The organism is Streptosporangium sp. NPDC006930, from assembly GCF_040635605.1.
Lineage (GTDB): Bacteria > Actinomycetota > Actinomycetes > Streptosporangiales > Streptosporangiaceae > Streptosporangium.
In genome coordinates this window covers 1-56,677 of the sequence record NZ_JBEYID010000026.1, presented here as the reverse complement: position 1 = coordinate 56,677, position 56,677 = coordinate 1, and the positions used below count along the sequence as shown (strand labels likewise).

The following is a 56,677-nucleotide window of genomic DNA, read 5'->3' as shown; positions in this document are numbered from 1 at the left end:
CGGACGGCGTCCGCGCCGAGGCGGGCCTCCTCCGGCGCGTTCTGGTAGTGGCCGCTGTGCCCGCCCGCGGACGTGGCGAGCAGCAGGGTGCCCGGAGGGGTGCCGAGGTCGGGGTCGGCGCGGTCGATCTCGTCTCCGGCCGCGCCGCCGAGAGCGAGCCCGTGGCGGCCGATGACCGGATCGGAGATCCCGGCGAACACCCAGGCCGCCTCGGCGCGGTAGCTGTCGGGCAGGCGGGTGAAGCCGGGTGCCGGGCCCCAGCCCTGGGCGGTGAAGCCGACGCCGAGCAGTCCCTGGGGTGCCAGGCCGCGCTCGCGCCACAGCCCGCCGGGCTCCCCGGTGGAGGTGAGGACGTCCTCTCCGGGCTCGTTGTCCCACCAGGCGCCGGTGTGGCCGCGGCGTACCTCGATCGCGTTCGGGTGGCGTGGGTCGACGCCGGTCACCCAGTAGAAGCCGTTGCCGCCCAGGTACATGAGCCGTCCGCCGCCGGACACGTACGCCGCGACGGCCTCGCGCTCCGGTGCGCTGACGTACTCGGGGTGGCTGCCGGTCAGCACGACGCGGTAGCGCGCCAGCAGGGCGGCCCCGCCGGTGTGCACGTCCTCGTCGGCCAGGACGTCGAAGGCGAAGCCCTCGGCGTGCAGCCAGCGCAGCAGCAGGAGGTCGGCGGCGAAGTGCCGGGGCGCCCCGGTCATCCACCACCGGTAGTCCGGCGTGTGGTTGAGCACCGGGCGCCGCCCGCAGGAGTGGTAGACGGGGCCGCCCTCGCGTCGCTGGTCGTACAGGGACAGACCGAGGTCGCGGTGGGCGTTGAGGTAGACGTCGGTGCCCGACAGCTCGATGCGCCGGTCGGTCACGTGCGAGTAGTCGCCGAAGTACTCGGCCTCGCTGGACTGGCGGTGGTTGGCGTAGGCCAGGTAGGTGAACGTCGGCAGGACGACCGCGATCGGGCGCGCCGGGCCGGTGGGGGCGACGACGAGCGGGACGACGTGGGAGTCACCGTGGGAGTCACCGTGGCAGTCGCCTCCGGCGCGCACCCGCACGCCGAGCACGGTCGAGCCGGCGTCGGCGGGTACGGTCACCGCGCACGTCCGCGGCCAGCGGGCGTCGTCCAGGTCTTCGGGGCTGAGCTGGAGGGCGGTGCGGCTGCCGTCTTCGCCGGGGCCGACGAGCCCGGCGAGCGGCCGGTTGACGGCGCGGGCGTGCCGGGCGTTTCCGCTGACGTCCGCGACGACGGGGCCGCCCGGATCGGCGGCCGGGTCCCACAGGGCGAGCAGACCGGTGCCCAGGTGCCCGGCCAGGGCCGGGCCGGTGGTCAGGCCCGTCAGGGTGTCGCAGTCGCCGGGAGTGAGCGCGTCGCCGGTCAGCAGGGGCAGCGCCAGGCGCCCGGCGTACGGGTCGCGGTGGCCGGAGCCCGCGCCGAAGCGCAGGGTCGCGGTCGCCGGCGGCAGCGGCAGGTCCGCCCGGTGCGCGGAGGCGTCGTCGCGCACAGCTCCTCGGATGGCGAGGCGCAGCCGGGTGCCGCGGGGCTCCGCCGTCCAGGCGGCCACCAGCAACGACCACGCCCCCTGGGGGAGGACCGAGCCCGCTCCCGCACGCAGGACGCCGGATCCGGTCTCGAGGGCGGTCTCGGGGCGCCCGGTCTCGTCCAGGGTGATCAGCAGCCGCCGGTCGCCGGTGTCCAGCTCCGCCACGACCTGCCGGGCGCCGGCCCCGTGCGGGCGCAGCCACAGCGCGACGCTGCCCCGGGCGGGGGCCGGCACGCCCGCGGCCTCCAGGTGGGAGCCGGTCAGCAGGCGCCGCGGCTCGACGGTGACCGGCATCGCCTGGCCGAGCACGGTCTGGCTCACCAGGTCGACCACCTCGACCTGCGCGGCTCCGGCGGGCCCGCTCGCGTGCACGCTCACGCGCTGTCCGGGCGCTGCGGACCAGCGGTCCAGGTAGGCCAGCACCCGGGGGCGCGGCACGTGCGTCATGGTCAGCCACCTCCCCGCCGGTAGGGCAGGCCGACATAGGCGGGCATGCGCAGCCGCTGGGCGACCGTGGCCAGCACCAGCAGCGTGGTCAGGTACGGCGTGACGTAGATGAGCTGGGTGGGCACCGAGCCGGTGTTCTGGAAGAGCGCGAAGGCGGCCGCGCCGAGCAGGGCCGCGCCCGCCGCCAGGCGGGGCCGCCGCCGCGCGACGACGATCGCCGCCGCCCACGCCAGCATCGCGCCCAAAAGCAGCAGGGTGTGCACCGCGCTCGCCTGGCGCAACTGCACGGCGTCGGCGTAGCCGAACAGCAGCGCCCCGCCCGCCGTGCCGACCGGCCGCCAGTTACCGAAGATCATTGCGGCGAGGCCGATGAAGCCGCGCCCGCCGGTCTGGCCCTCCTGGTAGAGGCCGGAGGAGACGGTGACGAGGTAGGCGCCGGCCAGACCGGCCAGAGCGCCGGAGACCAGCACACCGCAGTAGCGCATCCGCTGGACCGGCACGCCGAGCGAGTCGGCCGCGGCCGGGTGCTCCCCGGCCGAGCGCAGCCGCAGCCCGAACGCGGTGTGCCACAGGAGCACGACGCTGACCGGGACGAGCACGACGGCGGCCACGGTGAGCCACGACACCTCGTGCAGCAGCCCCCGCAGCAGGCCGGCGGCGTCCGCGAGGAGGAAGACGCCGCCGCGTTCCAGGTCGCCCAGCAGGTCGCCGCCCGCGCCGCCCGCCAGCAGCGGCACGCTCACGGTGCCGACCTCGCCCGTGACGGGGGGCGACTGGGTGGCCCCGGCGCCGGGCAGGCCGGCGAACACGACGACGCACAGAAAACGTGCCACCCCCGCCGCCAGGATGTTGACGGCGATGCCGCACACCACCTGGTCGACGCCGAAGGTGACGGTGACGACGGCGTGCAGCAGTCCGGCGGCGGCGCCGCCCAGCATCCCGGCCACCACCCCGGCCCAGACGCCGTGGAAGTGGCCCGCCCACGCCCCGCACACCGTCCCGATGATCATCATGCCCTCGATGCCGAGGTTGGCGACGCCCGCGCGTTCGCTCCACAGTCCGCTCAGGGCGGCCAGCCCGATCGGCACCGCGAGGCGGAGTGCGGCGCCGACCATGCCGGAGTCGGTGAGCGCCTCGCCGGTGAGGGCGCGGACGCCCGCCACCGCGAGCAGCACGAGCAGGACGATCAGCAGCGGCCGCCGTGTCAGCGCGTTCACGAGACCCCTCCCGGCGCCGGGGCCGGTATGGCCTCGGGCTCGGTGCGCGCACGCACCAGCCGTGCGGCGCGCCGGCGTTCGGCACGGCGCACCACCTCGTGCGCGACCACGACACTGATCACGATGACGCCCTGCATGATCGTGACGATCTCCTTGGGCACGCCCTCGATGTCGAGGATGAGCGCCGAGCGCTCCAGGAAGCCGAAGAGCAGGGCGGCGAGCGCGATGCCGAGCGGGGTGTTGCGGCCGAGCAGGGCCACCGCGATGCCGGTGAAGCCCGCCCCGGCGGGAAAGTCCAGGCCGAAGTGGTAGGCGGTGCCCAGCAGGTGGGGCAGCCCGGCCAGTCCGGCGATCGCGCCCGAGACGAGCATCGTCACAACGATCATGCGGCGGGGATCGACGCCGTGGACGCGGGCCGCCGCGGCGTTCAGCCCGCTCATCCGCAGGTCGTGCCCGAACAGCGTCCGGGTGAGCAGCAGGTGTACGGCCACCCCCAGGAGCGCGGCACCGAGCACGGCCCCGCCGAGGCTCGCGCCGCCCGGGAGCGTCACCCCGGCCAGGGCGAGCAGGCCGTTCAGCTCGGGCAGGCGGGCCGAGGGTGGCAGTTCCGAGGTCGACCCGGTCGTGCTGCCGGCGGCGAACACCTCGGCCAGCAGGTACGCCACGACCCCGGTGGCGACATAGTTCAGCAGCAGCGTCGACAACACCTCCGACACACCGCGCCAGACCTTGAGCAGCGCGGCGAGCGCGGCCCACACGGCCCCGGCGAGCATGGCGACCGCGCACATGACGGCCACGTGCAGGGGCGCCGGCAGGTCCAGGTGCGCGCCGGCCGCCGCGGCCAGCAGCGCGGCGAGGCGGTACTGGCCCTCCACGCCGATGTTGAACAGGTTCATGCGGAACGTGACGGCCACCGCGAGACCCGCGAGGAAGTAGACGACCGACCGGTTGACGGCCGAGACCAGCGAGTCCGGCCGCGCGCCGAACTCCAGCATCGTCACATACGTCCTGCCCGGCGACGCGCCCGCCGCGGCCAGCAGTGCCGTGGCCACGACGAGTGCCAGCAACAGCGCGAGCGCCGGCGCGGCGAGCACGCGCGGCACCTTCCCGGCCCGGGCGGTGATCGCGTTCATCCTGTGCCCGTCATCAGCCGGACCAGGCGCGGACGGGTGAGCTCCGCGACCGGCAGGGCGGGCGTCAGCCGGCCGCGCAACATCACCTGTACGCGGTCGCTCAGGCCGAGCACCTCGTCGAGGTCGGCGCTGACCAGCAGGACGGCCAGGCCGGCGTCGCGGGCCTCGCGCAGCAGATCCCAGATGACGGCCTGGGCGCCGACGTCCACGCCGAGGGTGGGGTGGGCGGCGAGCAGCACCTGGGGGCGGCCGCGCAGCACCCGGCCGACGACGAGTTTTTGCTGGTTGCCGCCGGACAGCGCGGCGGCGGGGACGTCGGGGGAGGGGGCGCCGATGCCGAGGCGGGCGCCGATCTGTCCGGCGACCTCCCGGGCGGCCGCGCGGTCCAGGCGCCACCGGCTGCGGCGGCGCAGGTCCTCGCTGCCCAGCATGACGTTCTCCCACAGCGTGGCGGGCAGCGCCAGGGCGTGGCGGTGGCGGTCCTCGGGAATGCACGCCAGTCCGAGGCGGCGGCGCCCGCGCACGCCCAGCCGGGTGGCGTCACGGTCGCCGAGGCGCACGGTACCGGCCGTGGTCTCGCGGGTGCCCACCAGCGCGTCGATCAGCTCGGACTGCCCGTTGCCCTGGACGCCGGCGATGCCCAGGATCTCGCCCTTGGCCAGCTCCAGGGTGGCCGCCTGGACGGCGTCGGTGCGCACGCCGTCCAGGCGCAGCACGACGGGGCCCCTTTCTGTGCGCCCGCCGCGGGCGGCGGGCGGCAGGTCGCCGCCGGCGATGAGCCGGGTGAGCACGCCCGGGTCGGCGTCGCCGGCGGCGAACTCGCCCACGGCGGTTCCGGCGCGGATGACGGTGATGTGATCGGAGACGCTGAGCACCTCGTCGAGCTTGTGCGAGATGAACAGCACGGCCAGGCCCTGAGCGCGCAGCTCGGCGAGGCTGGTGAACAGGCGCCGCACCTCGCCGGGCGCGAGCACCGTGGTGGGCTCGTCGAGGATGAGGAGGCGCGCGCCCCGGTACAGGGCCTTGAGGATCTCCACCCGCTGCCGCTCGCCCAGGCCCAGGTGCTCGATCCGGGCGCCGGGGTCGACGGCCAGGCCGTACCGCTCGCCGAGGTCGCGCAGAGCGCGGGCGCTCGTGCGGCGGTCGAGCAGCCCTCGGCGCGAGGTCTCGGCGCCCAGGATCACGTTCTCCAGCACGGTCAGGTTCTCGGCGAGCAGGAAGTGCTGGTGGACCATGCCGATGCCGGCCGCGATGGCGTCGGCGGGCGACCGGAACCGCACGGGGACGCCGTCGAGCAGCAGGTCGCCGGAGTCGGGGCGCTCCTCGCCGTACAGGATGCGCATGAGGGTCGACTTGCCGGCGCCGTTCTCGCCGACCACGGCGTGCACCTGGTCCGGCCGCACGAGGAGGTTCATGTCGCGGTTGGCGGTGACGCCGGGGTAGCGCTTGGTGATGCGGCGAAGCTCGACGAGCGGCACGCCCGGGGAGGTCGTCGAAGGCCGCCTCACGGGACGACCGGCACGTCGATCTCGCCGGCGATGATCCGCTTTCTGATCTCGTCCAGCCGGGGCCGGATGTCGGCGAGGTCGGAGCCGGTGGTGGCGTAGCCGACGCCGTCCTCGTCGAGGCCGAACTCGCGCAGCCCGTAGACCGCCTTGCCCGCCGCCTGCTCCTCGATGACGCGCCGCACCGCGACGTCGATCTGCTTGGTGGCGCTGGTGAGGATCACCTCCGACAGGTCGGGGGCGACGGTGCGGCGCTGGTCGACGTCGACGCCGATGGCCCACTTGTGTGCCGCTTTGGCCGCCTGGAAGACGCCGAGCCCTGAGGCGCCGGCCGCGTGGTAGACGATGTCGGCGCCACTGTCGTACATGCCGCGGGCGGCCTCCCGCGCCTTGTCCGGGGAGGAGAATCCACTGAAGTCGGGCGGCTGCGTCATGAAGACGCTCGACAGCCGGATCTTCGGGTCGATCGCGCGGGCGCCGGCCGCGTACCCGGCCAGGAACTTCTCCTGGGGTGGCGTCTGCACGCCGCCGACGAAGCCGATCCGTCCGGTGGCGGACTTCAGCGCCGCCGCGGCCCCGACCAGGTAGCTGGCCTGCTCCTCGCGGAACACCACGTTGGTGACGTTGGGCAGCTTCACCGTCGCGTCGTCGATGATGACGAAGTGCGTCCGCGGGTAGGCGGGCGCGACCTTCATGAGCGGCTGGGCGTAGAAGAAGCCGACGGCCAGGACGGGGTTGTGGCCCGTCTCGGCCAGGAGGCGCAGGATCTCCTCCAGGTCGGAGCCGGCCGCGTTCGGGCTCAGCTCCTTGACCTCGATGCCCAGCGAGGCCTTGGCCTGATCAACGCCCGCCCCCGCGGAGTCGTTGAAGGACTTGTCGCCGCGCCCGCCTCGGCTGTAGGCGACCCCCACTCGCAGGTCGGCGGCGGTGGCCTCGTTCGCCCCCGCGTTCTGGGCGGTTCCCTGCGAGCCTCCACAGGCGACGAGCGTGAACAGAAAGCAAAGGGCGATTGACGACCGGGCGAACAGGCGGGTCATAAGCACCTCCCAAACCGGAGCTTTGACCAGAATGAGCACTCATCAGACAAGTGTCAATGCTTCTCTGATAACTGCTCCAGCCATACGGCGACGCCGTCGTCGTCGTTGGACGCGGTCATCTCGTGGGCTGCGGCGAGCACCGCCGGATGGGCGTTGGCGACCGCGACCGCCGTCCCCGACCAGGTCAGCATCGGCAGGTCGTTGGGCATGTCGCCAAAGGCGATCACGCCCGCGCGGCCGAAGCCGAGCCGGTCGGCCATCGCCTCCAGGGCGGCCGCCTTCGTCACTCCGGCGCGGGTCACCTCGCAGAACACGTCCGCCGACACGGTGACCTCGCACCCGGGCAGCAGCGTGCCCACGCTCTCGTAGTACCCGCGGGCCGCCCCCTCCAACTGGACCACGATCTTGCCGACGCCGTGCCAGTCGATCGCCTCCTCCAGCCTCGGCACCCGCCGGGCGTCGCGGGCCAGCGCGGGGGCCAGCTCGAAGGCGTCCTCCAGCAGCAGCTCCAGATGACACTCGGCGCCCAGCCGGATGCCGGGAAAGCGTTCGCGCAGCGCCGTCAGCGCCCTCGCCACGTCCGCCTCGGCGAACGGGTGGTGATCGACCACCTCGTCTCGGGCGAAGTCGTAGACGACGGAGCCGTTGCCGCAGACCGCGCTGTTCGCGTCGGCTGTGTTGCCGGTGTTGCCGGTGTCGTTCAGGGCCGCGGCCACATGCCGGGTGTCTCGGACCGGTCGCGCCGTCGCGATGACGAACACGTGGCCGGCCGCCCGGACGCGGCGCACGGCCGCCCGGGTGCGTTCGGACAGCTCGCCGCGCGAGTCGAGCAACGTGCCGTCCAGGTCGCAGACGATCATTCGGCGTTCCACGGGCGGCGCGCTCCTCACGGCCGGCACGGCTCCCGCGACGAAGTCCCCCGCGGATGGGTCACGACCCGGCCGACCGGGGAGACCACGACGTCGGCCGCGCCCGCGGCCAGGATGCCGTCGATGGTCTCGGCCACGCCGCGCCGCACCGCCAGCCCCTGCACCACCACCGGGCCCTCCTCAGACAGGTCGCCGACGCGCCATGAGCGCGGGGGCAGCGCCGGCGCGACGCGCGGCAACTCGCGCGCCGACGTGCGCACCGTCAGCAGCACGTGCGCCGCCCCCACCCGCACCGAGGCCAGCAGCAGGGCCACCTTCTGGATCCGGGCGCGTTTGCCGGCGTCCCGCCACGCGTGCGGCCCGGCGATGAGCCGCGGCGCGCAGGTGCGCACCGTGTCGAGGACCCGCAGGCCCGGCGCGAGGGACGCGCCCGGTTCGAGCACCTCGATGACGGCGTCCGCGAGCTCAGGGATCTTGGCCTGGCTGGCGCCGTAGGAGTACACCACCTCGGCCGCCGACCCCCGGCCGCGCAGATAGCGCCGGCCGATGCCGGGGAACTCGGTGGCCACGCGGGCGCCGGAGGACAGGGCCGCGGGCCCCTCGGCCGGTACGGCCAGCACCATGCGCCACGGACGGCCCGCCGCCACCGCCTCGACGACCTCGACCTTGGCTCCGGTCTCCTCGATCCAGTCGGTGCCGGCGACGCCGAAGTCGAAGGCGCCGTCCTGCAGGACCAGCGGGATCTCCCGCGGCTTGAAGAAGACGACCTGGATCGGGCCGCCGTACTCGATGCTCGCCCGGTAGCTGCGGCCAGACGTCCGGCGCACGCCGAGCCCGGCGGCGGTGAAAAGGTCCAGGACCGGCCGCTCCAGAGCGGACCCCTTGGGCAGCGCGAGCGAGATCATGCCGTCAGCGTCTCCAGGTAGGTGGGGCGTTCCCGGCGGGGGAGCGCATGGCGAGGGCGCGCAGAGCCAGATCGATCATGCCGGTCTCTTCGCCGCCGGCGGCCAGGACACGCAGCCGCGCCGCGTCCAGCCAGCCGGCCTCGACGAATTTGTCGTGTTCGACGCGGGGCCGTTCCAGGTCTCCGGTGACGGTGGCGAGCACGTCGATCTCGCGCCGCCGGGTGCCGTCGCCGCCCTCCCAGTCGAACACCTTGACCAGGTCGCCGACCCGCTCAAGATGCCAGCCGGTCTCCTCGGCGATCTCGCGGGCGAGCGCCGCGCACAGCGTCTCACCGGCCTCCACGTGCCCGCCGACGATGTCCCAGCAGCCGGGGAACAGCCGCACATGCGGGGCGCGGCGCTGCAGGAACACCTCGCCGCGCGGGTTGACCAGAACGGCTCCCACCACGCAGCGCACGCCCTCGGCCGAGGCCTGCCGCTGGATCGCGTCGAACTCCCGCGGGTGCGGCGCGCAGCGGCTCGGCGGCGGACCCGCCGCCGAGCCGCTCACGCCGTCTCCTGGTGGGCGTAGTAGGTGGCGTACAGAGCGGCGAACGGCCCGTCACGGCACAGCAACTCGTCGAAGGAGCCGTCCTCGACGATCCTGCCCTCGTCCAGGACGAGGATCCGGTCGGCCCGCCGGATGGTCGACAGCCGGTGCGCGATGACCAGGACGGTCCGGCCGGCGAACAACCGCGCCAGCGCGTTCTGGATGCCCCTCTCGGTCAGGGGGTCGACACTGGCGGTCGGCTCGTCCAGGAGCACGATGTCGGGCTCGCGCACGAACATCCGCGCCACGGCGATGAGCTGCCGCTGCCCGACCGACACCCCCCGGCCGCCGTCGGTGAGCCGCTCGTGCGGGGACATCGGCATGCTGCGCCTCCACACCCGGCGCCCGATCCGGTCGATGGCGCGCTCGACGTCGGCCGGACCGGCTCCGGGACGGCCGTAGGCGATGTTCTCCGTCAGCGTGCCGGCGAACACGAACGGGTGCTGTGGCACGACGCCGACGCGCCGCCGGTAGGCCGTCAGGTCCAGGGCGCGGACGTCGCGGCCGTCGACGAGCAGCTCGCCGCCCTGGAAGTCGTACGCACGGGCGATGATCTTGACGAGGGTGGACTTGCCGCCCCCCGTGCGCCCGACGATCGCCACCGTCTCGCGCGCGGCGATCCGCAGGTCCAGCCCGTCGAAGACGGGGCCGCCGGAGCCGTAGCCGAAACGCAGGCCGCGCGCCTCGATCTCACCGTCCAGGCGCGACACCGGCTCCTGTCCTCCCCGCACGACCGATCCCCGGTCGTCGATCAGCGCGAACACCCGTTCCGCGGCGGCCAGCCCCTGCTGGAACAGGCTCCAGAACGCCGCCGCCTGGGTGACCGGCTGCCACAACATACCGAGCGCCTGCAGCGCGAAATACCACTCACCGGGCGAGAGCCTGCCGAGCATCGCGAAACGCCCGCCCTGGTAGAGCACGACGGCCGTCGCCAGCCCCGCCAGCAGGGTCAGCACCGGCAGGATGACCGCGTAGATGAGCCCCTGGCGCACGTACACCCGGTACGACAGCCGGTTGACGTCGTCGAAGTCGTCGTAGACGGTCTGTTCGCGGCCGAAGCTCTTGGCGACGGCGATGCCCATCATCGACTCGTGCACGTTGGCGTTGACCTTCGCCATCACCCGCCGGGTGGCGGCCGCCGCCGTGCGGGCGATCCGGCGAAAGGCCAGCGCCGCCCCCAGCAGGAACGGCAGCGCCGCCACGATGATCAGACCCAGGCCCGGGTCGGTCCAGAACACCACGCCGCCGAGCAACAGGACCAGCAGCGACTGGCTGAGCAGGTTCAAGGTGAGCGTCATCACCGAGCCGAAGCCCTCGGTGTCGCCGGTGACCCGGCTGAGCACCCGCCCGACGGAGTTGTCGTCGTGGAAGGCGACGTCCTTGTCCAGCGCGGCGTCGGCGGCCTCGCACTGCAGCCGGTAGACCACGTCGCCGACCAGCCGGGCGGTGACGGCCTGGCGCGCCCAGTTCATCGCCCACGCCAGCACCGCGGCGACGACGACGAACAGGCACAACCACAGGCCCAGCCCGGCCCCGCCGCCGACCTCGTCGATCAGCCGCGCGATGACGACGGGCACCGAGGCGGTCAGCAGGGCCGACCCCACGACGAGGACCGCGCAGCCCAGCATCGTGCCACGCTGGGTGCGCAGGTAGGCCAGGATGCGCACCAGGAGCCGGCGGTTGCCGTACACGCGGTCGTAGGCGTCGGCGTGCAGGCCGGCGAACAGGTCAGTCACTGTAGATCTCCCGGTAGAGCGCGCAGCGTGCCATCAGCTCGTCGTGCCCGCCGAGGTCGACGACGCGGCCGGCGTCCAGCAGCACGATGAGGTCCGCGCGCCGGATCTGGCCCGGACGGTGCGAGACCAGCACGGTGGTGCGGCCGGTGGTCGCCCGCTCGATCGCCTCGGTGATGGTCGCCTCCGTACGCGCGTCGATCGCGCTCGTCGCGTCGTCCAGGGTGAGGACACGCGGGTCGGTGAGCAGCGCCCGGGCGATGGCCAGCCTTTGCCGCTGACCGCCGGACAGCGTCGTGCCGCCCTCGTTCAGGACGGTGGCGTAGCCGTGCTCCATCTCCTGGACGAAATCGTCGGCGCAGGCCAGTTTGGCGACGCGCTTGACGTCCTCTTCCGCGGCCCCCGCGGGTGCGCCGAAGGCGACGTTGTCCAGCACGCTCTTGGAGAACAGGAAGATCTCCTGGTCCACGTGGCCGATCTGACGGCGCAGCGCGCCCGGCTCCCAGTCGCGTACGTCCCTGCCGTCGATCAGCACCCGCCCCTCGTCGGCGTCGTACATGCGCGCGACGAGTTTCAGCAACATGCTCTTGCCGCTGCCGGTGGGGCCGACGACGGCGAGCGTGCGCCCGGCGGGCAGGTGGAAGGACACCTCACTCAGGATGTCCCTGCCGTCGTGGCGCAACGTCACCCGGTCGAAGGTGATCGCGCCCTCGACGGCCACCGTGACGCCGGTGGTCTCCTCAAGGTCGCCGGGCCCGTCGATGATCTGCCGCATCCGGGCGGCGGCGGCCAGTCCCTCCTGGACGACCGGCACGGCCTGCTCCGACAACGTGACCGGCTGCGCCAGCGCCACCAGCCAGCCCAGGTAGGTGACGACCTGCGCGAGCGTCAGCTCGCCCTGACCGTACAGGTACAGGGAGTGCAGGGCGCCGACGGCCATCGCGACGGCGAAGCTGAGCGCGGGCAGATAGACGGCCTGCGCCCGGCCGCGCCGTACGAAGGCGTCCCGGTAGGCGGCGGCGGCCCGCCGGAACGCGAGCCGCTCGTGCTCCTCCTGGGTGGCCGCCTTCACGGTCGCGATGCCGGTCAAAGTGGTGGAGAAGCGTTCGTTCAGGTCGGCGAACGTCTCCCGGATGCGCATCGTCAGCGGTTGCAGCCGCCGCAGGTGCCGGCGCAGCGCGACCGCGAACACCACGATCAACGCGCCGGGGGCGAGCAGGAGCTCGGCGTTCAGCGAGGCGATGAACACGATCGGGACCACCAGGGCGAGCAGCGCGTTGAACGCGGTGGACACGCCGGGGCTGAACATGTAGTCGACGAGCCGCGCGTCGTTGATGGCGCGGGCCAGGATGTCGCCGATGCGCTGCTGGTCGTGAAAGGACATGCGCTTGGCCAGCAGACTGCGGTACAGCTCGTCGCGCACGTTGCGTTTGACCCGCTGGGCGAGGACCTCCATCGAGCCGTGCGAGAGCAGGTCGGCGGCGAACCGGCCGGCCGCCAGCAGCGCGGTGGCGACCGCCGCGGCGGCCAGCACGCCGAGGTCGGCACGCTCGCCGGTCGCCTCGGCGAACGCCGCGCCGATCTGGACCGGCACCAGCGTCGTGCACACGTTCGCCGCCACCGCCGCCACGGTGAACACCACCAGCAGCGGCCGGTGTACGCGCAGCCGGGCGGCGATCCACCCGAGCACGGCCGGCGACGCGACCTGCCGTGCTCGCCCGGTCCGGCCCGCCGCTCGCGTCCGGTCCACGGACCCCTCCCTGGTCAACGGCTCACCTACACCGAGGCGCGGACCGCGTCCGGCAGGTGTCCCGGGCCGTCCTTACCGGCCCGGTCGATCTCCTCCATCACCTGGTCGGCCAGCACGGAGGCGGCGAGCGCGTCGGCGACCGACGGCGTGTCGCCCGCACGGGGGGCGTCGTTCCCGCAGGATGTCACGAACGCCTCCAGTTCCGGCCCGAAGCCGCTCCGGTCCCAGCCGTGATCGAGGTTCTTCGTGCCGTACAGCTCCTGGCCCATCGGCAGGCCGTCGGCCAGATCGAGGGTCACCCGCTCCAGGGACGGCGCGCTGTAGCGGCTGCCGTCCATCCCCTGCACCATGACGCCCACCAGGAACCGCTTGACGTGGTTGCCCATCCGCAACGTCGACAGGGACCCGTCGCGGTGCCGGAGGAACACGTTCACCTGGAAGCGGTCGTCCTCGCCCGGGATGACGTGCGCGTTCACCTGGACGACGGGGGAGGGGGTGAACCAGCGGGCCAGGTCCAGGGCGTGCACCCCGTTGTGCCGGATCCACGCCTCCAGTGTGGTGTCCACACCCCACTGCGGGGCCGAGGGATGGCGGCTGTAGAAGTCGATCGTCACCGAGCACGAGGTCGCCCGGGCGCCGCGGCTCAGTTCGTGCAGCCGCCGCAGCGTCTCGGCGTAGCGGAAGTTGAAGCCCACCTGGACGTTGCGGCCGCTGCGGTCCACGACGTGGTGCAGGTCCTGCAACGCGGGCGTCGAGGGTCCGGCCGGCTTCTCCACGAAGCAGTCGACGCCTCCCTCCACCAGTCGGCGGGTCAGCCGGTACGACGGCTCGGGCGGCACCGCGATGACGGCCGCGTCCACGGTGTCCAGGTCGAGCGCCTCGATCGAGTCGGCGCAGAGCGCGGCCCCGGACTCCTGCTGCAGTTCCTTGGCCAGGGACAGGTCGGGGTCGACGCAGGCCACGATCCGGTGACCGCGCACGCGCTGGAGAAACGGCAGGAGATTCTGGCTCATCTGCCGGCCGCAGCCGACCAGGGCGAGGCGCGGGCGGTCAGTCACGGCCGGCCTCCACGTTCGTGCTCCACTGCTCGAAGGCTCGGCGCGCCCGGCCGCGCAGCTCATCCGGGTCGATCTGCCGGTGTGCGAGGCTGACGAACGACGGGTGCCCTTCGAGGAGCAGGATGCCGGCGCCGGTGAGCGCGGCGAGCAGCGCCTCACGCCGCACCTTGTCACCCAGCAGCGCGTCGTCGTGGTAGACCAGTTCGAACATCCCGCCGCCGAGAACGGGGCGGGCACCGACCAGGGCCGCCACGCCGGCGTCCTCGGCTGCCGCGGTCAGGACGGCCGCCACCTGCGTGCCGATCCGGCCGATCTCGGCCCAGCCGTCCGGCGCGTCACCGATGGGCTTGTCCAATATGTCGCGTGTCGCCAGCGCCGCGTACACGGCGATCATCTCCTTGGAGAACGTACCGCTGAGCCGGGCCCGTTCGGCGTCGGCCAGCAGTTCGGCCTCACCCACCACCAGGCTCAGCGGCGCCCCGTTGGCCAGCGCCTTGCCGATCACGATGAGGTCCGAGCCGATGGCGTGGTCGTGGTCGTAGCCGAGCGGCGAGATACGGCCACCGGTCTTGGTCTCGTCGAAGACGGTGAGCAGGCCGGCGTCCCGGCACATCGCGACGGCCTGCCGCAGCACCTCGGGGGTGGTGAACGAGGCCAGGTAGGCGTCGAAGACGAAACAGCCCAGCCGGTCCCGGTAGCGCTCCAGGATCTCCGCCAGCGACTCCAGTCGCAGGTCCACCCAGTTCACCGCGGGCTCGGTCTCGCCGATACCGCGCATCGCCTCGGTGTAGCGCGGTTTCCCGCGCAGCGGCGAGTGCAGCGGCTCGTGCCACTTCAGGGAGTTGGCGATCTGCGCGTCATGCCAGCCGATGTAACCGCTGCGCAGTACTCCCAGCCGGCCGTTGCGCATCGCGGCCAGCCGCAGGGTCGCGGTGACGGCCTCGGAGGCGGTCTTGAAGAACGCGCCGCGGTCCCCGGTCCGCTCGCCGAGCAGCCGTTCCAAGTACTCCGCGTGGAAGGTCGTGTAGCCCGGCATCATCACGCCGTTACCGAGATAGCCGCACAGAATTTCATTGAAGAGTTCGTCCGAGTGGCCGATTATCACCGGTCCGTATCCCATGACGAAGTCGATGTACGTCATCCCGTTCGCGTCCGAAACCTCACCGCCCTGCCCCTGCGTGAACAGGAGTTGGCGTCCTTCGGACCGGAACTTACGAGTGATCTTCGAGTGAGCTATTCGCTCGTTTTTCGACAAGATCTTCCTCCTCCCCGGAAATCGTGAATAAGATCAGTAGCTTAATTTCCGAGACCGTAGCGGCGGGCTACGAGCAGGGTCAAGTGAACCTTCTTCTAGGTTTACAACGCCTGGATAAGGGTGCGACGGTCGAAGCGGTGGGTCGAGCCGAACTCCGATATGGAGGCGATGTGGACCACGGATCGAGTCGGCGAATTCCGCTCTCCGAAATACCCGGAACGGTGCAGCCGGATATCGTCGGGCGCAGTAAACGGCTGTGGAGGCTGCCCGATGGGCAGTGCCTCGTGCAGATAGTCCCCAGCCTGCGCAGTTTCACATACCAACGCGACGAAATGGTGGAACGTACCGGGCCGCTGCGTCTGACCTTTTACGAAAAGGCCGCGGCCAGGATCGAGGCGGCGGGGGTGGCGTGCGCGTTCCGTGAGCGGGTCGGCCCCGACTCCTACCTCGCCGACTACTGCCCGGCCCCGCCCTTCGAGGTCATCGTGAAGAACCGGGCCACCGGGTCGACCACCCGCAAGTACCCCGGCCTGTTCGAGGACGGTGCGCCGCTGCCGCGCCCGGTCGTGAAGTTCGACTACCGAATCGACCCGGAGGACCAGCCGATCGGCGAGGACTACCTGCGCGCCCTCGGACTGCCCGTCGAGGAGATGCGCGAGCGCGCCCTGGCCGTCAACGAGACACTGCGCTCCTGGCTGCACCCCGTGGACCTCTGGGACATGTGCCTCATCTTCGGCGTCACCGCCGAAGGCGGCCTCACCGTCATCTCCGAGATCTCACAGGACTGCATGCGGCTGCGGCACGAGGACGGGTCCCCGCTGGACAAGGACCTGTTTCGCGACGGTGTCGACGCCGACGAGATCGTCAACCAGTGGAGTCGCATCCTCGATGTCATCAGATGACGGCCGGGTGGCACTGATCACCGGTACCAACCGGGGCAGCGGCCGGGCCATCGCCGAGGAGTTGCGCGGGCGCGGGTTTCGCGTCTTCTCCCTGAACCGCTCCCTCGCCGGCGCGGACTGGCTCGGCGAACGGCACTGCGACGTGTCGCGGCCCGCGGAGATCAGACGGGCCGTCGCCGACGTTCTGGCCACGACCGGACGGCTGGACGTCTGCGTGTCCAACGCCGTCGACCGGGTCCTGGACCCGATCGCCGACCTGCGCGAGGCCGACTGGGAACGCCTGGTGGCGATCAACCTCAGCGCCGGCTTCCACCTCGTTCAGGCCACGCTGCCTGCGCTGCGAGCCCACCGCGGCATCTTCGTCGCGATGGGCAGCCACGCGGGCACCCGCTACTTCGAGGGCGGCGCCGCCTACAGCGCCACCAAGGCCGGGCTGAAGGCACTGGTCGAGACGCTGCTGCTGGAGGAGCGGCGCAACGGCGTACGTGCCTGCCTTGTCTCGCCCGGCGCCATCGCCAACCTCGACGGCGACACCGACCCCTACAAGATGAGCACGCGCTCGATCGCCCGCTGCGTCGGCAGCATCGTCGACTCCTGGCCCACCGATCTCGTCGTCGGCGAGATCGAGGTGCGCCCCGCCGACCTGGCGACGCCGCCGATCACCGGTATCGACCGGCTGCTGCACGTCTGACGCGCGGAGGAGGAATCATGATCTCGCTCGCCCTGCCGACGGGATCCCTGGAACGGCGGGCACTGGAACTCTTCGCGGCCGCCGGTCTCGACGTACGACGCCCCTCTGAGCGCTCCTACCGGGGCACCATCGAGTACGCGGGCACCGCGCAGGTCGCGTTCTACAAGCCGCGCGAGATCCCGCTCGTCGTCCAGAACGGCTCGTTCGACGTGGGGCTCACCGGCGCGGACTGGGTCGAGGAGACCGGCGCCGAGGTCGAGGTGGTCGAGTCGTTCGACTACTCCCGCAACACCGAGAAGCCGTGGCGGCTCGTCCTCGCCGTGCCCGCCGACCATCCGGCGACCAGCGTGGCCGACCTCGCCGACGGCGTCCGCCTCGCCACCGAGTATCCCAACATCGGCCGCCGCTTCTTCCAGGACGCCGGACGGCGCGCCGAGGTGGTCGTCTCCTACGGCGCCACCGAGGCCAAGATCCCCGAGTTGGCCGACGTGATGGTCGACGTCGTGGAGACAGGACACTCCCTCCGGCAGAACAACCTGCGCGTCATCGAGACGATCCGTACCTGCGGCGCCCAGCTCATCGCCAACCCCGCCGCCTACGCCGACGAGAGGCGACGCGCCGTCATCGGGAAGGTCGCCCGGCTGCTGCGCGGCGCCTGGGTCGGCCCGGCGAACGTGCTGCTCACGGTCCGCGCTCCCGCCGAGTGCCTGCCGCAGGTCACCTCGGCCATGCCGGGGCGCTCGTGGCGGGCCGGGGCGGAGCTGGGCGACGAGAACATGATCGTCCTGCAGGGCGTGCTGCCCAGCCGGGACGTGCCCGAGACGATCGACGTCCTGCTGTCGGCCGGCGCCGTCAACGTCACCGAGACCGGAATCGGCATCCTCGCCACGAACGCGGTGCGGCCATGACGCACGCCCGCGCCTCGCCGCCGTACGGGTCGTGCCGAGTTGACCGGCGCACGAGGGCACGACGACCATTGAGCCGCCGCGACCTCGTGTGAAGGAGAGAGTGTGAAGTCTGAGCCGGCCCCGGACGCGCCCGTGCAGCCCGGGCGGCGCTCGAAGTGGGCGACCATCGGCGTCGTCTACCTCGGCGGCGTCGTCGCCGCCATGAGCCTGGGCAAGTTCGCCCCCGTCGGGCCGGCGGTGACCGACCAGCTGTCGCTGTCGTTGTCCCAGTTGGGCTGGGTCATCTCGGCGGTCGTCGGTGTCGGCGCCGTCTTCGGCCTGCCCGGCGGCTACCTGATGCGCCGCGTCGGCGCGCAGGGGGCGCTGGTGTACGGCCTTGCCCTGATCGCCGTGGCGGGCGCGGCGAGCGTCCTGGCCGGCGACTTCGCCTGGCTGCTCGTCGCCCGCGTCGCCGAGGGCTTCGGCTACCTGATGGTCACCATCGCCGGGCCGGTGCTCATCCTGCGCCTGGCCGACGAACGCGACCGCAGCGCCGCCCTGTCGGTCTGGGCCACGTTCGTGTCCGTGGGCCTGTTCGCCAGCACGCTCGTCGGTGGCGCGGCCGGCGACGCCTTCGGCTGGCGCGGCTGGATCGGCCTGCTCGCCGCTCTCACCCTTCTCATGGCGGTGGCCCTGCGACTGCGGCTGCCCCGCACGGGGGCGGGTCCGCGAGCCGCCGCCGGGCCCGTCCCCCGGCTGCGCGCGCTGCGATGGCCGGGCGTGCTGGCCATCTCGTTCTGCCTGACCGCGCTGGTGACCATCCCGGTGATCGTGCTGCTTCCCACGCTCCTCATCGAGCAGCACGAGAACTCGGCCGCCGCCGCCGGCGCGAGCACCTCGGTGATCTCGCTGCTCAGCGCGGTCGGCGGGCTGCTCGTCGGCATGCTGCTGCGCCGCGGCACCCGGGTCGGTGTTCTTGCGCTGTTCGGCCTGCTCGCCGTGCCCGCCGCCTGGCTCGTGTACGGCGGCGGTCCGCTCGCCGGCGTGCTCGCGGGCGCCGGGGCGCTCTCGCTCGCCAACGGGTTCCTCGCCGCCCTCGTCTTCGCCGCCCTGCCGCTGATCCTGGAGCGGCTCGACCACGCCGACGTCGGCAGTGGCCTGGTCGCCCAGGCGGGCAGCCTCGGCTCGCTGCTCGGCCCGCCGATGTTCGGCGAGGTCGCGGCCGCGTTCGGCTTCGCGGCGCTCGCGCCGGTCATCGCCGTCGGGCTCGTCGCCGCCGTCGCCGCACTGCTGCTGGCCGGCGGCCGCGCCGCGGGGCGTCGACGGCAGGTAGCCGGAGCAGGGGAGCAAGGCGCCGCGGGCTGAAGGTCGATCGTCAGGAACGCCGAGCGGTTGATCTGGAAGGCTTCCACAGGTCGAGCCTGTGCACCTGGGCCGTCACGGCTGTCAGGAGGGCGGTGAGTGCGGGAGCGGGGGGTGTGTCTCGGGTGGCGGCGACCAGGCGGCGTTTGAGGGTGGTTTCGGCGATGTCCCTGATCGCGAGCGCGGGGTCGTCGCCGGGCAGGGTCAGAGTCGGCATCAGGGCGACGGCGGCCGCGGCGCGGACGAGTTCGAGTTGGACGTCGGCGTCGCTGGAGCGGTGCCGCAGGTCCGGCTCGTAGCCGCCGAGGGCGCGGCAGGTCCCGATGACCATGGCGTGATGGCCGGTGCCTTCGGCCGAGGCGGTCCAGATGTCGGATCGCAGGTCGGCGACCGGGACGGGGCCGCCGGGCCGGGCGAGTGGATGCGCGGCTGGGAGCACGATTTTCAAGGGCTCTTCGAGCAGGAGTGTGAAGCGCAGGCCGGCCGGGCGCGGGCGGGGGTGGCTGTCGTACTCGTCGCCGATGACGAGGTCGACCGTGCCGAGGCGGAGGCCTGGCAGGGACTGTTCGAGTTCCAGCTCGAAGATCTCCACACGGACCTGCGGGTGGTCGGCCTTCATGCGGGCGAGTGCCGGGATGAGGAGGCGGCGGGCGGCCGACTGCAGGCCGCCGGCGCGGACGGTGCCCCGGATATCGCCGCCGAGGCCGGCCAGGTCGGCTTCCGCCGCCTCGGCGGCCGACAGCAGCACCCGTGCGTGCTGGACGAGCAGGTGTCCGGCGTCGGTGAGCCGCACACCCCGCCCGGCTTTGTCGAGCAGCCGGGCACCGACCTCCTTCTCCAGCAGGGCGAGCTGCTGGGAGACCGTGGACGGGCTGTAGCCCAGAGCCGCCGCGACCGCGGCCAGGGTGCCGCGTTCCTCGAACTCCCGTAGGAAGCGCAACCGCCGAAGATCCAGCTCGATCATGCGAGAATCCTAACGATTTGCCGCCAGAAATCATCGCTAGACCCAATGAGTCAGGACCCTGATCCTTGTACGCATGGGTGCAGCACTATGTCTTTTGTCCGCGGCCTGCTTCGGCGCGATGGCGATTTTCGGCAAACTCGCCTACGACGCCGGCGTCTCGCCCGAGGCGCTGCTGCTGGTGCGCTTCACCTTGGCAGCCGTCCTGCTCGGGATCGTCTTGCTGGTGCGGCCGGGGCTGCGCCGCGCCGCCTCCGGTTCTCCCCGAAAGGAGGCGACCGGCCGGTCGGCGATGACGCGCGGCCGGGTGCTCGCCATCGCCGTCGGCCTGGGCGCCATCGGGTACGCCACGCAGGCGAGCCTGTTCTTCTCCGCGCTGCGGCTGATGGACGCCTCACTGCTGGCCCTGATCCTCTACACCTACCCGGTCATGGTCACCGTGACGGCGGTGCTGCTCGGCCGTGACCGGCTCACCCCCGCGCGCGGAGCCGCGCTGGCGGCCGCCTCGGGCGGAACACTGCTGGTCCTGCTCGGCGCCGGTGACATGAGCTTCCACCCGCTCGGGGCGCTGCTCGCCTTCACCTCCGCGATCACTTACACCGCCTACATCCTGGTCGCCGACACCGTTGTGCACCGGCTGGCGCCCGTGGTGCTGTCCGCGCTGGTGATGACCGGCGCGGCCGGCACCCTCGGCGCCCGTGCCCTGCTCACCGGCGGCGTCGACCTCGGCTTCGGGGTGTCGGGATGGTTCTGGCTCGCCGCTATCGCCGTGGTCTCCACCGTCGTGGCGATGCTGACCTTCTTCGCCGGGCTCAAGCGCACCGGCCCGTCGGCCGCCGCCATCCTGTCCACCTTCGAGCCCGTGGTCACCGCCGCACTGGCCGCGCTCGTCCTCGGCGAGTCCCTGACCCCGGTGCAGCTCGCGGGCGGCGCGCTTGTGCTGTCCTGCGTCGTCGTCCTCCAAGTCCGACGCCAGGACCGGAGCCCGCGCCCGGCGTCCGACCGGCCCGACCACGAGAACCGCCAGGTCCCGGATTCGGTACGAGACGATCGCGCCGAGCCGGCCGGCCTGGCACCGTGAAGGGTGACCTCATGGTTCTGTGGCGCTGAATCCTCACCTGTCGTCGGCGGCCGGGTCAGGGAGCGCCTCAGGCGAGGATGCGCACCGGATTCTCGATCAAGGACAGGAATTCGCCCATCCAACGGGCCGCGACCGTGCCGTCGATCGGGCGATGGTCGATCGAGAGCACGAAGCGGATCGTGGCGCCGGGGACGACCGCGCCGTCCTCGACGACGGGCTCGGTGCGGACGGCGCCGACCGACAGGATCGAGGAGTGCGGCGGGTTGATGATCGCGGTGAACTCCTCGGTGCCGTACATGCCCAGGTTGGTGACGGCGACGGAGCCGCCTTCCAGGTCACCCTGGCGCAGGCGGCCGGTACGGGCGCTGTCGGCGTGGTGGCGGGTGGTCTCCGCGACCAGGCTGATCGGCATGGTGTCGACCGCGCGGAGCACCGGGGTCACCAGGCCGGTGTCGGTGGCCACGGCGACCGCCACGTCCACCTGGGTGAAACGGCGGACGGCCTCCGGGGTCCAGATCACGTTCATCTCGGGGACGAGCCTGTGGGCACGGGCGACCGCCTTGACCACCAGGTCGTTGACCGAGATCTTGGGCGATCCCGGCTGGTTGAGCTGCGCTCGGACGGCCAGCAACCGTTCGGCGCGGGCCGTTCCCCTGACGTAGAAGTGCGGCGTGGTCTGCTTGCTCTCCACCAGGCGGGTGGCGATGGCGCGGCGGATCCTGCTGTGCGGGATGTCCTCGTGGCCCTCGGACGCCGGGGCCGCGACAGGCGCGGGCGTGGGAGTGGGAGTGGGCTCGCTCGCGCGGGCCAGTGCCTCCTCGACGTCTCGCCGCAGGATCCGGCCGGCCGGTCCGGTTCCGGGGATCCGGTCGATCGCCAGGCCGCCCTGGCGGGCCAGCCGCCGGGCGAGCGGGCTGGCGTAGACCCGCTGCGACGTGGCCGGTTCCTCCGGTACGGGTTGCCCGTTCACGGCGGCGGGCTGCGCCGGAGAGGTGTCAGGTTCGGGGGTGGACACGGGGGTGGACACGGTGACGCCGAGTCCGGCGAGGAGGTCCTCGATGTTCTCCGGCGGTTCCCCGGGCGCGCCGAGCAGGGCGATGGGCGTGCCGACGTCGACCTCGGTCCCGGCGGGGACGAGTCGCTTGAGCAGGACGCCGTCGCTCTCCGCCTCGATCTCGATGGACGCCTTCGCCGTCTCGATGACGACGATGGCGGTGCTGACGGAGTAGGGGGAGTTCTCGGCGATCGGCCATTCCGACACGACGGCGCTGGTGGCACCGGCCGCCGGTTCTGGCATGCGAAGAAGAGTGGCCATTGGTCCTGGTCCCTGGTTCGTGGTGCGGGAGATCGGAAGGTGGGCTCAGTGCCGGGGCGCGAGCGTGCCGTCGGTGGTCATGCGGCGGAAGGCGGCGGCGACCTCCTCGGTGCGGGCGATGGCCGCCCGTTCGAGGACCTTGCTGATGCTCGGCGACGCCTCGCCGCCGGTCACCCGCTGTACCGGGTGGTCGAGCCAGTCGAAGTAGCGGCGCTGGATCTCGTCGGCGAGCCAGCTCCCGTAGGAGGTGCCGACCGCCCCCTGCTCCACGATGAGCACGGTGCCGGTCTTCATCACGCTGGCGCCGATGGTGTCCCAGTCGATGCTGGCCCGGTCCAGCCAGCGCAGGTCGATGATCTCGGGGTCGATCTCACCGACCTGCTCGGCCGCCTCCAGGCAGTGGGCGACCATCGACAGGTAGGAGAGCACGGTCACGTCCCGGCCCGTTCGGCGCACCGCGGCGCGGCCGACCGGGATGTGGTAGTCGAGGTCGTCCACCGGCCCGGTGCCGGTGCTGGTGTACAGGTCGACGTGCTCGATGACCACCACGGGGTCGTCGCAGCGGAGCGCGGTGTTCATCAGGCCCACGTAGTCGAAGGGTGTGCTGGGCGCGACGATCCGCCACCCCGGCGCGGTGGCGAAGATTCCGGCCGGGTCCATCGAGTGCTGCGAGCCGTAGCCGGTGCCGGTGCCCACCTTGCTGCGCAGCACCAGCGGTACCGGGTGGTCACCGCCGAACATGTGCCTGGCCTTGCCGATCTGGTTGAACAGCTGGTCGGCCGCCACCCAGAGGAAGTCGGCGTACATGAACTCCACGACGGGGCGGTAGCGGCCGTCCATGGCCAGTCCGCCGGCCAGTCCGGCGAACGCGTTCTCACTGATCGGGGTGCCGAGAACCCGGTCGGGGAAGGCGTCGGCCAGTCCCTTGGTGGCCCCGTTGGTGCCGCCCTTGAGGCGGTGCACGTCCTCACCCATGACGACGACGGCGGGGTCGGTCTCCATCCGGCGGGCCATCACCTCGGCGACCACGTCGATGAACTCGCGCTCGGCGAGTCGGCCTGAGAATGTGGCCGCCTCCTCGTAGCGCACGTCGGAGCCGAACTCCGACAGGTCGCCGCGTACGCCGACGTCACGAAAACCGGGCTCGGGCCACTCCGACGGGCGGATGCGGCGCTGGCCGGGCTTGCCGCCGGGGAGGGGTTCGAGCAGCTGGTCGCCGATCGCCCGCATCATGGCGGCGGCCTGCTCGACGGCCCCGCTCGCCTCCTGGTCGGTGAGCGCGCCGCGCCGGAGCAGGTGGCCGGTCATCAGCGTGATGGGGTCGCGCTGCCGCCACTGCCGCTCCTCCTCCTTGGAGCGGTAGCCGAACGCGCTGCCGGGGAAGGGGCCGTTCTGGTGGTAGTACCGGTACAGGTCGGCCTCGATGATGACCGGCCCGTTGCCCGCCCGCAGGTGGGCCAGTGCCTCGCCCATCGCCAGGTGGACGGCGAGTGGATCCATGCCGTCCACCCGCCAGCTGGGGATGGCGAAGCCGAGACCGCGCACCGAGAGCCGAGGCTCCGCGGTGACCTCGCGGACATGGGTGGACACCGCGTACTGGTTGTTCTCGATGAAGAAGCAGATCGGCAGGGACCAGGCGGCGGCGAGGTTGAAGCTCTCCAGCACCGAGCCGATGTTGGCGGCGCCGTCACCGAAGTAGGCGACCGAGACCGCGTCGGTGCCGGCCCGCCGGTGTGCCCACGCGAAGCCGGCCGCCTGCGGGACGCCGCCGCCGACGATGGCGTTGGTGCCCATCGCTCCGGCTTCCGGCCACTGCAGGTGCATGGATCCACCCCGGCCCCGGCAGAAACCGCGGGCCAACCCGCAGATCTCGGCCAGCGTCCGGGTGAGCAGGTCGGTGACCGGGGCGGGCAGGTCGCCGCGCGGGTCCCAGCCGCCGGGCAGCACATGTCCCAACGCCTTGGACAGGAACTGGTGGTGGCCCCGGTGGGATCCGGTGATGGTGTCGGCCGAGGTGAGGGAGAGGATCGATCCGACCGCCCCGGCCTCCTGGCCGACGCTGGAGTGGGCGGGCCCGTGGACCAGTCCGGACCCGGCGAGTTCGAGGACGTACTCCTCGAAGGCGCGGATCAGCACGAGTTGCCCGAACATCGCGCGCAGCAGGTCGGGGTCGGCCTCGTCCCAGTCCGCCTCCGTGGTGGTCAGTTCCAGCCAGGGGGTGGGCGCGGCGAGGTCCTGGTGTTTGGTCATGTGTGTTCTCTTCCAGGTGGACAAGCCAGAGGCCGGGCAGGTTCCGGCGCGGGGGCGCCGGCGCTCTGCCGGGCGACCGGGACCGGTCGGCCGCACCCCCTCCGCGATCCGCGGTTGTTACCGACCATCGCACAGATTGGATCCGATCTCACACTACCGTTATGCCTTCGTAACGGAAGAATGTGCTCTCAACATTGACTTTCCATACTTTGGGCGACCAAGCTACCGATCCACCAGGCCGTATTGGATCCATACTCGATGAAGGTGCGGCAGTGGAAACTTCCAAGAAACAGATCGTCAACGGATTCGGAGGTGGGATACGTGGCTGAAGGGGATGCCCCTGGGTTGCCGGGGCTCGTCGGCCTGGACCATGTCGGTCTGACCGTTCCCGACATCGACCAGGCCACCGAGTTCCTGGTGGACGTGCTCGGGTGCGAGTACCTCTACCCGCTCGGCGCCAAATCCGACGACGGGGACTGGATGACCACCCATCTCAACGTGCATCCTCGGGCCCGGGTGGACAAGCTGCGGTTCTTCCGCTGCGGCAACCAGCCGGTCTTCGAGGTCTTCGAGTACGAGGCCCCCGACCAGGCGCAGACCCCGCCGCGTAACAGCGATGTCGGCGGCCACCACCTCGCCCTGTACGTGGAGGACATCGACGCCGCGGCGGACTACCTGCGCTCCCGCGGTGTGACCGTGCTCGGCGGCCCCACCGCCAGCGACGGCCCGCACGCCGGACAACGCTGGATCTACTTCCTCGCCCCCTGGGGTGCCCAGTTCGAGCTGGTCTCCTACCCGCACGGCCGGGCGTGGTACCTGCGGGAGGAACAGAGCCAGGCGGTGAGCGGATGACCGGCCTCACCTCGGGCCTGGAACCCGCGGACGACAGGACGGGCGCCGCCACCAGCGTGATGAGCCACCAGATCGCCGAACACCTGCGCGAGCAGATCCTGTCCGGGGCGCTCAAGCCGGGCGCCAGGATCCGTCAGGAGGAGGTCGCCAAGGACTTCGGCGCCAGCCGCCTGCCGGTGAGAGAGGCGCTGCGCATCCTGCACTCCCAGGGCCTGGTCACCCTCAAGGCCAACAGCGGCGCCTGGGTCTCGGAGATGAACGCGGCGGAGTGCGACGTCACCTACAAGATCCGCGAACGGCTGGAACCACTCGCGCTCACCGAGAGCATCCCGCACCTGCCGGCCGAGACGATCCGGCGCCTGGAGCGGATCCAGGACGAGATCGAGGCCAACACCAGCCTGGACAGGTTTCTCCACCTCGACCGTGAACTGCACCTGCTGTCCTACTCGGGGAACCCCTACAAGGAGCTCCGGGACATGATCGAAAGGCTGTGGAACATAACCCAGCCATACCGGCGCGCGTACGTCGAACGCGCGGGCCACGAACGGGAATGGGTGATCAACGCCGAACACCGACTGCTCATCGACGCGATCCGGCGCGCCGACACCACGGACGCGGAGCGTCTGCTGGCAGGGCACATCCGCAGGACCCGGATCGCACTCCTACCGGTCATCGAACGCAACTCCACGGGCCGCTGAACCACACCGGACGCGGCTCCACCCGCGTCCGGCACGCTGCGGCGAAAGGTGACTCCGGGACCAGAACTCCCGGACGCGCCCTCCACATGACCGTCCCTCAACGAACGGTCAGTACACGAAGAACGACATCACCACCCAAGCAAAGCAGGTCTCATGTCATACCACATCACCACGGGCAGGCGTGTACTGACCCTGTTCGCAGCGGCAGCCCTCACCCTCACCGCCTGTTCCTCCGGCGACACCACGGCCACCGGCGACAGCGCGGCCTCCGGCGAACCGACCGCCGCCGACAGCGGCGAGATCGGCTTCTCCGAGTCCTTCCTCACCGACGCCTTCCAGGTCCAGCTGGTCAAGCAGCTCGGCGAGCAGGCCACCGCGGCCGGCGTCAACCTGCTGCCCGCGGTCAACGCCGACGGCGACGCGGCCAAGCAGAACGCCGACATCACCACCCTGCTCGGCCGGGGTGTCAAGGGCCTCATCGTGGTCCCGGTGGACAGCAAGGCGGTCGCCCCCGCCATCGACCGGGCCAACAAGCAGAACGTCCCCGTGGTCACCGTCGACCTGGGTGCCGACTCAGGCAAGATCTACATGGTGGTCCGCGCGGACAACGTCTTCATGGGCACGGCCGCCTGCGAGTACATGGGCAAGCAGATCAACGGCGAGGGCACCGTCCTCGACCTCCAGGGCGACCTGGCCACCCAGAACGGCCAGGACCGCAGCAAGGGCTTCACCACCTGCATGGCCGAGAAGTTCCCCAACGTCAAGGTCATCTCCAAGCCGATGAACTGGAAGCCGGACGAGTGCGCCACCCAGGCGCAGACGGTGCTCAGCACCGAGAAGCTGACCGGCCTGTTCATGGGCAGCGAGTCGGTCTGCCTGGCCGGCGTCCAGCAGGCGCTGCGCCAGCAGGGCAAGCTCACCAAGGTCGGCGACGCCGACCACATCGTCACCGTCGGCATCGACGGCTCCAAGGCGGCGCTGGAGGCGGTGCGGGAAGGCACTCTCGACGCCGTCGTGTCACAGCCGCTGGACCTGTACGCCAAGTACGGCATCCAGTACATCAAGGATGCGATCGAGGGCAAGACCTACCAGGCCGGCCCCACCGACCACGACAGCACCATCGTCGAGGTCGGGGAGTCCCTGCAGGACCTTCTTCCCTCGCCCACGGTGACCAAGGAGAACGTGGACGACCCCAGCCTGTGGGGCAACGGCTGACCCCCCTCCCGGTGACCTTCGGTGGCACGCCGCGGGCGCGCCACCGAAGGTGATCCAGAACTCAAGGAAGGAGGGCGCGGAGCAATGCCACAGGCCCCTTCAGAACAGGCCGGCGCGGAGCAGGCCATCGTGGTGGACCAGGTGTCCAAGGCGTTCGGGTCGACCAGGGCGCTGTCAGAGGTGTCCCTCACCGTCAACCGGGGTGAGTCGCGGGCGCTGATCGGCAAGAACGGGGCGGGCAAGTCCACTCTGATGTCGATCCTCACCGGCCTCACCCAGCCCGACAGCGGCTCGGTCCAGGTGCTCGCCGACGGCGACGGCGAGGGCGCCGCCAGCGTCGGCTGCGTCTACCAGCGCAGCACGCTGGTCCCCGCCGCCACCGCCGCGGAGAACATCGCCCTGGCCAGGTTCCCCCGATCCCGGGCGGGGTTCATCCGCTGGCCCGAGGTGCATCGGCAGGCCACGGAAATGCTCGCCGAATGGGAGTACGCGGACCTGGCCGACGTTCCGGTCGAGCAGCTGGAGCCGCTGGAGCGGAAGGTCGTCGAGATCTGCCGGGTGCTCTCCCAGGGCCCGCGGGTACTGCTTTTGGACGAGCCCACCGCCGGTCTGGACCGGGGTGCCTCCCAGCGCCTGTTCCGCCACATCGAGAAGGCCCGCGCCCGGGGTGTGACGATCATCTACGTCTCCCACCACCTGCACGAGGTCTTCGAGGTGTGCGACTCGGTCACCGTGCTGCGCGACGGCCGGACGGTGCTGACCGAACGGCTCTCCCGGATGACCGTGCCCGACCTGGTGGACGCGATGGTCGGCGAGGCGGCCGGCGCGGACGGCGGACCGCACGCGGTCAGGCCCGAGCCGACCCTGCCGCCCGTTCTGGTCGCCTCCGGAGTCACCGCCCCCAAGGTGAACGACGTGGACCTGACCCTGCGGCCTGGCGAATGCGTCGGCCTGACCGGCCTGGACGGAGCCGGGCACATGCAGCTGGCCGAGGTTCTCACCGGCCAGCGCCCGGCCGAGTCGGGCGCCGTCACCCTGGACGGCAGGCCGCTGCCGCTCGGCGACATCAGCGGCTGCATCCGGGCCGGCATCGGCTTCACCCCGGAGGATCGGCACCTCAGCGGCTACGTACCCGGGCTGAGCGTGGCTGAGAACGCGACCCTGAACATCATGTCGCGATTCGCCAACGGGTTCCGCATGATCAACGGCAGGAAGCGGGACGAGTTCTACTCGCGGCTGGCGGGCAAGTGGCACATCAAGGCGTACGGCGCCGCCCAGCCCACCGAGGAACTCAGCGGCGGCAACCAGCAGAAGGTGGTGCTGGCCCGCTCGGTGGCCGCGGACCCCAAGGTGCTGGTCCTGGTCAACCCCACCGCAGGGGTGGACGTGTCCGCGAAAAAATCGATCTACGACACCATCGAGGAGCTCCGCGCGGACGGACGGGCCGTGCTGATCGTGAGCTCCGACGACGCGGACCTGGAGATCTGCGACCGCGTCGTCGTCATGGTCCACGGGGAGGTGTCGACGGAACTGCGGCACCCCTTCACCGAAGGCATGATCGCCGCGGCCGTGCAGGGTGACGGCGACGCCGACCCGGACCGGCGGCCGTCTGGAGAGGAAGATTCACAGTGAGTGCACTATCCCCGAAGAAACCGGCGCCGGAGTCGGTGTCCGCCGCGCCGTCGCCGTCGTCGCCGCCGGGCGGCCGGCGGGCGCGCAGGTCCGTCGACCCCGTCGTGCTCACCCTGCTGCCCATCATCATCCTGGCGGTGATCGTGGGCACCGTGGTGAGCCCCGCCTTCCTCACCCCTACCAACATCATCGACAACATCATCACCACCTCCGCCGTGCTCGGCGTGCTGGTGATAGCGGAGAGCCTCATCCTGATCGGCGGCTACTTCGACCTGTCCCTTGAGTCCACCGTGGGCTTCGCGCCGATGCTGCTGGCCGTGCTGGTCTCCGGCGTGGCCGACAGCGGGTTCGGGCTGCCCTTCTGGATGGGGCTGCTGATCACGATCCCGGCGGTGCTGCTGATCGGCCTGGCCAACGGGCTGATGATCGCCAAGCTGAGGCTCAACGCGTTCATCGTGACTTTGGCCATGCTGATCCTGCTGCAGGGGCTGACCATCGGCCTGTCCGGAGGGCAGACCTACGCGAGGCTGCCCGATGCCATGATCTACCTGGGCGACGGCGTCATCCTGGGCCTGCCCGTGCAGGCGTGGATCTTCGTGCTCGCCTTCGCCGGCGCGTACGTGTTCATGAAGTTCACCCCGACCGGCCGGAGCATCTACGCGATGGGCGGCAACCTGGAGGCGGCGCGGGCCGCCGGGATCAAGACCACCCGGCTCACTATCAGCGTGGTCGTGGCGGGCAGCCTGCTGGCCGCACTGGCCGGGCTGATGCTGACCGGCAGGATCGCCTCGGTGACCGCCAACCAGGGCAACGGCCTCATCTTCACCGTGTTCGCCGCCGCCGTCATCGGCGGGATCAGCCTCAACGGCGGCCGGGGCAACCTGATCGGCGCCGCTCTGGGCGTGATCCTGCTCGGCGTCATCCAGAACATCCTCACGCTCTCCAACGTGCCGTCGTTCTGGATCAACGCCGCGTACGGGGCGATCATCCTGGCCGCGCTGCTGGTCGGCTGGGCCTCCACCCAGCGCTTCTCGGGCCGAAGGACACCGGCATGAGCGCCGGACAGTGGCCTGCCGGCACCATGCCGGCCCTGGTCTTCAGCTCCCCGGGGGTTCTCTCCGTGGAACGGGTGCCCGTGCCGGAACCGGCCGTGGGCGAGGTCCTGGTGAAGGTGGCCTACCTCGGGATCTGCGGGACCGACGTGCACCTGCTCGACGGCAGCAGCGCGTACGTGTCGAGCGGGCTGACCCACTTCCCGATCAGGTTCGGCCATGAGTGGGCCGGCGAGGTCGTCGCGGTCGGGCCTTCGGTCCCCGGCGATCTGGTCGGCGAGCGGGTGGTGGGGGAGCCGTTCCTGTCCTGCGGCCAGTGCCTGACCTGTCGTGGCGGCCACTACAACCTCTGCCCGAACCGGTACGAGCTGGGTGTGCGCGGGGCGGTGCCCGGCGCGGCGGCCCGCTACCTGCGGATTCCCGCCGCCAACGTGCACGTGGTGCCCGCCGGGGTGGAGAGCGCGCACGCGCTGCTGGCCGAGCCGCTGGTGACCGTGCTCAGCGCCTTCGAGGAGGCCGCCGCCCAGCCGGGCGAGTCCGTCGCCGTGCTCGGCACCGGCACCCTCGGCCTGCTCGCGGTGCAGGTGGCCGCCGCCATGCGCAGTCCGGTGGACGTCATCGGCATCGACCCCGAGGGGCTGAAGATGGCGCTCCAGCTCGGCGCCCGGGCGGCCTGGACGCCGCAGGACGCGCCGAGCGACGCCTACCAGGTGGTGATCGAGGCCACCGGGTCCGCCGCGATCGGCCCGGTGCTGACCAGGATCGCCGGCATCGCCGGGCGCGTGCTCCAGGTCGGCATCCCCGGCCGTCCGGTGGACGGGGTGGACCTGGCGGCCTTCGTCACCAAGGGCCTGCGCCTGTCCGGCGTGCTCGGCGGGGTCGACCTGATGCCCCGGGCACTGCACCTGATCGCCGTCGGCGCGGTTTCCCCTGCCGCGCTCATCGAGCAGGTGCTCCCGGTGGCCGGGGCGCGCGAGGCGTTCGACCGGATGCGAGAGGCCGGCCGGGCCCGGCCCAAGCTCGTCATCGATCTGTCGGAACTCCAGGGGGAGGAACCCGGATGAGTGAGAAGACCACCGTCGGCTGGATCGGCGCGGGACGGATGGGATCGGCGATGGTCCGCCGGCTGCTGCTCGCCGGTCACCCGGTGACCGTCTGGAACCGCACACCGGCCAAGGCCGAGTCGCTGCGCGAGGCGGGGGCGCGGCTCGCCGCGGAGCCGGGGGAGACGGCGACCGCCCAGGTGACCGTCACCAGCCTGGCCGCCTCCGCGGACCTGGAGGACGTGGCGCTCGCGCTGCTGGTCGCCGAGAACCGCCCGTCGGTGCTGGTGGACACCTCCACCGTGTCGGTGGAATCCTCCCGCCGGGTGCGGGAGGCGGCGGCCGAGGCGGGGGTGCCGTTCCTGTCCGCGCCGGTCAGCGGCAACCCGTCGGCCATCGAGGCGGGCACCGCGTCGTTCGTCTGCTCGGGCTCGCCGGAGGCCTACGATCGGGCGCGGGGCGTGCTGGAGGCGATCGGTCGGGCCGCCACCTACGCGGGCGCGGGCGATGAGTCCCGGCTGCTGAAGATCTGCCACAACCTGCTGCTCGCCATCACCACCCAGGGCTTGGCCGAGGTCGTCGTGCTCTGCGAGCAACTCGGCGTCGACCGGGGCACGCTGATGGAGTTCCTCAACGAGAGCGTGGTCGGTTCGGCGTTCACCCGCTACAAGACCGAGGCCATCCGCACGATGGACCTCACCCCCACCTTCACCTCCCGGCTGCTGCTCAAGGACGTCGACCTCGGCCTGGCCGAGGCGACCGCCGGGCAGGTGCCGTTGCCGCTCGTCGCCATGGTGCGCACGCTGCTGGTCGCCGCCCTCGCGCAGGGGCACGGCGAGGAGGACTTCCTGTCGCTGCTGGCCGTGCAGGAGAAAGCGGCCGGAAAAGGAGTAACCGCATGACCTTGGACCCGAACGCCATCGGCGCGCCCGGCCACATGGGCGTGGACTTCGAGACCCGGGTGGACTTCACCCGGCTCCGCGACTACCGGCTGGCCCGCGCCCGTGCCGCGCTGGAGGCCTCCGACCTCGGCGCGATGCTCGTCTTCGACGTCAACAACATCCGCTACCTGACCGGTTCGGTGATCGGCGAGTGGTCGCGGGACAAGATGACCAGGTACGCCCTGCTGATCCGGGGCCGCGAACCCATCCTGTGGGACTTCGGCTCGGCCGCCAGGCACCACAAGCTGTACGCGCCGTGGCTGCTGCCGGAGAACTGCCGGGCCGGCATGGTCGGCCTGCGCGGCGCGGTCGCCCCCGAGGTCGGTCTGTTCACCCGCGCCGTCCAGGAGATCAAGGACCTGCTGGTGGAGGCGGGGCAGCAGGACGCGCCGGTCGGTGTGGACATCGCCGAGCCGCCGCTGCTGCTCGCCATGCAGCAGGCCGGCCTGACCATGGCCGACTGCCAGCAGGTGATGCTGGAGGCCAGGCAGATCAAGAACATCGACGAGATCCTGCTGCTGAACCAGTCCGCGGCCATGGTGGACGGCGCCTACCAGCGCATCGCCGAAGCGCTCAAGCCGGGCATCAGGGAGAACGACCTGGTGGCGATGGCCAACGCCTACCTGTACGAGATGGGCTCCGACGACGTCGAGGCGATCAACGCGGTGTCCGGCGAGCGCTGCAACCCGCACCCGCACAACTTCACCGACCGCATCATCCGGCCGGGCGACACCTGCTTCTTCGACATCATCCAGTCCTACAACGGCTACCGGACCTGCTACTACCGCACCCTCAACGTCGGCTCCTCGACCCCGGCCCAGCGGGACGCCTACACCAAGGCCAGGGAGTGGATCGACGCCGCGATCGAGCTGGTCAAACCCGGCACCTGGACCGACGAGATCGCCCGCGCCTGGCCGAGGGCGCAGGACTTCGGCTTCGCCTCCGAGATGGACGCCTTCGGCCTCCAGTTCGGGCACGGCCTCGGGCTCGGCCTGCACGAGCGGCCGATCATCTCGCGGCTCAACTCGATCGAGCACCCGGTCCAGATCGAGGAGGGCATGGTCTTCGCGCTGGAGACCTACTGCCCGGCGAGCGACGGCAGGTCCGCCGCTCGCATCGAGGAGGAGGTCGTGGTGACCCGCGAGGGCGCGAAGGTCATCACCCTCTTCCCGGCGCAGGACCTCTTCGTCGCCAACCCGTACTGACGGACCGGTTAGGAGTCAAACCCCATGCCCCACCCCGACCTGCTGGCCACCTGCTGGACCACCGCGGGAGACGCCGTCCCGCTGCCCGGACGAGACGCCAGCCCCATCCCTCTGCCGGTACGGATCGAGCAGGCGGCCCGCGCGGGTTTCGCCGGCTTCGGGCTGATGCACGTCGACCTGGAGGAGTTCCTCCGTACCTCGGACCTGCCGACGCTGCGGCGGATCCTCGACGACAACGGCATCCGCCACCTGGAGCTGGAGTTCCTGACCGACTGGTGGCTGGACGACGCGGCGAGGGCCGAGTCCGACCGCGTTCTGGACCTGCTGGTGAAGGCGAGCGAGGCCCTCGGCCCGCACCACGTCAAGATCGGTCCGGACATCACCGGCGGCCCGTACGACCTGGAACGTTCCGCGGCCGGTTTCCACCGGGTGAGCGAGGCGTTCGCCCAGGCCGGGACCACCGTGGCGCTGGAGTTCATGCCGTTCTCCAACATCGACACCCTGGCCAGGGCGGTCGAGCTGGTGACCACCGCCGGACACCCTGCCGGAGGTCTCATGCTCGACCTGTGGCACGTCGAGCGCGGGGCCGCCACCTTCGAGGAGCTGGCCCGCCTGCCGATCGACCTGATCAAGGGCGTCGAGCTGGACGACGGGGCCGCCGAGCAGGTCGGCGACGGCTACACCGACACCGTGCTCCGGCGGCGGCTCTGCGGCCAGGGCGACTTTCGGGTCACGGAGTTCATCGGCCTGCTGCGGGACCTCGGCTGGAGCGGGCCGTGGGGCGTGGAGATCCTCTCCGAGACCTACCGGGTGCGCCCGCTGGAGTCGGCGCTGCCGGAGGCGTACACGACGGCGGCCCGGCAATTCGAGCTAGTTGAAGGAGCCTGAGCCATGCCACTCACCGACAAGATCTCCATCGTCACCGGTGCCGCCAGTGGCATCGGCGCGGCCACCGCCGAGCGGTTCGCCGCCGAGGGCGCCGTCGTCTACGCCGCCGACATCGCCGCGCTGCCCAGGGACGAGGGCCGCACCCACCACCGCAGGCTGGACGTCGCCGACCTGGACTCCTGGGGCGCCCTCGTCGCCGAGATCACCGACCGGCACGGACGCGTCGACGTACTGTTCAACTGCGCCGGGCTCGTCGGCTCCTACGACTCGCTGACCGAGATCGACCTGGACGACTGGCACCGCATCGTGGCCGTCAACCAGACCGGGGTCTTCTACGGCATGCGCTCGGTGATCCCGGCGATGCGGCAGGCCGGGGGCGGGGCGATCGTCAACATGTCCTCGGCGTGGGGGCTGATCGGCTCGGCGGGGGTCGCCGCGTACCAGGCGGCCAAGGGGGCCGTCACGCTGATGACCAAGAACGCCGCCATGTCCTACGCCGCCGACGGCATCCGGGTGAACTCGGTACACCCCGGACTCATCACCACGCCGATGACCGACGCCCAGGATCCGGAGATCTCCGCCGACCTGGTACGGCAGACGCCGCTTGGCCGGGCCGGCCGGGCCGACGAGGTCGCCGCCGCCGTCCTGTTCCTCGCCTCCGACGAGGCGTCCTTCATCACCGGGGCGCAACTCGTCGTCGACGGCGGCCTGATCGTGCACTGAGCCATGACGATCTCCGAAACCTCGCGCAGGGCCGTGGTGGTCCACCGGTCGGACGACGGCCTGACGGTCAGCTGCGACCTGCTGCCCGTCCCGCCCATGGAGGACGCCGCCCTGCGGGTCCGCCCCGAGTACATCGGCATCTGCGGCTCCGACCTGGAGCAGCTCTCCGGCGGGATGGACCCCAGCTTCGAGGTCCGCTTCCCGCACGTGCTCGGCCACGAATGGTCCGGCGTGGTCGTCGAGGCCGGCCCCGCCACCTCGCGGTTCCGCCCGGGGGACCGGGTGATCGGGCACGGCGCGCTCGGCGGCAACATCTGGTTCGGGGTGTCCACCGACGGCGCGATGGCCGACACCTTCCTGGTCCCCGAGGCGATGTGCTTCGCCGTCCCGCCCGCCGTCTCCTCGCTGCGCGCCGCCCTGGTCGAGCCGCTCGCCTGCTGCCTGCAGGCGCTGCGCACGGCGGGCGGGGCCGACGCCGGTCACACCGTGGCCGTCTTCGGGTGTGGTGCCATCGGCCTGTCCATGGTCGGCCTGGCCCGCACTCTCGGCGCGCGGGTGGTGGCCGTGGACCGCAGCCCGTACCGGCTGGACCTGGCCGCGCGGCTGGGGGCCGACCACCGCATCGAGGCCGCCCCCGGTGTGGACGTGGCCGCCGCCGTCCTGGACGCGCTCGGCCCGCGCGGCGCCGACCTGGTCGTGGAGGGGTCAGGCGCCCCCGCCGCGCAGGCCGCCGCGCTGGACGTCACCGCCCAGGACGCCAGGGTGCTGTTCATGGGCCTGGCGCACCGGCGCTCCGAGCAGGTGTCGCTGCACCAGATCCAGAACCGCAACCTGCGGTTGTCGTCCTCCACCGGCGCGCCACCGCAGATCTGGGAGCCCACGCTCCGGCTGCTCGACCGTACCGGGCTGGACCTGTCACCGATGGTGTCCGACGTGTTCGCCTTCGAGGACTGCGCCGCCGCCGTCGCGGCCGCCGCCGACGCGGGCGGCCACGCCAAGGTCATGCTCAGCCCGGACGGGGGTGGGCACCGGTGAGCCCGCTCTTCACACCGCTCACCCTGCGCGGCCTGACCTTCCCCAACCGCCTTTGGATCTCCCCGATGTGCCAGTACGCCGCCGAGGACGGCCTGGTGTCCGACTGGCACCTGGTCCACCTGGGCGGCCTGGCCACCGGTGGGACCGGGCTGATCGTGGCCGAGTCCACCGGAGTCACCCCCGAGGGCCGGATCAGCCCGTACTGCGCGGGCATCTACAGCGACGAGCAGACCGAGGCGTGGGCGCGGATCGTCCGGTTCGTCCACCAGCAGGGCACGCTCATCGGCCTCCAGCTCTCGCACGCCGGGCGCAAGGCGTCCACCTCCGCCCCCTGGACCGGCGAGCGCCGGGTGCCGTACGCCGACGGCGGCTGGCCGACCATCGGACCCTCGCCGGTCCCGTACGGCGACCTGCCCGCACCCAGGGAGATGACCGAGGAGGACCTGGCGGCGGTGAGGGACGCCTTCGCCGCCGCAGCCGAACGCGCCCTGCGCGCCGGTTTCGACGTGGTCGAACTCCACGCCGCGCACGGCTACCTGCTGCACGAGTTCCTCTCCCCGCTGACCAACCGGCGCACCGACCGCTACGGCGGCTCGCTGGAGAACCGGATGCGCTACCCCCTGGAGGTCGTCGCCGCCGTCCGCGAGGCGTGGCCGGCCGACCGGCCGCTGCTGGTCCGCATCTCGGTCACCGACTGGGCGCCCGGCGGATGGGATCCACCGTCCTCGGTCGAGCTGGCCAGGCGGCTCGCCGCGCTCGGTGTGGACCTCGTGGACTGCTCCTCCGGCGGGCTGCTCCCCGACGCCGCCATCCCGGCCGACGGCACGTACCAGACCGACCTGTCCGAGACGGTCCGCGCTGGTGCGGGCGTGCGCACCGCCGCCGTCGGCCGGATCGCCGAACCCCGGCAGGCCGAGGAGGTGCTCGCCTCCGGCCAGGCCGACGCCGTGTTCATCGGCCGGGCCGCGCTCCGCAACCCGCGCTGGCCGCTGGCCGCCGCAGGGCAGGTCGGGGCAGACCTGCCCTGGCCGGTCCAATACGAGCGGGCCAAACCCCGCCACACTCCCGTGGAGAACTCGTGAAAATCAGATCCGAACTGTTCATCGGCGGCGAATGGGTCACCGGGACCGACACGCTGCCGGTCCTGGATCCCGCGCTGGGCGAGCCGATCATCGAGGTCGCCGTGGCGGGCGAACGCCAGTGCGCCCAGGCGGTCGACGCGGCCGCCGCCGCCCTCGGGCCGTGGGCCGCCCGCGCCCCCAGGGAGCGCGCCGAGATCCTGCGCCGCGCGTACGAGCTGATGACGGCTGAGGTCGACGACATCGCCCGGCTCATCGTGCGGGAGAACGGCAAGGTGCTGGCCGACGCCAGGGCCGAGGTCGTCTACGCCGCCGAGTTCTTCCGCTGGTTCGCCGAGGAGGCCGTCCGGGTCACCGGCGACTACCGGCTGGCCCCCGGCGGTGACAAGCGCATCATCGTCACCCACCAGCCGATCGGGGTGTCGCTGCTCATCACGCCGTGGAACTTCCCGGCCGCGATGGCGACCCGCAAGATCGGCCCGGCGCTGGCCGCGGGCTGCTCGGTGGTGCTCAAGCCCGCCACCGAGACCCCGCTCACCGCGCTGGCCGTGGCCGACGTGCTGGCCCGCGCGGGGGTCCCCGACGGCGTGGTCAACGTGGTGGTCGCCGCGCCCACCGCGCAGCGGGTCAGGGAGATGCTGCACGACCCCCGGATCGTGAACCTCTCCTTCACCGGGTCCACCGAGGTCGGCCGGGTCCTCCTGCACGAGGCCGCGGACCAGGTGGTGCGCACCTCGATGGAGCTGGGCGGCAACGCGCCGTTCCTGGTGCTGGCCGACGCCGACGTCCAGGCGGCGGTGGAGGGCGCGATGATCGCCAAGCTCCGCAACGGCGGCGCGGCGTGCACCGCGGCCAACCGCTTCTACGTCCACCGCGCCGTCGCCGAGGAGTTCACCGCCGCGTTCGCCCACGCGATGGCCGGGCTGAAGGTGGGCTCCGGGCTCGACCCCGCCAACCACATCGGCTCCCTGGTCTCCACGGCCGAGCGCGGCAAGGTCGCCGAACTGGTCGACCAGGCGGTCGGTGCCGGCGGACGCCCGGTCACCGGCGGGGCCGTCCTGGACGGGCCCGGGGCGTTCTACCCGCCCACCGTGCTGGCCGGCATCGAGCCGGATGCCGCCATCCTCGATGTGGAGATCTTCGGACCGGTCGCCCCCATCGTCGTGTTCGACTCCGACGAGGAAGCGGTGGCCAGGGCCAACGCCACACCGTACGGGCTGATCAGCTACGTCTACAGCGGCGACCTGCGCCGAGGGCTCCGGATCGCGGAACAGCTCGACGCCGGCATGGTCGCCCTCAACCGGGGCGTGCTCTCCGACCCCGCGGCGCCGTTCGGCGGCGTCAAGCAGAGCGGGCTCGGCAGGGAGGGAGGGTTCGACGGGATCCACGAGTTCCTGGAGACCAAGTACATCGCCGCCGACATCTGAACCACACGAAACGGAGTACCCATGCAGACTCACCTCTCGGGACGTAAAGTCCTGATCACCGGCGGCGCGTCCGGCATCGGCGCGGCGACCGTCCGCGCGATGCTCGCCGAAGGCGCCGACGTGGTCGCGGCCGACTACGACGCCGCCCTGCTCGACCGGTTGGAGACCGACACCAAGGACCTGGCCGGCACGCTGCGCTCGGTCCGCGCCGACCTGTCCACCCTGGACGGCTGTGAGAACGCCGTCACCGGCGCGCTCGACCACCTGGGCGGCCTGGACATCCTCGTCAACAACGTCGGCACCGGCAACGTCCGCACCTTCGAGCAGCTCACCGACGACGAGTGGCTGCAGACCATGAATCTCAACTTCATGAGCTACGTCCGGATCAGCCGTGCCGCCCTGCCCCACCTGCGCGCCTCTCAAAACTCGCCGGCCATCGTCAACAACGCCTCCGACCTGGCACGCCAGCCGGAGACCCAGCCCATCGACTACGCCGCCTCCAAGGCCGCCGTCCTCGCCGTCACCAAGGGCCTGTCTCGCGCGGAAGGCCCCCACATCCGGGTCAACGCCGTCGCCCCCGGCCCCATCTGGACCCCCTTCTGGACCAAGCCCGGCGGCTTCGCCGACAACCTCGCCATCCTGCACGGCAAGGAGCCCATGGCCGCGGTCGAACACGAGATGCAACTTCGTCAACTGCCGCTGGCCCGCCTCGGCACCCCCGAAGAGGTCGCCAACGTCGTCCTCTTCCTGGCCAGCCCTCTGGCCGCCTTCGTCACCGGTGCCGTCTGGGGCGTGGACGGCGGAAGCATCCGCGCCCTCTACTGAACCCCTCGACAACACCGTCTCCGTGGCCGGGCGCCGTCCTTCTCGTCCCGCCCGGCCACGAGCGGCACCGACCCGTACGCTCGTCGGCCCGTGCGGCGGACTCGTAGAGCATCTTCCACTGCGTCTTCTCCCGCAGCGCGACGTCGAGGCGCCACAGGGCAGCGATCTGATTCTCCGCGAGAGCCTTGGTGCGGTCCGGCGGCGCCGGCCGCCGCTCGATGCCGATCGTCGGATCGCACTCGATCCAGCCCTGGCGCTGCCACCGGCCGATTGCCTTGCGGACGATGGACAGCTCCCGGTTGACGGTGTCGGCGTCCATCTCGTCCGCCCGCGCCGCCGCCAGCTCGGCCAGCACCTCCGGCAGCGCCGGGTCGTCGATCGCGGCGCCGGGGAAGACGTGCGGCCCGGCAGCCGGATCGGCCCGCCGCAGGTCGCGATGATCACGGTAGGGGCTCCGCCGCAGTAAATCCGGCATTTACTGCGGCAGTTACGTCCGGTCCGCCGGTCTCGCGGGCTTCTGCTCGAAACCGGTTCGGCTGTGCGGTTCGGCGGGGAGGGGATGTCAGTGCCCGTTGCGATGCCGCCTTGGTGGCGTGGTCATCCGTCGAGGAAACGCAATAGCTCGGTGGTGACGAACCGAGGGTTCTCCTCGACGAGCCAGTGCCCGGCGTTCGGCACGTCCACCGCCCGCACGATGTTGGTCATGCGCGGGGCGACTGTGCCCCGGATCGCTTCGAGTTGCCCTTGGGCGGCCATGAGCAGGGTCGGGACACGCACCGGTGCTGCTGCCACAGTGTCGCGGACGTCTTTGTCGAGGGCGCGGTAGAGCTCGAAGCCGCCCGACAGGACCTGGGGCCGACTGTAAGTTCGTGCGTACTCGTCGATCTCGGCGCCGGTGAACGGGGACCGGTCGGAGGTGCCGCCGAACGCCGCGCCACCGAAGGAGACCTGAGGATAGAACAGTGCCAGGTACTCGCGGACATCATCATCCACGACCGCCTCGGGGACGCGTCGCTGGGAGTGAAAGGCGATGTGCCAGCTCAGTGAGCGGTAGGTGCCTGCATCGATCGCGGGCCCGGGCAGCGGCAGGTCAAGGTAGCCGAGGCGTGCGGTGTCGTCGGGAAATTGGCTGGCGTACTGGAATGCCACTGCGGCGCCAAAATCGTGCCCGATGACACGAGCATCACGCACCCCGAGCTGATCGGAGATCAGCTTGTGCACGTACCGCGCCAGCGTGGCTTTGTCGTAGCCGGAGGGAGAGCCGGTGCTGTCGCCCAGTCCGGGGAGATCGACGGCGTAGACGGTGTGGTACTTGGCAAGTTCCGGCATGATCGGCCACCAGCCGTACCAGGTCTGTGGCCAGCCGTGTATCAGCACGACCGGTGTGCCGCTGCCGCCCTTCACGTAGTGCATACGGACGCCGTCGACGTCGGCGAACTTGTGCCGGAAGGTCTTTTTGAACCGGGGATCGTCCTGGTTGGCGGCGGCGTAGGCGGGAACATCGCCACCGGCTGTCGGCGTGGACGTGGAGGCGGGGGTGGAACAGGCTGTGGTGGCGATCGTGAGCAGGAGGGTGAGCACCACGGTTGCCGCCGTGTGCGCGGAACGGAGGGAGCGGCGTGGCAACGGCCGTGGTTCTGTGATCATGTGTTTCCGTCCTGGAGAGGGTGGGTCAGCGGCCGGTCGTGCCGTCGATGAGTTCGCGGAGGATGTCCGCGTGGCCCGCGTGCCGGCCGGTCTCCTCGATCATGTGGGCGAGTGCCCAGCGGACGCTGGGAGCGGGGCGGTCCGGGGCGGTCCGGGGCGGCGGGGTGTCGCCACGGCCATCGCGGCGTGTGGTGCGGCGTGTGGTGCTGGGCAACAGTGGTCGCCTTCCTTCATTGGGGGCCGGCCGCCGTGTCAGGCGGTGCGGCGGATGAGGAGGACGTGGTCGGTGACCTCGGCGGTGTGCCCGCCTGGTCCGGTCGCGATCCGGCGGGGGGCGTCGGCCCGCTCGACCGTCCATGTCTCCGGGGCCAGGTCGATACCGGCGGCGACTTCCCGCGGGCTCGGGTAGTGGATGTCGGGATCTTGGTTCCACGACCACGGCGCGGCCGAGCCGTGGTCGACGACCAGCAGCCGCCCGCCCGGGCGCAGTGCGTGCGCGGCCGAGCGCAGGACGGTTGCCCGGTCCAGGTCATGGGGGGTGTGCAGGTAGTGGGCGCAGATCAGGTCGAATCCGCCGGGCGGGAACGACGTGTCCACGTTGTGCTGCACGGTGGTGACGCGGTCGCCCAGGCCGTGTGAGCGGGCGAGGGCGGCGAGCCGCTCGACCGCCACGGCCGAGATGTCGGCGGCGGTGACCTGCCACCCCTGGCCGGCGAGCCACAGCGCGTCGCCGCCGTCGCCGCATCCGAGGTCCAACGCGTCACCGGGCGGCAGGCCCGTCACCGTCTCGGTGAGGCGGGCATTCGGCCGCGGGTTGCCGGCTGCCGGCCGGGCCGCGTAGACGCCGTCCCAGAAGGCGACCGCATCGGTGGTGCTCATCAAGATCTCCTTGCGTCGATAGGTGCTCAGTCTTGGCGTGCACACCACGGCTTGGCACGGAATCTTGCGGTAATGGCAAGGTAGGCCTCATGGATCCCAAGACGGACGACGACGTGCTCGACGCGGTGGGGTCGCGGCTGCGTGCGCTGCGTCGTGACCGCGGCATCACCCTCGCCGACCTCGCGGCGACGACCGGCGTGTCGGAGAGCACCCTGTCCCGGCTGGAGAGCGGGCAGCGCCGGCCGAGCCTGGAACTGCTGCTGCCGCTGGCCCGTATCTACGACGTTCCGCTGGACGACCTCGTCGGTGCCCCGCGCACCGGCGACCCCCGGATCCACCTCAAGCCGATCAGGCGGTTCGGCATGACCTTCGTTCCCCTGTCCCGGCGACCGGGTGGTATGCACGCGTTCAAGATGATCATCCCCGCCCGGCCGGAACCACTCGAACCGACCCCGCAGACCCACGAAGGCTTCGAGTGGCTCTACGTGCTCAACGGACGCCTGCGACTCGTGACCGGCGAGCGAGACCTGATACTGCCGCCAGGTGAGGCAGCCGAGTTCGACACGTCCTTGCCCCACTGGCTGGGCAGCGCCGACGGCGGCGTGGTTGAGCTTCTCATCCTGTTCGGCCTGCAAGGGATGCGTGCGCACGTACGCACCGACTCTCATCGGTCGTCTCAGGCCGGGAGCCGACGGTGAACTCAGCGAAAGATTCTGCATTCCCGTCAGCAGCGAGCCTCACCGCGCAAACGCCGCAGTCGACAATGTCGCACCCGCAGAGATCGACCAGGTCGAACGCCAGTCGACGCCGAGTTTCGGGTCGTACGCCTCGGGCTGGATGCCGAGCTCGTGGGTGCTGTACTCGCCGAACCGGTTGATGTGCTCGGTCAGGTACGGCGAGATGTGCGCCAGGTCTTCCGGGTCGATTTCCCATCCCTCCTCCAGCAACTGCCGCACGATCTCCGCGATGTCCAGGGCGTTGTGGAAGATCACCGCGTTCGTGAGCAGCGCGTTGAACTTCATCGCCTTCTCCTGCTCGATGGGATCGTTGTCGGCGATGACGCCGCGGTTGCCGAAACCGATCCACTGGGAGAACCGGTTGAACGACTCGACCTTGTTGGTCGCCGCCGTCACCCGCCGGCGCAGCGGCGCGTCCGACTCGACGATCTCCCGCTCGGCGAGCCGGATCTCCTCCAGCTCCGCCTTGGCCTTCTTGATCTTCGTCGCCACACGCTTGCAGAACATCGTCGCCAGGTCGTCCCGCACCCGCATCCGCGCCTTGTGCGTCAGGGCCGCGACCAGCGCAATGCGCTTGACGGGGACGAAGTCCCGAAGTTCCGAGGCGTCCGCCGCGTCCGCCTCCCCGGCGAAGTCGGTGACCTTCCCGGCGGCGACTCCGTCCATCCACACGTCGGTGTCGCCCAGCTCGTCCAGCCGTTCCAGACGCTTGGTCAGGTTCTTGAAGTGCGACCAGGTCGGGCCCTTGGCGGGCTTCTTCAGCCGGTTGAACAGCGTCGTCCCGTCGCTGTCGCGGTCCTCCAGCGCCGGGAAACACCCCATGCGCCGGTAGGACTTCAGCATCAGCAGCAGGGCCGGCAGATGCTCATCGCAGTCCGTGGCATCGGCCGCCCACTCCAGCTCATCGCGGCTCGGGGAGAAGAGCAGATGCAGCTCGTGCGCGGTGATCAGCCGCTTGAACCGCGGATGCGCGGTCCGTTCAATCGATGTCACAACCCACCCAGGCCCCAGAGGACGCTCAACATCACCACCAACGACACTGAGCCGAATGGGTGACGGCCGACGGGCGCTTAAGGCTTCAAGATCATCCCGTTGCCCTTTGACGCGTATCTCGGTCACACCCCGTAGCGGCCCCGCCCACCTCCGGGCCTGACGTCCACGCCGTCACCGTCCGCCTTTCACCGAGATCCGGCGGATCGAACGCGGGGTCCCTGTCCACGCGCGACCGAATCGGCTTCAGGCGCTCAGCACCTTGCGGAGCAGTTCGGCGAACTCGGTGGGGTACGTACTGAGTCCCGTGTGCCCGCCGGGGAAGTGAACGAGTTCCGTGCCGGACCGTTCGGCCAGGAAGGCGGCGGGACGGTAGGGCAGTTCGCCACGTGAGTCTGCTCCGCCCGCGAGCACGAGCCGGTCCGACAGGGCCGCCAGGCGATCCACATCCGGGGTGTAGGCCATGAAACCCGGCACGATGCGTCCGAGAAAGTAGGGCATGTTCGCCATCGTCCGTCCAGCTCGCGCGGCCGCCTGCGGTGGCAGCTCGACGGCCTTCTCGGCGGCGACGGGCTTCTCGTCGTCCGGCCGCCGCAGGCCCGCCGCGAACTCGGCCACCGCGGGCATCAACCCGTCTCGGCGGAAGGTCTCCTGGACGCGAGCGAGCAGTGCGCGGTGCTCGGCGGCGTCCGGCAGCACCTCCACCACCGGCGGCTCGTGTGCCACCACACGTTCGATCCGCTCGCAGTGGGCGCAGAGCAGGTGCAGCGCGACGATCGCCCCCGAACTGCAGCCGACCACGCGAACGGGTGCGTCCGGAGACAGCAGATCCAGCAGCCGGAACGCGTCGTCGGCATGCCGGGCGACCTGCTGAACGGCCTGTGGGTCGTCCAGCGGGCTGCGGGACAGGCCGCGTGGGTCGTAGGAGACGACCGTGTAATCGCCTGCCAGCTCGTCGGCGATGCCGTCGTAGGAGGCCGCGTCGCCGGCGCCGCCGGGGATCAGCAGCAGGAGCGGGCCGCTTCCACGCACCTCGTAGTGCAAGGTGGCACCGTCCACGCGCAGTCGTCCGATGGTCGGGGTGGTCAACAGGAGTCTCCTTCGCCGGGTGAGGGCCAGCGCTCCAGGAGCGCGTGCAGGGCGTCCAGGCAGCGGGCCCAGGAGCTCTCCGCCGGGCGCGTGTGCGCGAATCCGCCGGCGGCCTCGAGGCTGACGAAGCCGTGGAGCGTGCTGCGCACCAGCCGGACCGCGTCGGTCAGGTCGGGCTCGTCCAGCGCGTAGGCGCGCAGCATGCTGTAGGTCAGTTCGACCGCGCGCCGCGGTCCGGGCGCTCGGACCGCGAGCTCGGGATCGATCTGTATCGGGATCCGCGTCGCCGCGTACCGGCCCGGGTGGTCATGGGCGTACGCCCGCCAGGCGTTCGCGAACGCCACCAGCGCGTCCCTGCCGGCCCGCCCGGCGGTGGCCTCGGCGATACCGATGGTCTTCTCGTCCGCCGCCAGCAGCGCGATCCGCCCGCGCAGGTCCTCCAGACCGCGCACGTGCACATACAGGCTCGCGTCCTTCACCCCGAGCCGCCGCGCCACCGCCGACATGGTCACGTGGTCGAGCCCGACCTCGTCCGCCAGCTCGGCGCCCGCGAGCGTCACCCGGCCCGCCGTCAACCCGGCCCGAGCCATGCATCCATCCCCATTGTCTTATGGTCCATAGGCCTAACCTAACATCCCTAGGATAATCCTTGGGGATAAAGGTGGGCGGATATGTCGTAAGGGCCATGCCCTCGCCGACCCCGTAACCGGCGAGGGCATGGGCCGTATTGCCTTCCTGTCGCCCGCCCCGCGCTATGCGCGACCCTCCGACCGACACCACTCGTGCCGCCTCCGGCACTGCCGGAGGCGGCGAGGGCGCGTCACGCGACAGCGGTTCCCTCAAGCTCGACCATCAGACCGGGGATCGCCAGCCGCGTCACCCCGAGCATCGTGGTGGTCGGCGCCACCCCGATGACGCCCAGCCGTGACGCCAGCGCGCCGTAGTGCTCGAAGAGCCGATCGACGTCGGTGGTGTAGACGTTGAGCCGGACGAGGTTGGCGAGGGACATGCCGGCCTCGGCGAGCACGGCCTCCAGGTTGTCGAGGCTCAGCACCAACTGCGCCGCCATGTCATCGGCGTGCTGGGGCTTGCCGTCGCCGCTCATCGCGGTCTGCCCGGAGCAGTACAGGGTCCGGGTGTGCCCGGAGACGATCTCGCCCTGGTTGTATCCCAGCTCCGTCGACCACGCCCACGGGTTGACCGCCGTTCGCTCCATTGCCACATCGACTCCATTCGATTCGTTGACATCACGTACGTCGACCGGCTCGTAGCCGCCTTCTTCGACGTTGTGGTGATAAGCCTCCCGACAAATCACGACATCCTGTGTCGTGTATTTCTGTAGGGTTTTCGCATGCGCGCCGACCGGCTGGTCTCGCTGGTGCTCCTGCTGCGGCAGCACGGCCGGCTGTCCGCGGCCGCGCTCGCCCGCGAGCTGGAGGTGTCCACCCGCACCGTGCTGCGCGACATCGAGGCACTGTCCGCGGCCGGCGTTCCGGTCTACGCGGAACGCGGCCGGCACGGCGGTTTCGCGTTGTTGCCCGGCTTCAGGACCGAACTCACCGGACTGACCCCCGATGAGGCCCTCGCCCTTCTGATCGCCGGATCACGGCGCGGCGCGCAGACATTCGGCCTCGGCTCGGCGCTCGCTTCGGCGATGCTCAAGGTGGTCGACGCGCTGCCGGAAAGCTATCGGGACACCGCGGCCGGCGCGGCCGAGCGATTGCTCATCGACCCGGAGACCGACCTCCTCTCACGCCGGCTGGTCGCCGAGGAGGCGCCCGACACCGTGGTGGCCGAAGTTCTGCGCGCGGTGCTCTCCGGACACAGGCTGCGCATCCACTACGCGGCCGTGGATCAGACCCCGGGATGGCGCACGGTGGACCCGATCGGCCTGGTCACCGTACGCGATCGGGGCTACTTACTGGCCACCAGGTCCGGCGCGGACCGCACCTACCGGCTGTCTCGGATCTTGGCCGCCGAGGAGCTCCCCGAACCCGCACAGCGACCGGACCGCGTCGATCTGGACCGGGCCTGGCAGGAACGCAGCACGCGGTTTCGGGCCGGTGGCGACCAGGTCACCGTACTGGTACGGGTGGATCCCGCGCGGCGGGAGGATCTGGTCGACACCGCGCTGGCCGTCCTCGCCGAAGAGGCCGATTCGGACGGCCGGCTGCGGATGGAGGTGACCTTCCAGGATCCGAGACACGCCGAATGGGCGCTGTGGCAGCTCAGCACGAACGCGGAGGCCCTGGGCCCGCAGTGGTTGCGCGACTCCCTGCGCAACCGCGCCACCGCGATCGCCACCCGCTACGGAGTATCCCCCTGAGAGTCGTCGCCGTCCGAGGGCCACCGCCCACGTGATCCGGACCACTCCATGCGGGAAGCGCCGAACGATATGTGCGGCGCCGCCTTGCGCGGACAGCCGTTGCCGCAGAGGAAGGCGCAGGCGCTACGGGCAGATGGGCCGCCCGCTGCCGGAGCACGTCTCGGATACCGAGAACATGCTTGACGAGCGGAGCGGCAGTCGTCTTTCGAGTTCACGGTCGCGCCTACTTCGGCAAGGTGAGGATCTCGGCTCCGTTGCCGGTGATGGCGATCGTGTGCTCACTGTGTGCTGTCCGGCAGCCTGTCGCGCTCCTGAGCGTCCAGCCGTCGGCGTCGGTGACGAGTTCGGCGGTGTCGGCCATGACCCATGGTTCGAGCGCGAGCATCAGCCCGGGGCGCAGCCGGTATCCCCGGCCGGGCCGTCCGGTGTTTGAGATGTGCGGGTCCTGGTGCATCGTCGATCCGATGCCGTGACCTCCGAACTCGGTGTTGATCGGATACCCCGCCTCGCTGAGGACCGAGCCGATGGCGTGGGAGATGTCGCCGATGCGCGCTCCGGGCCCGGCAGCCGCGATACCCGCGTTCAACGCGCGTTCGGTCGCGCTGATCATCGCGACGCTCTCCGGGGGATTCGAGCCGCCCACGATGAAGCTGATGGCGGAGTCTGCGGCGACTCCGTTTTTGGAGACGGCGAGGTCGAGCGAGAGCAGGTCGCCGTCGGCAAGGGTGTAGTCGTACGGCAGCCCGTGGAGCACGGCGTCGTTGACGGACGTGCAGATGTAGTGGCCGAACGGCCCACGTCCGAAGGAGGGCTCGTAATCGACGTAGCAGGACAGTGCTCCGGCCTCAACGATCATGTCCTGGGTCCATTGATCGATGTCCAGGAGATTCGTACCCACCGTGCTGCGGCTCTTCAGCGTCTGCAGGATGTGAGCGACCAGGGCGCCGGTCTCCTTCGCGCGGGCCAGGTCCGGGGGGTTCAGGATCTCGATCATGCGATGCCCTTCTCATGCAACCAATAACTATCCCGGCCATATTATCCCGACGCTAGGATCTGCGCGGGCTTCGGATCTTCAACGGGTTGAGGGCTTCGACCCCACGGGACGGCCCCGCGTAGACGAGGACCACGCGGAGATCTCGCCGAAGCGGAAGAGGCCTCTCTGACCCGGTCGACGTACCGCTCAGCCGCGTTGCGCCACTCGGAGAGAACCGGTTCACGGCTGACCGGATGGCCGTCCCAGGCGCCGCGCGGCAAATCCCTCCGCTCTCCAACTCGCACAGGCCCTAGAATCGAAGCCATGGTCAGGTTGCCGCTCACACCCGCGGAGGTCGAGCGCGGACAGCGCCTCGGCGCCCTGTTGCGTCGCGCCAGGGGAGAGCGCTCGATGCTCGACACCGCACTGGATGCAGGCGTGTCGCCGGAGACCCTCCGGAAGATCGAGTCAGGCCGCGTGGCGACTCCCGCCTTCCCCACCATCGCAGCGATCGCCGATGTTCTCGATCTTTCCCTCGACGCGGTATGGGCCGAGATCAACCAGCCTGACGAGGTCGAACCCACGAGATCGGGTCGCAACGCACGCGAACGATTGGCCTCGTGAGTCCCGATCCCGCAGCCCCGTTCTCGACTCGATCAAGCGTCGTGGCGCGCCTGCTCGCCGATGGGCGCAGCCCGGTGTCACCCTCGTCAAGGAGATCTCATGGACCGGCTTGATGGACCACGCACGCTGGCGGCGACCGCCGAGGTGGGCGCTCTCTATCAGGCGTGCTACAGCGCGCCACCGTGGTCGGAGACCCCCGAGCAACTCGCCGCCCACGACGACAAGCTGGCCGACGCCACCGGCCATCCAGGATTCAGCGCGCTGACCATCCGTGATCATGATCGGCTGCTGGGCGTCTGCTATGGCTGGCCCACCCCTGAGGACCTGTCCGGCAACAGCCTCTACGGTGGCATCATCGAGGCGTTCGGCGCGGTCAGGGCGGCTGCACTGACCCAGGATGCGTTCGAGGTGGTCAAGCTTTTCGTCCACCCCGATGCTCAAGGTCAAGGCATCGGACGCCGTCTGCTGCGGGCCGCGGTGGCCGACTGGCCGAGAGCCTGGCTGATCACCTCCCCGCAAACGCCCGCGGCCCGGCTGTACCGCGCCCTGGGCTGGCAGGAAGAAGGTCCGCTACCCGCCGGTCTCTACCCCCGGCTGCGGCTGTCGGTCTTCACCTTCTCCCAGCCCAGGTGATTCTGCCGCTGACTCCCGCAGGCCCGCGCCACCTTGGAGCACACCGTGCCGATCGGGCATCCGGTCAATGCGCCACGCCGCCCCACGAAAGGGGGCGATCACGGCGTGCGTGACCTCTTGCCATCGAGGACTCCCAGGCCCAACGTCGTGCCGTAATGTGCGGCAAATTCGTCGATACCGCCGGGAACCAGACACGCGATGCCACCGACTACCTGAGGGTGGGCGATCGATCGCCCTCTTGTCGACGGTTATCACCTGCCCGGAGTGTTCGTGTTCAGATCGCGCCTCTTCACCATCCTCGTCGCCTCGATCATGCTGATCGGTGCGTGCGCTTCCGATCCCTCCGATGTCGACGAGAAAGCCCTCGCCGCCCCTGTGTTGCGCATCGGCCTGAGCGAGGAGTCCGGCGCCCTGGACCCACACGCCTTCACCGGTAACTTCCTGCTCCTCGACGCGATCTACGAGCCGCTTGTCACCTACACCGAGGGCGGCAAGCTGGCACCGGGGCTCGCGGAGTCGTGGACCGTCGCCGAGGACGGCCGGCAGGTCACCTTCGACCTGCGTGACGGCGTCCGCTTCACCGACGGGACCCCGCTCGACTCCGCCGCCGTCAAGTGGAACCTCGACCGGTGGGTGGGCAACAAGAAGTTCACCTTCTTCCGGGCCTCGCAGGTCATCTCCGCCGTGGACACCCCCGACTCCGACACCGTCCGGCTGATGCTGTCGGAACCGTACGAGCCGCTGCTGCAGGAGATGTCGATCGTGCGGCCGGTGCGGCTGCTCAGCCCGAAGTCCGCCCCCGGTGGCGAGTTCACGACCCCCGTCGGCACCGGACCGTGGAAACTGGTGTCGAACTCCGCCACCGGCGCGACACTGGCCCGCAACGACGACCACTGGGCGACCAGGCCAAAGCTGGAGCGGCTCGAGTTCAAGGTCATCCCCGATTCCCAGGCGCGCGTCGACGCGCTCGCCAACGGCGAGATCGACCTCATCGGCGGCTCCTACCTGGCCCCGATCACACCACTGGAGGCCAAATCCCTGAGCGAGCGCGGCGACGTCACCCTGCTCACCGGCGCCTCAGACGTCTCGATCATGCTCGGGTTCAACCCCGACGGCCCGGCCGGTGACCGGGCCGTCCGCGAGGCGGTGCGTCAGGCCATCGACACCACCTCCCTGGTCGGCGCGCTGTTCCAGGGCTATGGCGAGCCGGCACGGCGGGTGTTCCCGCCGAACGTGCCCGACTCGGGCACCGACCTGCCGCCTTACTTCGACCAGGCGGGCGCCCGCGCCACGCTGGACGCCGCCGGGTACGCGCTTGAGGGCGACAGCCGGGTCAAGAACGGCGAGAAGCTCTCCCTCAAGCTGCTCCTCCCGGCCAAACCGGCCGCGGGCCAACTCGACCCCCGCACGATGGCCGAGGCGATCGCCGGCTCCCTCAAGGCGGTCGGCATCACCGTCGAGATCTCCCCGGTCGACGCCGCCGCGTACTACGACGAGCGGGCGGAGGGCACCTACGACCTGACCTTCTTCGAAGGACTCGGCGCGCCGTACGATCCCTCCAGTTCGATCGTGTCCCTGTTCACCTCCGGAGCGCGCGCCCCCCTCTGGGCGACCCCGGCCACCGAGAAGGCGGTCGACAAGGCGCTGTTCGCCCGCGACCCCGCCGCCCGCACCGCGGCCTACCAGGAGCTCTACGACGCGGTCGCCGCCGACGCCGGTTTCGTGCCGCTGGCCTACCGGCCACGGATGTGGGCCGTCCGCTCCGCGGTGAAGGGCTTCACGATGCCCCCCACCGACGTCGACCTGGAACTCACCGGGGTCACCGTCGGATGAGGTCGCACGGCCGGATCGCCACCGCGGGCGGTTACCTCCTGCGGTGGGCCGTCGACGTCTTCGGCGTGCTGCTGGCGATGTCGCTCGGCGTCTTCGCGCTGGTCCTGCTCGCACGCGGTGACCCCGCGGCGATGCTCGCGGCGACCCGGGCCGGTCGGCCGGCCACGCCCGAGCAGATCGAGGCCGTCCGCGTCGAGCTCGGCCTCGACGATCCCGCTGCGGTGCGGTACCTGAGGTGGCTGGCCGACGTGTGCACCGGCGACTTCGGATTGTCGTTGCGGACGAACACGCCCGTCGGCCCCGAGGTCGCCGACCGGCTGGGCGTCACGCTGGGGCTGGTGGTCGGCTCCACCGTGGTCGCCCTCGTGATCGGGGTGAGCGTCGGCGTCGCAGGGGCGGTGCTCCAGCGTGGCCTGCTGCGCGGGACCCTGCGGATCGCGGCGCTGCTCGTCACCTCGGTGCCGGCGTTCTGGCTGAGCTACCTCCTGGTGTTGGTCCTGGCCCTGCGTCTGCGCGTGGTTCCGACGTCGGGGATGGCGGGTTTCTCGACGTGGGTGATGCCGATGGCGGTGCTCGGGCTGCCGGTCGCCGGTGTGCTCAGCCGGGTGGTGGCCGTCACGCTGCGCGAGGCCCTGGACCGGCCGTACGTGCGCGCGGCGCAGGCCAGAGGGAGCGGACCGCTGTCGATCGTGCTGCGAGACGGCCTGCCCAACGCCGCCGGGCCGATCCTGTCGGTCGCCGGATTCGGCATCGGGAGCCTCCTGGTGGGCGCCGTCGTGGTGGAGCAGATCTTCGGCTGGCCCGGTATCGGGGCCTACTTCGTGCACGCGGCCGGGGCCAGGGACGTTCCGGCGCTGCAGGCCGGCACGCTCGTCATGGGAGGCGGCTTCATCCTGGCCAACCGCTGCGCCGATGTCCTGCAGGGGCTCATCGACCCCCGTTCCCGGCGAGGCCGTTCCACTCTCTCGGGGAAGAGCCCTTCCGGGCGGGGATCGCCGCTTCGGGACCGGTTCGGCGGACTCACCGCCCGGTCGCGACGGGGGACGACGTGACCGGCCACCGGGGCGGCAGGGCGTGGACGCGTACGGCACTGGTCGCGACGCCCCTGATCCTCTTCGCGGTCGTAGGGGTGCTGGCGCCGGTCATCGCCCCGGCCGATCCCACCACGGGCGACCTGACGGCGGGGCTGATGCCGCCGTCGCCGGAGCACCTGCTCGGCACCGATCAAATCGGCCGTGACCAGCTCAGCCGGATGCTCTACGGCGCGCGGATCTCCCTCACGGTCACCGCGGCCGTGCTGGCGATCGCGCTGACGGCCGGCACCGCCATCGGCGCCCTCGCCGGTTACCTGGGCGGATGGGTCGACCGGCTCGTCTCCCGGGTGATCGACGTGGTCGTCTCGCTACCCGGGATGCTGGTGGCGCTCGCGGTGATCGGCGTACGGGGACCCGGGGTGGAGAACCTCGTCCTCGCGCTCTCGCTGTGGTCGTGGGCACCGTACGCCCGGATCGCGCGTGCCCGCGTCGCCGGCATGCGAAGCAGCCCTCATCTGGACGCCCTGCGCCTGCTGGGCGCGGGGCGCGGCCGCATCATCGGCCGGCACCTGCTGCCCCCGGCGCTCGCGCCCTGCCTGGTCTACGCCAGCACGGATGTCGGCATGATCGTCCTCAGTGTCGCCACGCTGAGTTTCCTCGGCCTGGGTGTCGCCCCGCCGCACGCCGAGTGGGGCCAGATGCTCATCGAGGGGCGGCCGTTCCTGGACTCGGCGTGGTGGTTGGCCTACCCGCCCGGCATCGCCATCACGGCCGTGGTGTTCGCCGCCAACCTGCTCGGTGAGCGACTGGCGGCCGGTGAGGAACGACCGTCGATCCTGCGTCTGGTCCGTCCACGGTGGGGTCGCCCGGCGCAGGCCCCGCCCGCCCACGCGGCTGCGACCACGACGGAACCCGTGGCGTCCGCCCCGCCGGAGGCGGCGCAGGATTCTCCCGAGCACGACGCGGTACTGCGCGTGCGGGACCTGTCCGTCTCCTACCCGGACGGTGGCGGGCGCCGTCGCGTCGTCGCCGGGATGTCCTACGAGGTGCGGCGCGGGCGGATCCTCGCCCTCGTCGGCGAGAGCGGAAGCGGCAAGACCACGGCCGCGCTCGCCCCGTTCGGCCTGCTGGACCCGAACGCGGCGGTCACCGGCTCGGCGGTGCTGGGCACCGGTGCCGGCGCCCGTCAGCTGGTAGACCTCTCCCCGGGTGAACGACGCCGGATCAACGGGCCCCGGGTGGGCGTCGTCTTCCAGGACAGCGCCTCCGTACTCAACCCGTTGCGGACGATCGGCGCGCACGTCGACGAGGCGGTCCGCAACGCGGGCCGGGGCGGCAGGCGCGCCGCGACCCGGCGGGTCACCGAGGAACTGTTGCGCCTGGCCGGCCTGGCGGATCCCGCGAAGGTCGCCCGCGAGTTTCCCCACCGGCTCTCCGGTGGGATGCGCCAGCGGGCGCAGATCGCCATCGCCCTCGCGGGCGAGCCGGAGCTGCTCGTCGCCGACGAACCCACCTCGGCCCTCGACGTGACCGTGCAGGCGCAGTTGCTCGCGCTGCTGGCGCGTCTGCGTGACGAACTGGACATGGCCATGGTCATCGTCAGCCATGACCTGGCGGTCGTGTCGCGCCTGGCCGACAGCGTGGCCGTCGTGTACGGCGGCCGGATCGTGGAGTCGGGCCCGCTCGCCACGGTGATCACCGATCCCGACCACCCCTACACGCGTGGCCTGCTGGACGCCGTACCGCGGCCCGGGGCGGTACCGGGCACCCGGTTTCGCACCATGCCCGGCCGGGCGGGTGTCGGCCCGGACGAGACCGAGGGATGTGGGTTCGCGTCCCGGTGCCCGCTCGTGGCGGCGGCCTGCGTGTCCGGACCACCGGCCCTGGAGGCCCCGATCCTGGACGCGCCGCCCCGCGTCGACGCACACCGGTCGGCCTGCCTGCGCCACCCCAGCCGCCCCGCGGAGGCGGGGGAGAGGAGCGCCGGCCCGTGTTAGAGATCGTTGGGGTGAGCGCGGGCTACGGTGGCGGGGGCCGCGGCCGGGACGTCACGGCGGTGATCGAGGACGTCACGCTGCGCGTGGCGGCGGGTGAGATCGTCGGGCTGGTCGGCGAGTCGGGCTGCGGCAAGACGACGCTGGCGCGGGTCGTGACCGGGTTGCACCGGCCCAGCGCGGGAGTGGTGCGGGTCGCCGGGGCGGACGTGCACGCGATCCGTGGCCGGGCCCTGCGGGCACATCGGCGACAGGTGCAGATGGTGTTCCAGGACCCCTACCTCACGCTCAGCCCTCGGCAGACGGTACGCCAGGCCCTCGCCGAGCCGCTGCACATCCACCGGATCGGCGACACCCGGTCCCGGTCCACGCGGGTGGGTGAGCTGATGGACCTCGTCGGGCTCGACCCTCAGGTCGGCGATCGCCGTTCCGGGCAGCTTTCGGGAGGGCAGCAGCAACGCGTGGCGATCGCCCGGGCACTGGCTCTGGAGCCGCGCCTACTGATCTGCGACGAGCCGGTCACCGCGCTCGACGTGTCGGTCCAGGCGACGGTGCTCAACCTGCTGTGCGATCTGCGCGACCGGCTCGAGTTCGGCTGCCTGTTCATCACCCACGACCTCGCCGTCCTCTCCCAGCTCGCGGACCGCGTCGCCGTCATGCGGCATGGCCGGATCGTCGAGCAGGGCTCGACCGAGGACGTCACCACCCGCCCTCGCCACCCCTACACCCGCACCCTGCTCGCGGCCACTCCCACCATGGACATCGAGACCAAGACGGGGGCGGCGTGACACCCACCGACCGGGAGGCATCGGGCTCTCCCGTGCGATCCGGCGTCCGCTCGTTCACCGGCACACAGCTCGCCCTGTTCGGAAGCGGGTTCCTCGTCAATCTCATCAGCTTCTCCGTGTACCCCTACCTGGCGGTCCTGCTCCGCGACCGGATGGCCCTGGGCATGGATCAGGTGGGCCTCATCCTCGGGGTGGCGACGTTCGTGCAGTTCGCCGGAGGGGTGCCCGGCGCGGCCCTCGCCGAACGGATCGGGCTCCAGAGGAGCCTGGTGATCGCGATGGTCCTGCAGACCCTCGGGTCGCTGGGGTTCCTCGTCGGCGGCGCCTGGCCGACGGTGACGGTCGCCGCCCTGTTCCTGCGATCGGCGGCCACCGGGCTCTACTCACCCAGCGTCCGGGGTTACACCGTGCACGGTGCGAGCCCCGGCGACCGGCCGCGGCTGATGTCCGCGAGCTACGCCACGGGCAACGTCGGCATCGCGGTCGGGCCGGTGGTGGGGGCGCTGTTCATTCACGACCCGGGCGGGATGTTCGTCGCCGCCACGGTGCTGCACGCGGCGATGGCGATCGGGCACGCCCTCCTGCCGCGAGAGCGGCGGGACGACGGCGAGATGATCGAGCCACTGCGCCGGGCACTGGCCGGCCTCGCGGTCCTGCCGTTCGTCGTGACCGCTATGACCCTCTATCTGTACATGCACTTCTACCAGTTCCTGTCGTCCTACGCCGAGGGCAGGCTGCCCACCGTGTTCTACGGCGCAGCGATGATGGGCTACTCGCTGGTGCTGGCCGTACTGCAGCCGCTCCTCACGCGACGGGTCGAGCGGATGCGCTACACGCACGCGATGGCGGTCGGTTTCTGCTGCCTCGCCGTCGGCATGGTCGCGTTCACCGGCGGGAACGCGGTAACGGTCGCGGCCGGGATCCTCGTCATCGGCGTCGGCAACTCGGTGCTCTTCCTCAAGAACGTCCTTGAGATGCTCAACCGTACGAAGCGGTCACCGGCGGTCGTCTTCGGCCACCAGCGGCTGGCCGAAGGGGTCGGCGCGTCCTTGAGTGGCCTCGTCGGCGGGAGCCTCTACCAGCTGTTCGAGAGCGCGGGGTATCTTCCCGGGTTCTGGTCGGCCATCGCCGCCCAGTGCCTGCTCCTGCCAGTGATCGTGCTGCTCGCGTGCCGTCGGCTCGGGCGCCCCGTGTCCGAGCCTTCATGACGAACCCGGCGGACGTGGGCTGCACCTGACGGCCGATCGCGGGGTGGCCTCACTTCAACTCGTCGGCGCTCTCCTGTTCACGCTCCCGCGGACCGTCGCCTGAGTACGACCGGCGCAGCCCGTCCAGCAGGAGGGTGATGACCCCGTCGGCCTCGGCCCGCCAATCGGGGCGGTCGTGGGCCGCGCCGATGCCGTGCAGCGCCATCATGACGGCGCCGGCATTCACGTCGTCGCGGACGGCGCCGTCCCGCGCGGCGGCGGCCACCAGGTCGGTGACGGCCTGTTCCAGTGCCTTGCTGCCTTCGGCGAGTACGCCCGAACGGGTGGCCATGAGTGTGGCCAGCGTCCGGGCGAGGCCCTGGTGGGCATCTATGTGGTCGACCATGCCGCGTAGGAAGGTCGTCAATGCCTCCGCCGCGGGCAGCGTGGCCTGCAGCCGGCGGGCGCGGTCGCACAGCGCGGCGACCTCTCCGTGGTAGACCGCCTCGGCCAGTGCCTGCCGGGTGGGGAAGTGGCGGTACAGCGTGCCGGTGCCCACCCCGGCCAGGCGGGCGAAGTCATCGAAGCGCAGGTCGAAGAAGTCGCCGGCGTCGAAGACCTCCCGGGCCTTGGCGATCAGGGCCTCACGGTTGCGCCGGGCGTCGGCGCGCAGTGGCTTGTCGGCGGTCATGCGATACCTCGCGTTGACAAATGGAGATTACCTCCATATTTTGAAAGTGGAGATGATCTCCGATTCGATTGTATCCCACGAGGTGCAGCGTGAAGATCCTGATGTTCGGCCGAGGCGTGATCGCCACCATCTACGGCTGGGCCCTGGAACGGGCCGGTCAC

The 56,677-nt window shown here is 71.2% G+C and carries 53 protein-coding genes (1 of these 53 cut by a window edge); 28 read left to right on the top strand and 25 right to left on the bottom strand.

Features of this window, described 5'->3' with window-relative positions; translation table 11 throughout:
- The 12 genes in view from ABZ664_RS33440 to ABZ664_RS33385 are tightly spaced (at most 53 nt apart) and all read right to left on the bottom strand, a layout consistent with a single transcriptional unit that may run on beyond the window.
- Positions 1–1,976, bottom strand: the 5' portion of a protein-coding gene (locus ABZ664_RS33440; protein ID WP_362519076.1) for a N,N-dimethylformamidase beta subunit family domain-containing protein. 160 nt of this gene lie to the left of the window's left edge; only the first 1,976 of its 2,136 coding nucleotides appear in the window; it begins with the start codon at positions 1,974–1,976; its stop codon lies beyond the left edge, outside the window.
- Positions 1,977–1,978: 2 nt separating this feature from the next.
- Complete coding sequence (locus ABZ664_RS33435) at positions 1,979–3,193, bottom strand: ABC transporter permease (RefSeq protein ID WP_362519073.1); 1,215 nt, start codon at positions 3,191–3,193, stop codon at positions 1,979–1,981.
- A complete protein-coding gene (locus ABZ664_RS33430) occupies positions 3,190–4,326 on the bottom strand; it encodes an ABC transporter permease (protein ID WP_362519070.1) in 1,137 nt (378 codons plus the stop codon). Before ABZ664_RS33430 ends, ABZ664_RS33435 begins: the two co-directional genes overlap by 4 nt.
- A complete protein-coding gene (locus ABZ664_RS33425; RefSeq protein WP_362519067.1) occupies positions 4,323–5,834 on the bottom strand; it encodes an ABC transporter ATP-binding protein in 1,512 nt (503 codons plus the stop codon). Before ABZ664_RS33425 ends, ABZ664_RS33430 begins: the two co-directional genes overlap by 4 nt.
- Positions 5,831–6,868, bottom strand: coding sequence for a BMP family ABC transporter substrate-binding protein (locus ABZ664_RS33420; RefSeq protein WP_362519064.1), 1,038 nt, complete (start codon positions 6,866–6,868; stop codon positions 5,831–5,833). The genes ABZ664_RS33425 and ABZ664_RS33420 overlap by 4 nt, the downstream gene beginning before the upstream one ends.
- A 53-nt stretch (positions 6,869–6,921) precedes the next feature.
- Positions 6,922–7,740: an HAD family hydrolase gene (locus ABZ664_RS33415; RefSeq protein ID WP_362519061.1), complete on the bottom strand. Its 819-nt coding sequence runs from the start codon at positions 7,738–7,740 to the stop codon at positions 6,922–6,924.
- A 14-nt stretch (positions 7,741–7,754) separates the two neighbouring features.
- On the bottom strand, positions 7,755–8,642 hold the full coding sequence (gene hisG / locus ABZ664_RS33410) for an ATP phosphoribosyltransferase (RefSeq protein WP_362519058.1): 888 nt from the start codon (positions 8,640–8,642) through the stop codon (positions 7,755–7,757).
- A gap of 4 nt (positions 8,643–8,646) precedes the next feature.
- Positions 8,647–9,192: an NUDIX domain-containing protein gene (locus ABZ664_RS33405; RefSeq protein ID WP_362519054.1), complete on the bottom strand. Its 546-nt coding sequence runs from the start codon at positions 9,190–9,192 to the stop codon at positions 8,647–8,649.
- Entirely contained in the window at positions 9,189–10,967 is a 1,779-nt protein-coding gene (locus ABZ664_RS33400; RefSeq protein WP_362519050.1) for an ABC transporter ATP-binding protein, read from the bottom strand. Before ABZ664_RS33400 ends, ABZ664_RS33405 begins: the two co-directional genes overlap by 4 nt.
- Entirely contained in the window at positions 10,960–12,714 is a 1,755-nt protein-coding gene (locus ABZ664_RS33395) for an ABC transporter ATP-binding protein (protein WP_362519047.1), read from the bottom strand. Before ABZ664_RS33395 ends, ABZ664_RS33400 begins: the two co-directional genes overlap by 8 nt.
- Positions 12,715–12,740: 26 nt before the next feature.
- A complete protein-coding gene (locus ABZ664_RS33390; RefSeq protein ID WP_362519044.1) occupies positions 12,741–13,772 on the bottom strand; it encodes a Gfo/Idh/MocA family oxidoreductase in 1,032 nt (343 codons plus the stop codon).
- A complete protein-coding gene (locus tag ABZ664_RS33385; RefSeq protein WP_362519039.1) occupies positions 13,765–15,027 on the bottom strand; it encodes an aminotransferase class III-fold pyridoxal phosphate-dependent enzyme in 1,263 nt (420 codons plus the stop codon). The genes ABZ664_RS33390 and ABZ664_RS33385 overlap by 8 nt, the downstream gene beginning before the upstream one ends.
- Positions 15,028–15,050: 23 nt before the next feature.
- On the opposite strand from ABZ664_RS33385, the gene ABZ664_RS33380 reads away from it, so the two are divergent.
- The 4 genes from ABZ664_RS33380 (at position 15,051) to ABZ664_RS33365 (ending at position 18,872) form a co-directional block, all read left to right on the top strand.
- Positions 15,051–15,929, top strand: coding sequence for a phosphoribosylaminoimidazolesuccinocarboxamide synthase (locus ABZ664_RS33380; RefSeq protein WP_362519036.1), 879 nt, complete (start codon positions 15,051–15,053; stop codon positions 15,927–15,929).
- Entirely contained in the window at positions 15,916–16,620 is a 705-nt protein-coding gene (locus ABZ664_RS33375) for an SDR family NAD(P)-dependent oxidoreductase (RefSeq protein WP_362519033.1), read from the top strand. Before ABZ664_RS33380 ends, ABZ664_RS33375 begins: the two co-directional genes overlap by 14 nt.
- Positions 16,621–16,637: 17 nt before the next feature.
- Positions 16,638–17,528 carry an ATP phosphoribosyltransferase gene (gene hisG / locus ABZ664_RS33370; protein ID WP_362519030.1) on the top strand — a complete coding sequence of 297 codons (891 nt, stop codon included), beginning with the start codon at positions 16,638–16,640 and terminating at the stop codon, positions 17,526–17,528.
- Positions 17,529–17,630: 102 nt separating this feature from the next.
- On the top strand, positions 17,631–18,872 hold the full coding sequence (locus ABZ664_RS33365; protein ID WP_362519027.1) for an MFS transporter: 1,242 nt from the start codon (positions 17,631–17,633) through the stop codon (positions 18,870–18,872).
- A gap of 10 nt (positions 18,873–18,882) precedes the next feature.
- Here ABZ664_RS33365 and ABZ664_RS33360 read toward each other — a convergent pair whose 3' ends face one another.
- Entirely contained in the window at positions 18,883–19,833 is a 951-nt protein-coding gene (locus ABZ664_RS33360) for a LysR substrate-binding domain-containing protein (RefSeq protein ID WP_362519024.1), read from the bottom strand.
- Positions 19,834–19,906: 73 nt separating this feature from the next.
- On the opposite strand from ABZ664_RS33360, the gene ABZ664_RS33355 reads away from it, so the two are divergent.
- Complete coding sequence (locus tag ABZ664_RS33355) at positions 19,907–20,911, top strand: DMT family transporter (RefSeq protein ID WP_362519021.1); 1,005 nt, start codon at positions 19,907–19,909, stop codon at positions 20,909–20,911.
- A 67-nt stretch (positions 20,912–20,978) separates the two neighbouring features.
- On the opposite strand, the gene ABZ664_RS33350 is transcribed toward ABZ664_RS33355, so the two are convergent.
- Positions 20,979–22,208: a dihydrolipoamide acetyltransferase family protein gene (locus ABZ664_RS33350; protein WP_362519018.1), complete on the bottom strand. Its 1,230-nt coding sequence runs from the start codon at positions 22,206–22,208 to the stop codon at positions 20,979–20,981.
- Positions 22,209–22,271: 63 nt separating this feature from the next.
- A complete protein-coding gene (locus tag ABZ664_RS33345; protein ID WP_362519015.1) occupies positions 22,272–24,476 on the bottom strand; it encodes a thiamine pyrophosphate-dependent enzyme in 2,205 nt (734 codons plus the stop codon).
- Between the two features lie 321 nt (positions 24,477–24,797).
- On the opposite strand from ABZ664_RS33345, the gene ABZ664_RS33340 reads away from it, so the two are divergent.
- The 14 genes from ABZ664_RS33340 to ABZ664_RS33275 all read left to right on the top strand — a co-directional run bounded on the left by ABZ664_RS33340 (position 24,798) and on the right by ABZ664_RS33275 (position 39,091).
- On the top strand, positions 24,798–25,328 hold the full coding sequence (locus ABZ664_RS33340; RefSeq protein ID WP_362519011.1) for a VOC family protein: 531 nt from the start codon (positions 24,798–24,800) through the stop codon (positions 25,326–25,328).
- Positions 25,325–26,026, top strand: coding sequence for a GntR family transcriptional regulator (locus tag ABZ664_RS33335; protein ID WP_362519008.1), 702 nt, complete (start codon positions 25,325–25,327; stop codon positions 26,024–26,026). The genes ABZ664_RS33340 and ABZ664_RS33335 overlap by 4 nt, the downstream gene beginning before the upstream one ends.
- Positions 26,027–26,179: 153 nt before the next feature.
- On the top strand, positions 26,180–27,241 hold the full coding sequence (locus tag ABZ664_RS33330) for a sugar ABC transporter substrate-binding protein (protein WP_362519005.1): 1,062 nt from the start codon (positions 26,180–26,182) through the stop codon (positions 27,239–27,241).
- A gap of 84 nt (positions 27,242–27,325) precedes the next feature.
- Positions 27,326–28,873, top strand: coding sequence for a sugar ABC transporter ATP-binding protein (locus ABZ664_RS33325; RefSeq protein ID WP_362519002.1), 1,548 nt, complete (start codon positions 27,326–27,328; stop codon positions 28,871–28,873).
- Complete coding sequence (locus ABZ664_RS33320) at positions 28,870–29,928, top strand: ABC transporter permease (protein WP_362518999.1); 1,059 nt, start codon at positions 28,870–28,872, stop codon at positions 29,926–29,928. Before ABZ664_RS33325 ends, ABZ664_RS33320 begins: the two co-directional genes overlap by 4 nt.
- Positions 29,925–30,989 carry an alcohol dehydrogenase catalytic domain-containing protein gene (locus ABZ664_RS33315; RefSeq protein ID WP_362518996.1) on the top strand — a complete coding sequence of 355 codons (1,065 nt, stop codon included), beginning with the start codon at positions 29,925–29,927 and terminating at the stop codon, positions 30,987–30,989. The genes ABZ664_RS33320 and ABZ664_RS33315 overlap by 4 nt, the downstream gene beginning before the upstream one ends.
- Positions 30,986–31,870, top strand: coding sequence for an NAD(P)-dependent oxidoreductase (locus ABZ664_RS33310; protein ID WP_362518993.1), 885 nt, complete (start codon positions 30,986–30,988; stop codon positions 31,868–31,870). The genes ABZ664_RS33315 and ABZ664_RS33310 overlap by 4 nt, the downstream gene beginning before the upstream one ends.
- Complete coding sequence (locus tag ABZ664_RS33305; RefSeq protein ID WP_362518990.1) at positions 31,867–33,114, top strand: Xaa-Pro peptidase family protein; 1,248 nt, start codon at positions 31,867–31,869, stop codon at positions 33,112–33,114. The genes ABZ664_RS33310 and ABZ664_RS33305 overlap by 4 nt, the downstream gene beginning before the upstream one ends.
- A 24-nt stretch (positions 33,115–33,138) precedes the next feature.
- Positions 33,139–34,002, top strand: coding sequence for a sugar phosphate isomerase/epimerase (locus ABZ664_RS33300; RefSeq protein ID WP_362518987.1), 864 nt, complete (start codon positions 33,139–33,141; stop codon positions 34,000–34,002).
- A 3-nt stretch (positions 34,003–34,005) separates the two neighbouring features.
- The gene (locus tag ABZ664_RS33295; protein WP_362518983.1) at positions 34,006–34,725 is read left to right on the top strand and encodes a glucose 1-dehydrogenase; all 720 of its coding nucleotides are present in this window, start codon (positions 34,006–34,008) and stop codon (positions 34,723–34,725) included.
- Between the two features lie 3 nt (positions 34,726–34,728).
- The gene (locus tag ABZ664_RS33290) at positions 34,729–35,760 is read left to right on the top strand and encodes a medium chain dehydrogenase/reductase family protein (RefSeq protein WP_362518978.1); all 1,032 of its coding nucleotides are present in this window, start codon (positions 34,729–34,731) and stop codon (positions 35,758–35,760) included.
- Positions 35,757–36,842 (top strand): NADH:flavin oxidoreductase/NADH oxidase, encoded by a 1,086-nt coding sequence (locus ABZ664_RS33285; protein WP_362518973.1) that lies wholly within the window; start codon positions 35,757–35,759, stop codon positions 36,840–36,842. The genes ABZ664_RS33290 and ABZ664_RS33285 overlap by 4 nt, the downstream gene beginning before the upstream one ends.
- Positions 36,839–38,266, top strand: a complete 1,428-nt coding sequence (locus ABZ664_RS33280) for an NAD-dependent succinate-semialdehyde dehydrogenase (RefSeq protein ID WP_362518969.1) — start codon at positions 36,839–36,841, stop codon at positions 38,264–38,266. The genes ABZ664_RS33285 and ABZ664_RS33280 overlap by 4 nt, the downstream gene beginning before the upstream one ends.
- Positions 38,267–38,287: 21 nt before the next feature.
- On the top strand, positions 38,288–39,091 hold the full coding sequence (locus ABZ664_RS33275; RefSeq protein WP_362518966.1) for an SDR family oxidoreductase: 804 nt from the start codon (positions 38,288–38,290) through the stop codon (positions 39,089–39,091).
- Here the strand turns inward: ABZ664_RS33275 and ABZ664_RS33270 are convergent.
- The 4 genes from ABZ664_RS33270 to ABZ664_RS33255 form a co-directional block, all read right to left on the bottom strand.
- Positions 39,039–39,566 (bottom strand): hypothetical protein, encoded by a 528-nt coding sequence (locus tag ABZ664_RS33270; protein ID WP_362518963.1) that lies wholly within the window; start codon positions 39,564–39,566, stop codon positions 39,039–39,041. The genes ABZ664_RS33275 and ABZ664_RS33270 overlap by 53 nt on opposite strands.
- 122 nt (positions 39,567–39,688) lie before the next feature.
- On the bottom strand, positions 39,689–40,738 hold the full coding sequence (locus ABZ664_RS33265; protein ID WP_362518960.1) for an alpha/beta hydrolase: 1,050 nt from the start codon (positions 40,736–40,738) through the stop codon (positions 39,689–39,691).
- A 25-nt stretch (positions 40,739–40,763) separates the two neighbouring features.
- On the bottom strand, positions 40,764–41,096 hold the full coding sequence (locus ABZ664_RS33260) for a DUF664 domain-containing protein (protein ID WP_362518957.1): 333 nt from the start codon (positions 41,094–41,096) through the stop codon (positions 40,764–40,766).
- Positions 40,991–41,617: a class I SAM-dependent methyltransferase gene (locus ABZ664_RS33255; protein WP_362518954.1), complete on the bottom strand. Its 627-nt coding sequence runs from the start codon at positions 41,615–41,617 to the stop codon at positions 40,991–40,993. Before ABZ664_RS33255 ends, ABZ664_RS33260 begins: the two co-directional genes overlap by 106 nt.
- A gap of 89 nt (positions 41,618–41,706) precedes the next feature.
- Between ABZ664_RS33255 and ABZ664_RS33250 the strand changes: the two genes are divergently transcribed.
- Complete coding sequence (locus ABZ664_RS33250) at positions 41,707–42,315, top strand: XRE family transcriptional regulator (RefSeq protein ID WP_362518951.1); 609 nt, start codon at positions 41,707–41,709, stop codon at positions 42,313–42,315.
- 39 nt (positions 42,316–42,354) lie between these two features.
- Here the strand turns inward: ABZ664_RS33250 and ABZ664_RS33245 are convergent, their stop codons facing one another.
- The 4 genes from ABZ664_RS33245 to ABZ664_RS33230 form a co-directional block, all read right to left on the bottom strand.
- Positions 42,355–43,347, bottom strand: a complete 993-nt coding sequence (locus ABZ664_RS33245; RefSeq protein ID WP_362518949.1) for a Tn3 family transposase — start codon at positions 43,345–43,347, stop codon at positions 42,355–42,357.
- A gap of 243 nt (positions 43,348–43,590) precedes the next feature.
- On the bottom strand, positions 43,591–44,433 hold the full coding sequence (locus tag ABZ664_RS33240; RefSeq protein WP_362518946.1) for an alpha/beta hydrolase: 843 nt from the start codon (positions 44,431–44,433) through the stop codon (positions 43,591–43,593).
- Positions 44,430–45,023 (bottom strand): WHG domain-containing protein, encoded by a 594-nt coding sequence (locus ABZ664_RS33235; protein ID WP_362518943.1) that lies wholly within the window; start codon positions 45,021–45,023, stop codon positions 44,430–44,432. Before ABZ664_RS33235 ends, ABZ664_RS33240 begins: the two co-directional genes overlap by 4 nt.
- A 230-nt stretch (positions 45,024–45,253) precedes the next feature.
- Positions 45,254–45,649 (bottom strand): RidA family protein, encoded by a 396-nt coding sequence (locus tag ABZ664_RS33230; protein ID WP_362519251.1) that lies wholly within the window; start codon positions 45,647–45,649, stop codon positions 45,254–45,256.
- Positions 45,650–45,784: 135 nt separating this feature from the next.
- On the opposite strand from ABZ664_RS33230, the gene ABZ664_RS33225 reads away from it, so the two are divergent.
- A complete protein-coding gene (locus ABZ664_RS33225; RefSeq protein ID WP_362518940.1) occupies positions 45,785–46,759 on the top strand; it encodes a WYL domain-containing protein in 975 nt (324 codons plus the stop codon).
- 223 nt (positions 46,760–46,982) lie between these two features.
- Here the strand turns inward: ABZ664_RS33225 and map are convergent, their stop codons facing one another.
- Entirely contained in the window at positions 46,983–47,753 is a 771-nt protein-coding gene (gene map / locus ABZ664_RS33220) for a type I methionyl aminopeptidase (RefSeq protein ID WP_362518936.1), read from the bottom strand.
- 303 nt (positions 47,754–48,056) lie between these two features.
- Here map and ABZ664_RS33215 point away from each other — a divergent pair, with 303 nt between their 5' ends.
- The 7 genes from ABZ664_RS33215 to ABZ664_RS33185 all read left to right on the top strand — a co-directional run bounded on the left by ABZ664_RS33215 (position 48,057) and on the right by ABZ664_RS33185 (position 55,846).
- Positions 48,057–48,356 (top strand): helix-turn-helix transcriptional regulator, encoded by a 300-nt coding sequence (locus tag ABZ664_RS33215; protein ID WP_362518933.1) that lies wholly within the window; start codon positions 48,057–48,059, stop codon positions 48,354–48,356.
- A gap of 99 nt (positions 48,357–48,455) precedes the next feature.
- Positions 48,456–48,989 carry a GNAT family N-acetyltransferase gene (locus tag ABZ664_RS33210; protein ID WP_362518930.1) on the top strand — a complete coding sequence of 178 codons (534 nt, stop codon included), beginning with the start codon at positions 48,456–48,458 and terminating at the stop codon, positions 48,987–48,989.
- A gap of 270 nt (positions 48,990–49,259) precedes the next feature.
- Positions 49,260–50,822, top strand: a complete 1,563-nt coding sequence (locus ABZ664_RS33205) for an ABC transporter substrate-binding protein (RefSeq protein WP_362518927.1) — start codon at positions 49,260–49,262, stop codon at positions 50,820–50,822.
- Entirely contained in the window at positions 50,819–51,874 is a 1,056-nt protein-coding gene (locus ABZ664_RS33200) for an ABC transporter permease (protein ID WP_362518924.1), read from the top strand. Before ABZ664_RS33205 ends, ABZ664_RS33200 begins: the two co-directional genes overlap by 4 nt.
- A complete protein-coding gene (locus ABZ664_RS33195) occupies positions 51,871–53,853 on the top strand; it encodes a dipeptide/oligopeptide/nickel ABC transporter permease/ATP-binding protein (protein ID WP_362518921.1) in 1,983 nt (660 codons plus the stop codon). Before ABZ664_RS33200 ends, ABZ664_RS33195 begins: the two co-directional genes overlap by 4 nt.
- A complete protein-coding gene (locus ABZ664_RS33190) occupies positions 53,847–54,638 on the top strand; it encodes an ATP-binding cassette domain-containing protein (protein WP_362518918.1) in 792 nt (263 codons plus the stop codon). Before ABZ664_RS33195 ends, ABZ664_RS33190 begins: the two co-directional genes overlap by 7 nt.
- On the top strand, positions 54,635–55,846 hold the full coding sequence (locus ABZ664_RS33185) for an MFS transporter (RefSeq protein ID WP_362518915.1): 1,212 nt from the start codon (positions 54,635–54,637) through the stop codon (positions 55,844–55,846). Before ABZ664_RS33190 ends, ABZ664_RS33185 begins: the two co-directional genes overlap by 4 nt.
- 49 nt (positions 55,847–55,895) lie before the next feature.
- On the opposite strand, the gene ABZ664_RS33180 is transcribed toward ABZ664_RS33185, so the two are convergent.
- On the bottom strand, positions 55,896–56,516 hold the full coding sequence (locus tag ABZ664_RS33180; protein WP_362518912.1) for a TetR/AcrR family transcriptional regulator: 621 nt from the start codon (positions 56,514–56,516) through the stop codon (positions 55,896–55,898).
- Between the last annotated feature and the right edge of the window lie 161 nt (positions 56,517–56,677).

Excerpts from the sequence above, each read along its gene's own strand:
- ABZ664_RS33430 (WP_362519070.1), bottom strand. The coding sequence starts at position 4,326 with ATGAACGCGATCACCGCCCGGGCCGGGAAGGTGCCGCGCGTGCTCGCC.
- ABZ664_RS33420 (WP_362519064.1), bottom strand. The coding sequence starts at position 6,868 with ATGACCCGCCTGTTCGCCCGGTCGTCAATCGCCCTTTGCTTTCTGTTC.
- hisG (WP_362519058.1), bottom strand. The coding sequence starts at position 8,642 with ATGATCTCGCTCGCGCTGCCCAAGGGGTCCGCTCTGGAGCGGCCGGTC.
- ABZ664_RS33375 (WP_362519033.1), top strand. The coding sequence starts at position 15,916 with ATGTCATCAGATGACGGCCGGGTGGCACTGATCACCGGTACCAACCGG.
- hisG (WP_362519030.1), top strand. The coding sequence starts at position 16,638 with ATGATCTCGCTCGCCCTGCCGACGGGATCCCTGGAACGGCGGGCACTG.
- ABZ664_RS33360 (WP_362519024.1), bottom strand. The coding sequence starts at position 19,833 with ATGATCGAGCTGGATCTTCGGCGGTTGCGCTTCCTACGGGAGTTCGAG.
- ABZ664_RS33355 (WP_362519021.1), top strand. The coding sequence starts at position 19,907 with ATGGGTGCAGCACTATGTCTTTTGTCCGCGGCCTGCTTCGGCGCGATG.
- ABZ664_RS33350 (WP_362519018.1), bottom strand. The coding sequence starts at position 22,208 with ATGCCAGAACCGGCGGCCGGTGCCACCAGCGCCGTCGTGTCGGAATGG.
- ABZ664_RS33345 (WP_362519015.1), bottom strand. The coding sequence starts at position 24,476 with ATGACCAAACACCAGGACCTCGCCGCGCCCACCCCCTGGCTGGAACTG.
- ABZ664_RS33335 (WP_362519008.1), top strand. The coding sequence starts at position 25,325 with ATGACCGGCCTCACCTCGGGCCTGGAACCCGCGGACGACAGGACGGGC.
- ABZ664_RS33330 (WP_362519005.1), top strand. The coding sequence starts at position 26,180 with ATGTCATACCACATCACCACGGGCAGGCGTGTACTGACCCTGTTCGCA.
- ABZ664_RS33325 (WP_362519002.1), top strand. The coding sequence starts at position 27,326 with ATGCCACAGGCCCCTTCAGAACAGGCCGGCGCGGAGCAGGCCATCGTG.
- ABZ664_RS33315 (WP_362518996.1), top strand. The coding sequence starts at position 29,925 with ATGAGCGCCGGACAGTGGCCTGCCGGCACCATGCCGGCCCTGGTCTTC.
- ABZ664_RS33310 (WP_362518993.1), top strand. The coding sequence starts at position 30,986 with ATGAGTGAGAAGACCACCGTCGGCTGGATCGGCGCGGGACGGATGGGA.
- ABZ664_RS33305 (WP_362518990.1), top strand. The coding sequence starts at position 31,867 with ATGACCTTGGACCCGAACGCCATCGGCGCGCCCGGCCACATGGGCGTG.
- ABZ664_RS33300 (WP_362518987.1), top strand. The coding sequence starts at position 33,139 with ATGCCCCACCCCGACCTGCTGGCCACCTGCTGGACCACCGCGGGAGAC.
- ABZ664_RS33295 (WP_362518983.1), top strand. The coding sequence starts at position 34,006 with ATGCCACTCACCGACAAGATCTCCATCGTCACCGGTGCCGCCAGTGGC.
- ABZ664_RS33290 (WP_362518978.1), top strand. The coding sequence starts at position 34,729 with ATGACGATCTCCGAAACCTCGCGCAGGGCCGTGGTGGTCCACCGGTCG.
- ABZ664_RS33275 (WP_362518966.1), top strand. The coding sequence starts at position 38,288 with ATGCAGACTCACCTCTCGGGACGTAAAGTCCTGATCACCGGCGGCGCG.
- ABZ664_RS33270 (WP_362518963.1), bottom strand. The coding sequence starts at position 39,566 with ATGCCGGATTTACTGCGGCGGAGCCCCTACCGTGATCATCGCGACCTG.
- ABZ664_RS33265 (WP_362518960.1), bottom strand. The coding sequence starts at position 40,738 with ATGATCACAGAACCACGGCCGTTGCCACGCCGCTCCCTCCGTTCCGCG.
- ABZ664_RS33260 (WP_362518957.1), bottom strand. The coding sequence starts at position 41,096 with ATGGACGGTCGAGCGGGCCGACGCCCCCCGCCGGATCGCGACCGGACC.
- ABZ664_RS33255 (WP_362518954.1), bottom strand. The coding sequence starts at position 41,617 with ATGAGCACCACCGATGCGGTCGCCTTCTGGGACGGCGTCTACGCGGCC.
- ABZ664_RS33250 (WP_362518951.1), top strand. The coding sequence starts at position 41,707 with ATGGATCCCAAGACGGACGACGACGTGCTCGACGCGGTGGGGTCGCGG.
- ABZ664_RS33235 (WP_362518943.1), bottom strand. The coding sequence starts at position 45,023 with ATGGCTCGGGCCGGGTTGACGGCGGGCCGGGTGACGCTCGCGGGCGCC.
- ABZ664_RS33230 (WP_362519251.1), bottom strand. The coding sequence starts at position 45,649 with ATGGAGCGAACGGCGGTCAACCCGTGGGCGTGGTCGACGGAGCTGGGA.
- ABZ664_RS33225 (WP_362518940.1), top strand. The coding sequence starts at position 45,785 with ATGCGCGCCGACCGGCTGGTCTCGCTGGTGCTCCTGCTGCGGCAGCAC.
- map (WP_362518936.1), bottom strand. The coding sequence starts at position 47,753 with ATGATCGAGATCCTGAACCCCCCGGACCTGGCCCGCGCGAAGGAGACC.
- ABZ664_RS33215 (WP_362518933.1), top strand. The coding sequence starts at position 48,057 with ATGGTCAGGTTGCCGCTCACACCCGCGGAGGTCGAGCGCGGACAGCGC.
- ABZ664_RS33210 (WP_362518930.1), top strand. The coding sequence starts at position 48,456 with ATGGACCGGCTTGATGGACCACGCACGCTGGCGGCGACCGCCGAGGTG.
- ABZ664_RS33200 (WP_362518924.1), top strand. The coding sequence starts at position 50,819 with ATGAGGTCGCACGGCCGGATCGCCACCGCGGGCGGTTACCTCCTGCGG.
- ABZ664_RS33180 (WP_362518912.1), bottom strand. The coding sequence starts at position 56,516 with ATGACCGCCGACAAGCCACTGCGCGCCGACGCCCGGCGCAACCGTGAG.